Below are 57,671 nucleotides of genomic sequence, written 5' to 3'. Positions count from 1 at the left end.
AAGCGCCTTGTCGCCGTGCAGCGACATCTGGAGCAGATGGCGGAAAACGATCTGGCGGAAACGGCCGGGCAGCGCCGCAGGCTTGCCGAGACCATCGATGTGGTCGCCGACGCGATGGGGTCTGCAAGCCCGCTGCATGCGATGTTTTCCGGGCACTATGCCTCGCAGCTCGGGCGCCTGGCCCAGAAGGACCAGATGCTGCTCGAGATTCAGCAGGGGCATGAAACCCGTGTTCTCAAGGAGCGGGCTAAGGCCGACCGGCTTGAGGAAAACATGAAGGAAGCGCGCGTGCTGGAGGATCGTACCGAGGCCGACGACGCCATCTACGATCTCGTGGATCAGCATGTGATGAGCGGCTCACCAGCTTCCGGTAAGGTTGGCCGGTCATAGTGCGGCTCAAGACCGGCCGCATATACGTCCGGCCTGCTTGCTTAAACTGCTGAATGTATGGAGTTATCGCCGGCGTCGATAGGCACGCCGCCAAGGCTCCGTGACAGAGAGGATATCGCATGGCCATTTCTCCTCCAAGCGACCTGGTGATGGACGTCGTGCGCGCCGCAGATCCGGCCGAAGTGCAGGAAGCGCAGGCGCGGCTGAAAGCCAATCGCGCCGCCTTCCAGGCAACGAGCCTTGCCGAAAACGGAACCGGCTTTGCCAATACGGTTGCCGTCCTGAACCGGGACAGCCCGACCAACAGCCTCGGCGATATTACCAATCGGGCCGAAGCGAAGAAGATTCCGGAAAGTTATCGCAAGTTTGAAGCCATGGTGCTGCAGAACTTCGTAAAATCGATGCTGCCCACCGAAAGCGAAGAAATTTACGGCAAGGGCACGGCCGGCGACATGTGGAAGAGCATGATGGCCGAGCAGATCGGCAACGTCATGGCCCAGGGCAAGGGCGTCGGCATTGCCGAGAGCATGGTGACGGACCGTATCGTCGGATCGGAAGGTCCTGACCGGGTAAACGCATCGCTCGACGGCAATGACAGCAATGTCGCTCAGAGCATGGTGCAGGAATATCAACGCAAGGCCGTCTCCAAGTTCCTGGGAACGGAAGACAAGAACGGACAAGCCTGAGGCTGGCCCGGCAACAGCCCGGACTGACCTGACCCAGAAGTTTCGCGCACACGTCACGCCGAGGGCCAAGACCCGCGTGCCGCCAGCGCCAACAGGAGCCAAATGATGGAAGTTTCAGCATCGAATGACGTGCGTATCCAGAACGTGCTGGGGCGTCTCGAGATGATCCTCGACAATGAGAACATGCGGATCGGCGTTGATCCGAGCTTCGATCTGAAGACGTCGAATGCCCGCAAGAGCCGTTGCTTGTACGAACTGACGATGTTGCATCGCGATGCGTCGCCGAACGAGATCTCGCCGTCCTTCGTCTCCCAGACGCGTCACATCAAATCCAAGCTGATGGCGAATTCGCAGAAGGTGAATGCGCATATGGAGGCCTGCCGCTCGGTGGTCGATCTTCTGAAGACCGCCGTACAGGACGCGGAAGCCGACGGCATCTATTCCGAACAGCAGTTCCGTTACGGCGATTTCTGATGCTGAAGCTTGTTTTCACCGGTGTCTGGATTTGCGCGGTATCGCTGGGATCGGTCTATTTCTCGATCCAGCATGCATCGGCGCCGGTGGAAACGGATGCGGAGCAGCAGCGCCGCGCATCGCAGGAATATGTGTCTGGCGAATTGATCACCGTACCGGTGATCACCGACGGCGCGGTGCAGGGCTATTTCCTGACCAAACTGTCGTTCTCGGTCGACAAGGCCAAGGCTAGGGCCTTGGACGTGCCGCTCAAGCAGTCGGTGACCAATGCGCTGTACGATATTCTCGTCGGCCAGAAACTCATCAACGTTGCCGATACCAGCAATTTCGACCTCGCCAATTTCAAGACTGCGGTGAAGGACGGGCTTAACAAGCAGTTGCGTGGCGAGGTAATCTTCGAGGTGCTGGTCGAGCAACTCGAATATCTGTCGAAGGCGGACGTGGCCCGCATCGCCAATGCGGCGAACGAAAAGCAGCGCCGGCCCGTGCCGATCGTCGACAAGAACGGGCAAACCGCCCACGACCAGTTGCCCGAGAGCGAAAAGCGCGCCGCAGCCGCCGGCCAGTGAGCCGATAGCAGAGGCCGTTCAGTTTTTTTCCGGGTTGCGATACTGCTCGTTGACGAGGCCGAACTCCATCATCAGGCGGCCGCAGGCCACATGGAAGTGGTAAAATCCCGCCGACGGCAGCTTGCTTGATCTCCACAAAGCGACGCCACGAAAAGGCGAGGCCGCCAGCAGAGCCAGAGATTTGGCGATCGTTTTGGCACGACCGGCAAGTTGAGGAGCGGCGCGATGTTCGAGCAGGGCCGAGATCGCCCCGTTTCGACGGCTGCGCGCCCTGATCCAGGACATTTCGGTTCGCCGCGAAGGAATAGTTTCGGCAACCCAGGCCTCCACAGCCCAGGCGAAGGTGAAATCCTTTTCCCGGCACCGGCGATAGAAATCGCTGTCTCCCCCACCGATGAAATTGAACAGCGGATCGAGGAATGGCCTCGGCATCGCGTCGAGCACCGGCCGTGTGATCAGGACGTTGCCGGAGGAGTATAGGATCGGAACGGGGCCTGTCGTGTCGTAATGAGGCATGAAGACCGGATGCCGTTTCCGGTCATTGCGGGCCTTGTCTTCGAAATCGGGACGTTGCGGCCCGCCCACCAGATCGGCTTTGGTCTGTCTGTGTACCGAAACAAGACTATCGAGCCAGTCGGGGGCTGCGATCTCGTCGTCGTCGATCACGGCGATGGCCTGCAGGTTGGTGTAGGTCGCAAGCGCCATCGACCAGCCGGCATTGTAAGCGTGGCAATTTCCGCGCTGGTGCGCGATGACGACGAGGGCATTGATCCGGTGGTCGGCGAGGAATGTTTTTGCCGCTTTCGCGCCTTCAAGGCCATCCGCGTCATTCTCCATCACCACGATCGCGAATGGGCAGCCAGGCGCTTGAGAAATCACGGTTTTCAGGGTTTTCAGCAGATGTTCGGGGCGGCGGAACGTCGGCAGCGTGACGACGAGCTCGATGCTGTCATCCGTATCGACCGCCGTCTGGTAAAACAAGGTCACATCCTGGGCGGGCGGGGTCATGGCGGGAGAACCTGTTGAAGCCGAGATCTGAGCAGCACTAAAGCAAATCTTCCTAAACAGATGCTGAATTTCCAAATTCGCTTTTGAATGAATGGTTTAAAGCTCATTTTACGGCGTGTTGCTACAGTTCGAGCGATTGTTCTCGAGTCTCGTGTGGCAGCATGCATCTGGTTTTCGTTTCCTCGTTGGTGCCGGTGGAGAACCCTTCTTCGGGGTTTGATATCGCCAACCGCGCCGTCCTCGACGGTCTTCGTGCCCTCGGCCACCGGGTGAGCGTGATCGGTTACCTGCAGCCGGGGCAGGCCGTGGCGCCGGGTGGCGGTATGCATCTGCTCGGCGAACTGGAAGTCACCAATGCCAAGGTCGGTATGGGGACCAAGCTGCGCTGGCTGGCGACGGCAATTCTCAACCGCACGACCCTGTCTTCGGCCAAGATGCTGCAGGCTGGCCGCACGCATGTCGAAACGCTGCTGCGGGACCTGCAGCCGTTTGACGGGATTATCCTCAATTCCGTGCAATTGCCAGGCGCCTTTACCGCAGCCTTCCAGAAACACCCGACGATCTATGTCGCCCACAATGTCGAGGCGGACTCCGCACTCGAAAATGCCGCCACGGCGTCCGGACGGCTGGAGCGGCTGCTGTTCAAACGCGAGGCGCGTCATCTCGAGCCGGTCGAGCGGCAGCTGACCCAGGGAGCCGCGGCAATCTGGACCTTTGCAGAGGCCGATCGCTTTGGATTCGGCTACGCGGTTTCCGATCGTGCTGCCGTGCTGCCGCTGGTGACGCGCTGGAACCTGCCGGAAAGCCATGTCGAGAAAGTTCCGGAATACGATCTGGCCCTGATCGGCACCTGGAGCTGGCAGGCAAACCGGATCGGCCTCGACTGGTTTCTCTCCGAGGTCGTGCCGCTCTTGCCCGCCGGCATGTCGATCGGCATAGCCGGCCAGTTGCCCGCTGTGCCGGCGGTTTCTCATCCGGGTATCCGTTTCCTCGGCCGGGTGCCGGATGCGCGCGCCTTCGTCGAAGCCGGCGCCGTCGTTCCACTGATCAGCCGCGGCGGCACGGGGGTCCAGCTGAAGACCATCGAGACCTTCGAGCTCGGCATGCCGAGCGTTGCCACCCGCGCATCGCTGCGCGGTATCGGCACGCTCCCCGGCAATTGTGCGGTTGCCGACGATCCCGCCGATTTCGCAAGATTGCTGGTGGAGAAAGTCGCGCAGATCAGGGCAGGCACTTGTCAGCGTTCGTCGGGGGCCGATTTCCATCGGGCGCAGAAAGCCAGGCTGCTCGCGGTGCTGGAACAGGGGCTTTCCCGTTTCGCAAAGCCCGCCACCGGTCTGGCCTTTTCCCGAGAGCAGGGCGATCGATCATCGATCACAATGAAACCGGCCAGCGTGCCCTATGGCTTTGCCGTGCATGAGGGAGGACAATCCCGATGAACATCTTTGCGGGTACATCGATCGTCGCATCGCAACGGATGATCCTCGACATGCCGGTCTGCGACTTCGGCTGGGCGGATGCCTTTGCTTTTGCTGACGAGGTCGCCGCGATGCCGATCGGCCAGACGGTGATATCGTTCCTCAACGCCAACAATGCCAACCTGATGATGCGCGATCCGGAATACCGGGCTGTGCTCAACCGGCATATCGTCCTGCCCGATGGGCATGGTGTCGATCTCGCATCCTGGCTGTTTCACGGAAAGATCTTTCCGGCCAATCTGAATGGCACCGATTTCGTGCCGGCACTGATGACCTATATCACGACGCCGAGGCGGATCGCGATGATCGGTGCCCGTCCGGAGGTCTTGGCACGTGCTGCGGAAAACTTCCGCAAGCACGCACCGTGGCATGAGTTCGTAGCGGTTGCCGACGGCTATATCGATGCCGATCAATCCGACGACGTCATGGCCGAGGTCCGGGCGCTCAAGCCGGATATCCTCTTGATTGCCATGGGCAGCCCGAAGCAGGAGAAGTGGATCGACCGCCATGTCGGCCCCGGCCATGCCCGGCTGGTGATCAGCGTCGGCGCACTGTTCGATTTCATGGCCGAGGAAGTGCCGCGTGCGTCGCCGACCGTGCGTCGCCTGCGTCTGGAATGGTTGCACCGGCTGGTCCAAGAGCCGAGCCGCCTGTGGCGCCGTTATCTCCTCGGAAACCCGTTGTTCATATACTATATTCTTCGCCACAAGCTCTCTGGCGGTAAGAAGGTATCGCCGGTGGGCGGGCGCCGTGCCGGATCTCGATCGTATTGACGGAAACCATGATGCGCACAGCTGTTGTGACCGCCTCCTATGCCAATGATTTCGAGCGCTGCCGTCTGCTGTGCGAGAGCATGGATTTGCGGCTGAAGGGCGATTGGGTCCATTATCTGCTGGTTGCACCCTTCGATGTGGCTCTCTTCCGGCAGCTGGAGGGCTCGCGCCGGCAGGTCGTCAGCGAGAGCGATCTTCTGCCCTGGTGGCTGCGTGCCGTTCCGGACCCGCTCTCGGGCGGTCGCCGCAAGCTCTGGCTCAGCCCCTATGGCCTGCCTCTGCGCGGCTGGCATGTGCAGCAGCTGCGCCGGCTGGCACTGTCCCGGCACATCGAGGAAGCGACCATGTTCGCGGTTGATTCCGACGTGGTGTTCCTGCGTGATTTCGATCCCGCCGATCTTTGGCAGGGGGACCGGCTGACGCTTTACCGCAAGGATGGCGCCATCGGCGCGCGCATGCGTTCCAACCATCTCGAATGGCTTGCCCATTCCGACCGGCTTCTCGGCATCGGTCCCTTCAGCCTGCCCGCCCATGACTATATCAATACGCTGATCGCCTGGCGCACCGACACCTGCCGGGCGCTGCTGGATCATGTCGAGACGCTGCACGGCCGCAACTGGATCCGCGCCGTCACCCGCTCGCGCCAGTTTTCGGAATGCATGATCTACGGCCGCTATGTCGATGAAGTCTTGATGGGCGAGGGGCATGCCGCGTCGCCCGATGGGCTCTGCCATGTCCTCTGGTTCGATGACAGTTACGCACGCGACATCGGCGGGCTCCGGCATTTCATGGATGAGATGGCGCCGCACCAGATCGGTGTCGGCGTTCAGTCCTTCGTCGGGCACGATCTCGCCGACATTCGCAACGTCGTCCTCGAACGCGCTGCCTGATCCCTGTTAGATGACCCGGCCCGTTTCGCGGCGCAGCGCGCTGTAGGTGAGGGCGAAGGAGGCGCCATAGAGCGCCAGGTAGACGCCGTTGAGCAGCGGCGCCCAGTAGGCGACATCGGTGCTGGTGTTGAACACCACGGCGAGCAGGGCGACCTTGACGATCCCCGCGATCACCAGATTGACCATCCGGCGCACCGTACGGCCGGTCGCATAGAGCAATTCCGAGTGATATTCGACCAGATTGCGGAACGACGGCACCAGCAGCACCGCCATCAGGTAGGGCGCCGCCTGTGCGACGTTGTTTCCGAGCCCGCGGGGGACGATCCAGAGGTAGACCGCCATGGCGGTGATCGCCAGGAAAGAGATCCCTGCCACCAGGGATTCGATCGTCAGCCGGGTGCGCCAGGATGAAATCGTGCCCGGCGTGCGCATGATCTTCTGAACCAGCAACGTGTTGAATGATCGCACCGGCAGCGCCGTCAGATCGGCAAGCCGCATGATGATTGCATAGATACCCGAAACCTCCGGTCCGCCGATCGCCAGAACTGCGATCTTGTCGAATTCCGACTGGATGTAGAACAGCACTTCGGCACCGGCGACGGTCACCGAATCCGCCCAGCGGCGGATATACAGCTCCGGCCGCCAGCGCAGCCGCACCTTCGGAAAGAACCAGACGACCGCGATCAGCAGCGCAAGCACATTGGCACCCAGATAAAACAGCGCCCACGTGCCGAGCGATGGCTCGTGCGACAGGGAAAACGCGAGCGCGGCGGCCGTACGGATGCCGGTCCCGATCACCACCAGCAGCGCTGCGCGGCCGAAGCGGCCGAGCCCATTGAGGACGATGACGACGACTTCCAGCCCGCGCCAGCAGATGATCTCAGCCGCCATAAAGGCGAGGAAAACGGAAAGCGTCATATCGCGGTCGAAGACGGCGTAGTAGATCGCAAGGCACAGGACGGCCAGCAGCGGCAGCGACGCCACGGCGCCGGCGACGAAGCCGGCGCTATAGGTGCCGACCAGCAGCGGCTTGACGGTTGCGACGCGGTAGAGCGGCGACATGAAGCCGAAGGCAAGAACCCGCGAAATCATGATACCGGCGGCGGACGCCGTGGCGAACAGGCCGAATTCGGCGATCGAAAGCCCGTTGGCGATGCAGATGAAATAGACCAGCGACAGAACAAGCCTGCCCGCCGATCCGCTCGTCATCGAGATATAGGCATGAATGACGCCGCTGTGGCGCGCATAGAGGGTCTTTGCGAAGTCGATCAAGGGCGGAGTCCAGATGTGCTGCCCCGTTTCTAGCCCCTAAAGCTTAATGAGCGGTTTGAAACCGACGGCTTGCAGCATTTGCCGGCATGCGAACGGCCGTTTGTTAACGGTTTGTTTTCCACAAAAACTTAAGCTTCGTTCACAATTCGTCACTTTGCCCAATTACGGGCGTTTGCAGGCATTGATGTTCGATCCGGAAGACAACAAACGGACTGCGGTTCGCCGCGCCTCCATCGACCTGGGGTCGAAGGAGACGGGAGCGCCGCTGCGTTCGCGGAGATCGGCGGGGGCAGGAGGAAGTGCTCGCGTTGCCCGCAACGCCAGCGAGTTGCTGGACCGCCTGTCCCATTCAGCCGCCAAGCCACAAGCCGCTCGATCCGGCGAGGGCAAGCAGCCCGAGCCGCAGCCTGCCAAGGATGCGGCAAAGAAGAAGACCAGCCGCTTTGCCGGCTGGTTCGGGCGCGGCAAAATCCAGCCGGCACAGGAAGCCCGGAAACAGAACGATCCCACCGCCTATTCTCCGGCAGAGAAGTCACAAGCCTATGGAGAGCAGCAGGACAGGCCGCTGATCGATCTCGCCACGATCCTGACCTCCGTCTGGCAGGTTCGCAGGCTCATCCTGGCACTGACGGTTGTCGGCGCCATCGGTGGTGTGGTTCTCGCCGCGTCGACGCCCAGCGTCTATGTTGCCCAGAGCAAGCTCTATGTCGATCCGCGCGAGGTGCGGTTGACGGATTCGGATCTGTCCAAGGAAAGTCTGGCGACGGAAGCGATCCTGGCGCTGGTCGACAGCCAGCTCGAAGTCTTGCGATCGCGCACGGTTCTGGAAAAGGTCGCCATCGACATGGGGCTCGATCGCGATCCGGAATTCGGCGCTGCCGTCACCGGCAAGGGCGGGCTGGCAGCCGGTATCGAGGTGATCCGCGATCTCGTTTCGCCCGGCAAGGCGCAGCCGGTGCCTGCTTCCGGGGTCAATCCGCGAACGCTGGAAAAATTGAGCGATGCGGTCGCCGTCTCGCGCGATCCGAAAACCTTCATCGTCACCATCGAGGTGAAAAGCCGGGATCCGGCAAAATCGGCGCTGATCGCCAATCGCCTCGTCGCCACCTTTCTCAACGAGGAGCAGGCGGCGCAATCCGGTTTCTTCCAGCGGACGACGGCGGCGCTCGACAGCCGGCTGACCGATCTGCGCAAGGAGCTGGATACGGCTGAAAACGCGGTCGAGAAATACAAGGCCGACCACGATATCGTCGGGGCTGCCGGCGAACTGATTTCCGACAAGCAGCTCCTGGCCCTCAACGATCAGGTCGGCGCGGTCCGCAGCCGTATCGCCGATGCCAGATCGAAAGCCGATGTGGTCACGAAAACCCAGCTGAACGACGTTCTTAGCGGCGCGTTCCCCGAAGAAGTCAGTTCGGTCACGCTGCAGGAGCTGCGCAAGCAATATTCCCAGGCGCGCGCGCAGTTGGGCTCGCTGGATGCAAGCCTTGGCCCGCGCCATCCGCAACGGCTCGCGGCCGTCCAGTCGCTGGAGGTGGCGCGTTCGGAAATCGGCAACGAGCTTCGCCGCATCGAGGCGACGGCGCAGACCGAGCTGGACCGGGCGATCCGGACGGAAAAGGACCTCGTCCAGCAGCTTGCCGTCCAGAAGGCGCAGCAAGTCAATTCGTCGACCGGCTTCATCGAACTGCGCGAACTGGAGCGCAAGGCCAATGCGACGCGGATGATCTACGAATCCTTCCTGAAGCGGGCAAGTGAAACCGGCCAGGAGGAAAAGCTGACCTCGAAGAACATCCGGGTGATCTCCTCGGCGCAGCCGCCGCTTCAGGCAAAGGGCCCTTCGCGCAAGCTGATCGCGATCGGCGGGCTCATTGCAGGGTTCATGGCGGGTGTCGGCCTGGGTATTGCGCTTGGCGCCTACCGGAGTGTGAAGGATCTGCTTCAGCGGTCGAGCCGGCCGGTGGCGACCGTTCCGCAGCGCGATCCGCCCGGGCAGGACGATCATCATCCGGACGGTCCGGGACCGTCGCAGGATCGCGACGACCCGTTGCCGGCACCGGTGGAATACCGGCCCCGCATGCCGTCGGTTCATCATGCGGCCGCATCGGCTGCGGCGCTCTCTGCTTTCCCTCAGCATCAAGCTACGGCATCGGCCGGCCTGCGGGACAGTCTTCGCGAGATGCAGGATAATGATGCAGACGATATCGCGCAGGTTCAGGAAAACTTGCGCGCCCTGCGCTCCCGCGTCGAACATTATGCGAAGCTGCGGGCCGGCGGCCAGCGTTAAGTGTATCCTCTCCACAGGCCCCGACTTGCTCTTGCCGGGCAAACCCGCCCGGACGTTTCCTCAACAATGATAGAAAATGAGACAACCGCAGCGGTCGGGCGCAGGTGCGGCCAGATCGGGCTTGAATTTATTCCATCTGGACAGCATAGGACGCATTGAGGCCACCGATATTTTTTGCTGAAACTAGAGTGAAACAGAACAAACGAGAATCTGGGAGAACACCGTGACGACCGTGATTGATGGCAAGCAAGTTGCAGCGTCGGTGATCGATGCCGTGAAAACCGCGTCGCAGGCATTGACCGAAGAGACAGGCGTCAAGACCGGTCTTGCCGTCGTCATCGTCGGCAACGATCCGGCGAGCCATGCCTACGTGTCCTCCAAGAGCAAGATGGCCAAGGAATGTGGTTTCACCTCGGTGCAGCATACGCTGCCGGAGGAAACCACGCAGGAAGAGCTGGCCGCTCTGGTCCAGACCCTCAACAACGACGCAAGCCTTCACGGCATTCTCGTGCAGCTGCCGCTGCCCAAGCATCTCAATTCCGAGCCGATCATCCAGTCCATCCTGCCGGAAAAGGATGTCGACGGTCTGCATGTCGTCAATGCCGGCAAGCTGGCGACCGGTGATCTCGATGGCGGCCTCGTGTCCTGTACGCCGGCCGGCGCCATGGTGTTCGTCAAGCGCACGCATGGCGAGGACCTCTCCGGCCTCAACGCCGTCGTTATCGGCCGCTCCAACCTGTTCGGCAAGCCGATGGCGCAGTTGCTGCTCGCTGCCAATGCGACCGTGACGATCGCCCATTCGCGCACCAAGGATCTGGCTGCGGTCTGCCGCAACGCCGATATTCTGGTGGCTGCTGTCGGCCGCCCGGAAATGGTCAAGGCGGATTGGGTCAAGCCCGGTGCAACCGTTATCGACGTCGGCATCAATCGCATCGCCGCGCCTGAAAGAGGCGACGGCAAGACCCGTCTGGTGGGCGATGTCGCGTTTGCCGAATGCGCGGAGGTTGCCGCCGTTATCACGCCGGTTCCCGGCGGCGTCGGCCCCATGACCATCGCCATGCTGATGGCCAACACGGTGATCGCCGCCTACCGCAAGGCCGGAAAGACCGCACCGAAGTTCTGACCCTCAAGGTTTGATGGCGGCCGGTTTACGGTTTCGGGGCAGGGCCGGTGGAGGCCCTGATGATCAGTTCCGTTCGCCAGAGTTCCTGATCCGGATAGTCGCCCGTCTTCAGAATGCGGGAGATCAGCCGGGTCGCGATCCGTGCGCCCGCCGCCCGCAGGGACGAGCGCGTCGTCGTCAGCGGAATGCTGAAATTTTCGGGCTTCAGCATCGGCAGCACGTCGTCATGGGCAATCAGCGAGATATCGGAGCCGATCTGTAATCCCGCCTTGTTGATGGCCCTGACCGCACCGAGCGCGATCACGGTGCTGGAACACAAGACTGCGGTCGGAGGCTGTTCCTGCTCCAGAAACCGCTGCATGGCACGGTAGCCGTATTCATCCGTCATCAGCGAGTTCTGGACCAGGCTTTCGTCGAGGCTGAGGCCGTTCTCCTCCAGCGCGCGCCGCATTCCCTTCAGGCGGCGAATGGAAAAGGTGAGGTTTCCCGGTCCGTTGATCAGCGCGATCCGCCGGTGTCCCAGCTGGATCAGCAGGCGCGTCGCGTCATGGAAGGCGCCGGTATTGTCCACATCCAGAAAGGGGTAATCGGCCGGTTGCCCGATCGCCCGCCCATGCACGACAAACGGGATCGACAGCGATTTCAGCATGGCGATGCGCGGATCGTTGGCGCGCACATAGGCAAGGAACAACGCGTCCACATTGCCGCTGGCGGCAAGCCGCTTGAACGTTGCCTCCTCGTCGTCGGGTGCACTCGGATTGATGACGAAATGAAAGTCGTGCCGGACGGATTCCTCGCCGAGCCCCGCCAGAAACTCACCGAAATGCACGTCGGAATCGATCCCCTGGGCGATCGGCATGACGAGCCCGATCGATCCCGCCCGGCCTGTTGCAAGCCTTTGGGCTGCGCGGTTCGGCCGGTAACCGGTCTCGCGTACTGCGCTCAAGACGCGCTGGCGTGTTTCGGCGTTCACTTCCGGGTAGCCGTTGAGCGCCCGGCTGACCGTCGTTTGCGACAGGCCCAGCATCTCCGCCAGCTGCTTCAGATTCACGTTCATGGCGGGCGCATCCTCCCAAAGCGCTTTGATTTTTGTTTGGATTTTGCTTTTTATCCCCAAAGCGCGACGAATTTTGTATCATCGACGTTGTTCGGCAACCAGAAAAATTCACTTCATTGCGCTGCAAACCTTTGCTGCGGTGCATGAATTAGCCATTTCTGTGCCGTTTACGGGAAAGCTCTTGACTCTCTGCCTGCCAAAATGATTTGGTTGAAAACTCAAAGCGCTTTGAATTTTGCGGCGCGGCGATGTTCGCCCGGCATCAATGGGTCGGGTCTTTCTTGGGAGGAAATGACGTGAAGAAAGCATTCTTGATGGGGGTGGCGGCGCTCGCGCTCGTGGCCGGTGCTGCGAATGCAGCCGAACTGAAATTCAAGCCGGGCGAAGATTCCAAATTCAACTGGGCAAGCTTCGAAGAATTCAAGAAGGGCCATGACCTCAAAGGTCAGACCCTGACGATCTTCGGCCCCTGGCGCGGTGAAGACCAGGTGCTGGTCGAGTCCGTGCTCGATTACTTTCGCGATGCCACCGGCGCGGACGTGAAATACTCGTCCTCGGAAAATTACGAGCAGCAGATCGTCATCGACACCCAGGCCGGCAGCCCGCCGGATGTCGCCGTCCTGCCGCAGCCGGGCCTGATCGCCGACCTCGCTTCGAAAGGCTATCTGACGCCGCTCGGCGAAGAGACCAAGAAGTGGCTTCTCGACAATTATGCCGCCGGCCAGTCCTGGGTCGATCTGTCGACCTATGCAGGCAAGGATGGCAAGAAGGAACTCTACGCATTCCCCTACAAGATCGACGTGAAGTCGCTCGTCTGGTACGTGCCGGAAAATTTCGAGGATTCGGGTTATGAAGTTCCCAAGACCATGGAAGAGCTCAAGGCTCTGACCGAGAAGATCGTCGCCGATGGCGGCACGCCATGGTGCATTGGTCTGGGTTCCGGCGGTGCGACCGGCTGGCCGGCGACCGACTGGGTCGAAGACATGATGCTGCGCACGCAGCCGGCCGACGTCTATGACAAGTGGGTCACCAATGCGATCCCGTTCAACGATCCGGCCGTCGTCGGTGCGATCGATGAATTCGGCTGGTTTGCCAAGAACGACAAGAATGTCGATGGCGGTGCTGCGGCCGTTGCGTCTGCCGACTTCCGCGATAGCCCCAAGGGCCTCTTTGCGTCGCCGCCGAAATGCTACCTGCACCATCAGGCATCGTTCATTCCGTCCTTCTTCCCGGAAGGTACGGTCGTTGGCCAGGATGCAGACTTCTTCTACATGCCGCCTTACGCAAGCAAGCCGGAGCTCGGCAATCCGGTTCTCGGTGCCGGCACGCTGGCCATGATCACCAAGGATACGCCGGCTTCGCGCGCCTTCATCGAGTTCCTTGAAACTCCGATTGCGCATGAAGTCTGGATGGCCCAGACAAGCTTCCTGACGCCATTCAAGGGGGTCAACAAGGACACCTATGCCAACGGTCCGATGAAGAAGCAGGGCGAAATCCTGCTGAATGCGACGACTTTCCGCTTCGATGGTTCCGACCTGATGCCGGGCAAGATCGGCGCAGGCGCCTTCTGGACCGGCATGGTCGATTATGTCGGCGGCAAGTCGGCGACCGATGTCGCGGATGGTATCCAGAAGGCATGGGACTCGATCAAGTAAACAGTCGTCCAAAGGGGGCAAACAGCCCCCTTCAACGGCGATGCCCACATCTCCCCCACGCAATGGGGGAGATGACCCGGAAGCACCGTTCGTTCCTGACCGAAAGTTCGTCGCGGAAAACAATGATCTCCCCCGCGGGGGAGATGTCACGAAGTGACAGGGGGTGAACGTGCCCCAGCCAATTTTCCTGGGGAGGAAGTTGCCATGCAGCAGTTGTTATTCGCCATCATCACGATGGCCGCGGGGGTTCTGGCCTGCGCCGCCTATTTCTTCAGTACGAACTGGATTCTCGACAGGCTCTTTCCGTCGAAGGGGCTGACCGGTCCGCTCGCCTCGCGCAACCTGCGCATCACCAACGCCATCAGGCCCTGGCTTTTCCTCGGACCGGCGCTGTTCTCGCTGACCATCTACCTGATCTATCCCGTCATCGCCTCCGTCTGGCTCAGCCTGCATGACAGGGCGGGCGAGAATTTTGTCGGGCTGAACAATTTCATCTGGATGTTCAACGACGGCGAATTCCGCCAGTCGATCTACAACAACTTCCTCTGGCTGCTGGTCGTTCCCGCTGCCGCCACCTTTTTCGGTCTTATCATCGCGGCTCTCACAGACCGGATCTGGTGGGGCAATATCGCCAAGACGCTGATCTTCATGCCGATGGCGATCTCGTTTGTCGGCGCCTCGGTCATCTGGAAGTTCATCTACGATTACCGCGCCGCAGGGACCGAGCAGATCGGTATTCTGAATGCGATCGTCGTCTATTTCGGTGGTACGCCGGAAGCCTGGGTGACACTGCCGTTCTGGAACAATTTCTTCCTGATGGTGATCCTGATCTGGATTCAGACCGGCTTCGCCATGGTCATCCTTTCGGCGGCATTGCGCGGCATTCCGGAAGAAACCATCGAGGCCGCCGTCATCGACGGCGCCAACGGCTTCCAGATCTTCTTCAAGATCATGATTCCGCAGATGTGGGGCACGATCGCCGTCGTCTGGACCACCATCACCATTCTGGTGCTCAAGGTCTTCGACATCGTTCTCGCCATGACCAACGGGCAGTGGCAAAGCCAGGTCCTTGCCAATCTCATGTTCGACTGGATGTTCCGCGGTGGCGGTGACTTCGGCCGCGGTGCGGCGATCGCCGTCATCATCATGGTGCTGGTGATCCCGATCATGATCTGGAACATCCGCAACGCGACCAAGGAAATGGAGGGCCACTGAGATGATTGCTTCTTCCCGCTCGCCGCTCGTCTGGCTCGTCCATATCTCCGTCATCCTGCTTGTCGTCCTGTGGACCCTGCCGACCGCCGGCCTGCTGATCTCGTCGCTGCGTGACAAGGATCAGCTGGCGGTTTCCGGCTGGTGGACCGCGCTGTCGACATCGACCCAGAATCTCGTGTTCCGCGCCCCGGGCGCCGACACCCAGGTCGAGAAGGACGGAAAATTCGTCATTGCCGGCAATATGCTGGAAGGCCAGTCCGGCCAGGTTTCGGCCTTCGGTTTCAACAGCAAGGACCCGGCTGCGTTCCAACCGGGCCAGTCCGCCGATCTTCCGAGTGGCGAAAAGCTGACGGTCCAGGCCGACGGCGCTTTCGAGATCGCCTCCGACAAGGCGATGGACGGTGCGCGTGGCCAGCGCATCTTCTATACCGCCGCCATCCCGCCGCGCTTCACCTTCGACAATTATCGTGAAGTCATGCGCGCCGAAGGCATCGGCGCCTCTTTCATCAACTCGCTGACGGTCGCCATTCCGGCAACGATCATCCCGATCCTCGTGGCTGCCTTTGCGGCTTATGCGCTGGCGTGGATGAAATTCCCCGGCCGGGCCATCCTGATTGCCGTCGTCGTCGGTCTGCTCGTCGTGCCGCTGCAGATGTCGCTGATCCCGCTTCTGAAGCTCTACAATGGCGTCGGCGCGTTTCTCGGCGTGCCGGCCAAGACCTATGTCGGCATCTGGCTGGCGCATATGGGTTTCGGCCTGCCGCTGGCGATCTATCTGCTTCGTAACTACATGGCCGGCCTGCCGCGCGAAATCATGGAATCGGCCCGGGTCGATGGCGCCAGCGATTTCGATATCTTCATCAAGATCATCCTGCCCCTGTCCTTCCCGGCGCTCGCGTCCTTCTCGATCTTCCAGTTCCTGTGGACCTGGAACGACCTTCTGGTCGCCATGGTCTTCCTCGGCACCGGCAATAACGAACTGGTCCTGACCGGACGCCTCGTTAACCTGCTCGGATCGCGCGGCGGCAACTGGGAAATCCTCACGGCATCGGCTTTCGTCACCATCATCGTTCCCCTGATCGTCTTCTTCACCCTGCAGCGCTACCTCGTGCGCGGCCTGCTGGCGGGATCGGTCAAGGGCGGCTGAGACTTCTTCACAAGGACTTCGACAGGAATGAATAAGAGCATGACCCAGGCCAGTGGTTCCATTTTGCAGGCAGACCGTGACTGGTGGCGTGGCGCGGTGATCTACCAGATCTATCCGCGCTCCTACCAGGATAGCAACGGCGACGGCATCGGCGACCTGAAGGGCATCACCGCCCGCCTGCCGCATATTGCCTCGCTCGGTGTCGATGCGATCTGGATTTCGCCGTTCTTCACCTCGCCGATGAAGGACTTCGGCTACGACGTTTCCAACTATATCGATGTCGATCCGATCTTCGGCCTGCTCGCCGATTTCGACGCTCTGATCGCAGAGGCCCATCGCCTTGGCATCCGTGTGATGATCGATCTGGTGCTGTCGCATACCTCGGACCAGCATCCCTGGTTCGTCGAAAGCCGCTCCAGCCGCTCCAATCCCAAGGCGGACTGGTATGTCTGGTCGGATTCCAAGCCGGATGGCACGCCGCCCAACAACTGGATGTCGATCTTCGGCGGCTCGGCCTGGCAGTGGGATCCGACGCGGCTGCAATATTACATGCACAACTTCCTGACTTCGCAGCCGGATCTCAACCTGCACAATCCGCAGGTTCAGGACGCACTTCTCGCCGTCGAACGCTTCTGGTTGGAACGCGGCGTCGACGGTTTCCGTCTGGATACGATCAACTTCTATTTCCACGATCTCGAACTGCGCGACAATCCGGCGCTGGCGCCCGAGCGCCGCAATGCCAACACGGCACCGGCCGTGAACCCGTACAACTATCAGGAACATCTTTACGACAAGAACCGGCCGGAAAACCTCGAATTCCTCAAGCGCTTCCGCGCGGTGATGGACGAGTTTCCGGCGATCGCCGCCGTCGGTGAAGTCGGCGACAGCCAGATCGGCCTCGAGATTGCCGGGCAGTACACCTCGGGCAACGACAAGATGCATATGTGCTATGCCTTCGAATTCCTGGCGCCCGATCCGCTGACGCCGGCAGGTGTCGCGCAGGTGCTGCACGATTTTGCCCGGGCCGCGCCGGAAGGCTGGGCCTGCTGGGCTTTTTCCAACCATGACGTCGTGCGCCATGTTACCCGCTGGGGCCAGGATATCGTCGATCATCAGGCGCATGCGAAGTTCCTCGCCAGCCTGCTGATGACCCTTCGCGGTTCCGTCTGCATCTATCAGGGCGAGGAGCTTGGACTGACGGAAGCCGATCTTGCTTTTGAAGACCTTCAGGATCCCTACGGCATCCAGTTCTGGCCGGACTTCAAGGGCCGCGACGGCTGCCGCACGCCGATGGTCTGGGAAAAGGATGCGGTCAATGGTGGGTTCGGCACCGGCAAGCCATGGCTTCCCGTGCCGCCGGAACATGTGCGCAGCGCCGTCTCGGTGCAGCAGACGGACCCGAATTCGGTGCTCAACCACTACCGGCGGTTCCTGGCCTTCCGCAAACAGTATCCGGCTTTCGCCAAGGGCGAGATCGAGTTTCGCACCAGCGAAGCGCCATTGCTTAGTTTTGAGCGAACGTTCGGCAATGAGACGATCCTGTGCCTGTTCAACATGAGCGGCGAAACGGTCACCACCGAACGGCCGGCCGAACGGCTTGAGGTGCTGGAAGGCCATGGCTTCGGCGCGCAACTGAGCGAAGACAAGATCACCCTACCGGCCTGGAGCGGCTTTTTCGCCCGTGTCGACTAATCGGATCAAGCCGGCATCCATGGGTGCCGATAAAAATGAGAGAATGAAGGGGAGGATGACATGGCAGGATTGCAACTGAAGAATATCCGCAAGTCCTATGGCGCGGTGGATGTCATCCATGGCATCGATCTTGATATCAGGCAGGGGGAATTCGTTGTCTTCGTCGGCCCGTCCGGCTGCGGAAAATCGACCTTGCTGCGCATGATCGCAGGCCTTGAAGAAATCTCCGGCGGCGAGATGTATATTGCCGAGCGGCTGGTCAATGAGGTGCCGCCCTCGCAGCGCGGGATCGCCATGGTGTTCCAGTCCTATGCGCTCTACCCGCATATGACCGTCTACGACAACATGGCCTTCGGCATGCGCATCGCCAAGGAATCGAAGGAAGAGATCGACCGTCGCGTCCGCGCTGCCGCCGATATCCTGCAACTGACCCAGTATCTCGACCGCCTGCCGAAAGCGCTCTCCGGCGGCCAGCGTCAGCGCGTTGCCATCGGGCGGGCGATCTGCCGCGATCCGAAGGTCTTCCTGTTCGACGAGCCGCTGTCCAACCTCGACGCGGCCCTGCGCGTCGCCACGCGCATCGAGATCGCCAAGCTGAACGAGTCGATGCCGGACACGACGATGATCTACGTCACCCACGACCAGGTGGAGGCGATGACGCTCGCCGACCGTATCGTCGTGCTTTCGGCCGGTCATATCGAGCAGGTCGGTCCGCCGCTGGAACTGTACGAGCGTCCGGCCAACCTTTTCGTGGCCCGCTTCATCGGCTCGCCGGCGATGAACATCATCCCGGCGAAGATCGTCGGCACCGGTGCCGAGACCACGGTCGAATTGCCGGGCGGCAAGACGGATGTTCTCGATATCCCGACCGCGGCGACCGAAAACGGCAAGGCGGCAAGCTTCGGCGTCCGGCCCGAGGACCTGCGGGTTTCGACCGGCGACACCTTCCTGTTCGAAGGCACGGTCGCCATCATCGAGGCGCTGGGCGAGGTCACGCTTCTTTACATCGAGGGACTGGTTGCCAACGAGCCGATCATCGCCAAGGTGCCCGGTATCCTCGATATCAAACGCGGCGAGAAAGTCCGCTTCACGGCAGACAAGGCAAAGCTGCATCTGTTCGACGCCAACGGCAAAAGCTACCGCGCCTGACGCGGAGTTTTTATTGTCAAAGCCCGCCTGGATTGCAATTCCGGGCGGGTTTTTGCGCGAACTGTGCCGAAATCGCGCGCCGGCTTACGCTCTGTTAAATCTCTGTTGCTACTGTTTTTGCGACCGAAGGCGAGGGAGCGGAAGATGCGGGGACAGGCATCCGATAGACCGACATATTTCAGCAAGGAAGAATCCTTCATGTACGATCGGGAAGCCAACTTCCCGATGGAGGATACGCGCAATGAGGCCCGGATCGAATACACCGAAAAGGGTATGCTGAACCTCTCCTCGCGCCGCTGCGAAGTGTTGAAGATATCGAAAAGCAGCGCCGTCATCGGTATCATCACGCAGTTCAAGCTGCCTCAGAACTTTTATCTCGATATTCCAAGCGCCCGCATCGGCATGATCGGCTGCCTCGTCAAGCGCGTGCACGCCAACAACATCATCGAAGCACGTTTTCTGCGCCTGATGTCGGATCGCGATCTCAACCGGATTTTCGTCTACTCGACGCATCCCAATCACCGCAATCGGGTTCTTGATATCTACAGCTAAGCGAACGGAGGTGGGGGGCAGCGACATCAAGCGTGATCGTCAATCTCAATGAAACGCCCCCTCCCAGTCATAAGCCAAGTCCGTTTGGCTGAAGTCGTCGCCCTTGTAGACCAGCGGGATCATCATACTCTTTGCGATCGCATAGGCAGCGCAATCGCCGAAGTTCAGACGCGCCTTTGGGTGAATGCCTTTTCCGTAGATGCTGTAGGCTTCCAACGCCATATTGGCGTATTTTCGATCAAAGCCGATTTCCGAGATACCGTGTGCGTCGATAAAGTCTTTGAGCACGTCTACCGCACGCATGCCACGCCTCGTCAGCAACACGATCGAAGCTTCATAGATGGTCACCGAAGAAATGTATAAATTCGGAATCTGTGCCAGCCAAGTCGCATAGACACTTGCATCCGGTTCTTGCTCGAAGATTGCGATAAGGACGGATGTGTCGATAGCTGCGGCGTCAATCGCCAATGCCATCCAGTATCTCCTGCGGCGTGCGGCTGCTTATGAGTGGCATATCGGCCACCTTTTTACCGAGTGCCATGATCGCGGATGCATCAAGACCCTTTGAGGTAAGGTGTTGACGATCCGGACGACGCTCCGTCATCTCGGTCTCTTCCGTTGTGGCATCAGACTTTCGGCGATGTAATCTCAAAGCATTGCTCCGCGCTGAGCTCATACGATACCACCGCCATGGCAAACGTCAAACAGGCACGGCCACGGCCGTGAAGCCTTCGGTCAGAGAATAAGGGCCCCTGCTTTCAGTGAAAAAACACACTGGCGCCGTGGTCGGCAGAGCCGGTGGCGGCGCGGAAGGGGGCGAAGAGCTCGCGGCCCATGCCGAATTCGTTCTCCGACAGATCGGCCTCGGCAGGCGGGCGGGCGGCCAGTTCGGCGGCATCGACAAGCACCTGGATCGTGCCGTGGATGGCATCGAGCCGGATGATGTCGCCTTCGCGGATCTTCGAGATCGGCCCGCCATCTTTGGCTTCGGGCGTCATGTGGATCGCCGAAGGCACCTTGCCCGAGGCGCCGGACATGCGCCCGTCTGTCACCAGCGCCACCGTCTGGCCGCGATCCTGCAGGATGCCGAGCACGGTGGTCAGCTTGTGCAACTCGGGCATGCCGTTGGCCTTGGGTCCCTGGAAACGGACGACGGCGACGAAGTCACCCTCGAGCTTGCCTTCCTTGAAGGCCGTCTGCAATTCCGATTGATCGTGGAAGATTTTCGCGGGAGCCTCGATGACATGGCGCTCCGGCTTGACGGCCGAAATCTTGATGACGGCCTTGCCGAGATTGCCGGTCAGCATCTTCAGGCCGCCGGAATGCTGGAAGGGGTGTTCGACGGTCGAAAGCACCTTGGGATCGTGGCTGACTTCCGGCGCGGGTTCGCGGGCGACGGTGCCGTTCTCGCCGAGCTTGACGTCGATCGCATAGGCATCGAGCCCCTGGCCGAAGACAGTGCGCACGTCGTCGTGCAGCAAGCCATGCTTGAGAAGCTGGCTGATCAGGTAACCCATGCCGCCGGCGGCATGGAAATGGTTCACGTCGGCAAGCCCGTTCGGATAGACGCGGGCCAGCAGCGGGATGATGTCGGAAAGTTCCGAAATGTCCTGCCATGTCAGCGCGATGCCGGCCGAACGGGCCATGGCGACGAGGTGCATGGTGTGGTTGGTCGAGCCGCCGGTCGCGTGCAGGCCGACGACGCCGTTGACGATCGAGCGCTCGTCGATCATCTCGCCCGCCGGCGTGAATTCATTGCCGAGCGCGGTGATGGCCAGTGCCCGTTTGGTGGCTTCGCGGGTCAGCGCGTCGCGTAGCGGCGTGCCCGGGTTGATGAAGGAGGCGCCGGGCAGATGGAAGCCCATGATCTCCATCAGCATCTGGTTGGAATTGGCGGTGCCGTAGAAGGTACAGGTGCCGGGACCGTGGTAGGATTTCGATTCCGCTTCAAGCAGTTCGTCGCGGCCGACCTTGCCTTCGGCAAACAGCTGGCGCACCCGCGACTTCTCGTCGTTCGGCAGACCGGTCGTCATCGGGCCGGCCGGAATGAACACGGCGGGCAGGTGGCCGAAGGTCATGGCGGCGATCATCAGTCCGGGCACGATCTTGTCGCAGACGCCGAGATAGACGGTCGAGTCGAACATGTTGTGCGACAGGCCGACGCCGGCTGCCATGGCGATCAGGTCGCGCGAAAACAGCGACAGTTCCATGCCGGGCTGCCCCTGCGTGACGCCATCACACATCGCGGGAACGCCGCCGGCCACCTGTGCCACGCCGCCGGCTTCATGGGCCGCCTGGCGGATCAGCGCCGGATAAGTCTCGAACGGCTGATGGGCCGAAAGCATGTCATTGTAAGAGGTGATGATACCGAGATTCGGCACCTCGTCGCCCGAAAGGGCGACCTTTTCGGAGGGGGAACAGACGGCGAAGCCATGGGCAAGGTTGCCGCAGCCGAGAACCGATCGGCTGACGCGCTTGGAGGCGGCCGATCGAACGCGTGCGAGATAGGGCTCGCGGTAGGGTTTGGAGCGTTCGACGATGCGTGCGGTGATCGCGGCAATGCGGCTGTCGGCGGACATGGCAATCCTGTTCCGGAGTGTTCGGCACTCCTGTGGTCGGCATGGTTTCGGTTATCCGGGTCTTGGGTCCCCGGATGTCGGGCTTGAAGCATGTCGCGCAAAAATGTGCAGCGGTTTTGCGATAACGACATGCGTAAAATCAAAGACCTAAAGTGCAGGAAGCGATCCTGAAGGATCGCGACCCGCTTTAGGGGGCCCAGTAGATATGAAGCGGGGAGGCGGCCCGGTGCAATATTGCCCGGATCGGCATCTCCGCCTCGTCACCGGGCGCTTCAGCCTTGGCAAGAACGTCCTTCTTGGCCGCTCCTTCGATATGGAGCACCAGAAGTCGGGCATCCTGAAGGCTGGAGAATGTGAATGTCAGGCGCGGCTCGCCAGCGCCTTCTGCTTCCATGGTCATCACGCCGCGTGGCGTGGCAGGGTCGAGCGCCTCGGCAAGACGCGAGCCGCCCGGGAAAAACGAAGCCGTATGGCCATCGCCGCCCATACCGAGGATGACGACGTCGAAGGGATGGCCGGTGCCGGCCGTCTGCTTCGTCGCAGCGGCGGCGGCGTCTTCAGCGGTGGCCGCCGGATAATAAAGCGGTTCAAACTGTGCCGCTGCAGCCGCATCGATCAGCAGATTGTCCCTGACCAGTTTCTCGTTCGACCGGTCACCGTCGGGAGCGACGAAACGTTCGTCGACCAGCGTCACCGTGACTTTCGGCCAGTCGATCGCCTTGCCGGACAGGGCCTTGAAAAACGCCTTCGGCGTCGAGCCGCCCGAAACGGCGATGCTGGCTTTGCCGCGTGCGGCAACCGCTGCGGAGAGGGTCGAGGCAACGGCTTCGGCAAGGCCCTCTGCGAGGGCCGCGCCATTGTCGAAAACATGCATCGCAGCTGTCATTCCGCTTGCCCTCAGATTACTTCGTGCCACGTGCGGCCGTCGCGCTCGATCAGCGCAATCGCCTGGCTTGGTCCCCAGGTTCCGGCGGTGTAGGCCTGAACCTGCTGGTTGACCGCTTCCCAAGACTTCAGGATCGGATCGACCCAGCGCCATGCGGCTTCGACCTCGTCACGGCGCATGAACAGCGTCTGGTTGTTGCGCACGACGTCGAGCAGCAGGCGCTCATAGGCGTCGGCGCTGCGGGCGTTGAAGGCCTCGGCGAAGGTCATGTCGAGCGAGACGTTGCGCAGGCGCATACCGCCCGGACCCGGATCCTTGATCATCAGCGACTGCTTGACGCCTTCGTCCGGCTGCAGCCGGATGATCAGCTGGTTGGCAGCGATACGGCCGGCCGCCTCGTCGAAGATCGAATGCGGGATCGGCTTGAAGGTGATGACGATTTCCGACATGCGGCCGGCCATACGTTTGCCGGTGCGGATGTAGAAGGGAACGCCGGCCCAGCGCCAGTTGTTGATTTCCGCCTTGATGGCGACGAAGGTTTCCGTGTTGGACACGCCGCCTTCGAGTTCCTCGAGATAGCCCTTGACCGCGCCCCCGGCGGATGCACCCGCCTTGTACTGGCCACGCACCGTCATCTTCTCGACATTGCCCGGATTGATCGGCTTCAGCGCCCGCAGCACCTTCAGCTTTTCGTCGCGCACCGCTTCGGCGTTCATCGACGGCGGCACTTCCATGGCAACCAGGCAGAGAAGCTGGAGAATATGGTTCTGCACCATGTCGCGTAGCGCGCCGGCCTTGTCGTAATAGCCGGCCCGGCTTTCCAGCCCGACCGATTCGGCCACGGTGATCTGGATATGGTCGATGTAGGACGAATTCCACAGCGGCTCGTACAGCGTGTTGGCAAAGCGCAGCGCCATCAGGTTCTGCACGGTTTCCTTGCCGAGATAGTGGTCGATGCGGAAGATCTGTTCTTCCTTGAACACCTTGCCGATCGTGTCGTTGAGCTCAAGCGCGGAGGCGAGGTCGCGGCCGATCGGCTTTTCGACGACGATGCGTGTCGTCTTGGTGATCAGCTTGTGATCGCGGATCTTTTCGGAGATATCGCCGAAAATGCCGGGAGCAACGGCGAGATAAAAGGCGCGCACGCGCTCCTTGCCCTCGTCGAGCAATGCCTTCAATTGGTCCCAGCCATTGTCCGACTTGGCATCGACGGGAACGTAGAACAGGCGATCGGTGAAAATCTTGACCTGCGCCTCGTCATATTCGCCCTTCTTGAGATGTTCCTTGAGGGCATCCGTGGCGAACTTGCGGTACTCTTCATGGCTGAGCACGCTGCGCGATGCGCCGATGATGCGCGTCGGATCGGTAAGCTGACCGTCCAGTTGGCGATGATAAAGGGCAGGAAGCAATTTGCGTTCGGCAAGGTCGCCGGTGCCTCCGAAAACCACATAGTCAAAGGGTTCCACAGGGATGATCTGGCTGCTCATGAGAAATCTCGATCTCGTTCTGGTCTCAAGGGTGTATAATCTAATCGATTTAAAAGCGCTAGGGTGCGACGCAACAAAATGCGTTTCGTCCGCCTTCGGAAGCGCGCTTTCAAAATTTGTCGCGCAACGCATACCAGCTGAGCGCGAGGAACAAAAGCACGGAGCGAAAGCGCGTGCCGCCCGGAAAAGCCGGAACGTTCAGATCCCTGAAAAGGTCAAGGTCGGTGCGGTTGCCGGTCACCAGATCGGCGTAGAGCTTGCCACAGTAGTTTGACAGCATGACGCCATGGCCGGAATAGCCGCCGATCGAGGTGACGCCCGGCATGACCTCGCGCACGAAGGGCTGACGCGGCATGGTGATCCCGACCGAACCGCCCCAGGCATGGGTCATCTCGATGTTTTCCAGCGATGGGTAGATCTCGCTGATCTGCCGGCGGATATGGTCGGAAATGTCGCGCGGATTGTCCGCCGTATAGGCTTCGCGGCCGCCGAACAGCAGGCGGCCATCCTTCGATTTGCGAAAATAGCGCACCACAAAGCGCGAATCGGCAACGGCCTCGCCACCCGGCAGGACATCGGGAAATTCGGTCAGGATTTTGGTCGCGCCGATGAAGGAGCGGATCGGCATGACATGCCGCGCCGTGACCGGTTCGAGGTTGCCGATATAGCCGTTGCAGGCGATCAGCGCCCGCTCGGCCCGGATCGTGCCCTTGTCCGTTTCGATCGTCACCCGGCCATTGGCCTGGTTGATTGTCAGCGCCTTGGTTTGCTCGTGCAGCGAAGCGCCGGCCTGCGCCGCCTGTTTCGCCAGGCCGACGAGCAGCTTCATCGGTTGGATATGGCCGGTGCCGGTGTCGCGGATGCCGAACAGATAACGCTGCGAACCGAGCCGGGCGACGGTTTCGTCCCGCCCCATGAAGCTCTGGTGGGGATAGCCATAACGTGACGCGGCGATCTCGGCGCTATCGCGATAGTCCTTTTCGAGGCGCTGCTTGTGACAGACGTTGAGCTGGCCCGGGACATAGTCGATATCGATGCCGTGCGACGCCGAAAAATCGAGAAGATAGGCCTTGGCGTCCTCGGCCAGATCGAACAGCGCCTTGGACCGTTCGAAACCGAGGGAGCCCTCCATCTCTTCCGGAGACCAGCGTTGACCGGTGCCGAGCTGTCCACCATTGCGGCCGGATGCGCCGTCACCGAAACGGCAGGCGTCGATCAGCGTCACGCGAACACCTTTCAGGGCAAGGTTGTAGGCGGCCTGCAGGCCGGTGAAGCCGCCGCCGACGATCGCGACGTCGGTCTCGACCGAGCCGGAGAGGGCCGGATAGTCCGGCCGCTCCGGCACTTGCGCCTCATACCAGGAGATGCCGGGCGAAATCGGGCTTTGCCAGGGCATGGCCACGCCTTTCCTGTCAGACATTGAGAAGCAGGTATTCGCGTTCCCAGGGGCTGATCACCTGCATGAAGGTTTCGAACTCGCCCCGCTTCACGCCGCCATAGATGGCGATGAATTCCGGGCTGAAGATTTCGGCGAGCGCGGGGTCCGATTCGAGAAGCGAGATGGCCTCGAGCAGACCGCGCGGCAGATCGACCGTACCGCTATCGGCCGAAGCCTCCGCCGGTGCCGAGGGTTCCAGCCCCTGTACGATGCCAAGATAGCCGCAGCCAAGCGAGGCGGCGAGCGCCAGATAGGGATTGGCATCCGAGCTTGGCAGCCGATTTTCGACGCGCCGGGCGGCTGGCTCCGATACGGGAACACGGAAAGCCGTCGTCCGGTTGTCGTAGCCCCAGGCATTGTTGACCGGTGCCGACATGTCCGGCGTCAGGCGGCGGTAGGAATTGACGTAGGGCGCCATCATCGACAGCGTCTTCGGCACGTATTTCTGCATGCCGCCGATGAAGGAGAAGAACTCCTTGGAGGCTGATCCATCCGCATTTGAAAACAGGTTGCGGCCCGTATTGATCTCGACGATCGACTGATGGATGTGCATGGCGGAGCCGGCCTGCCCCTGCATCGGCTTGGCCATGAAGGTGGCGTAGATACCGTGCTTCAGTGCCGCCTCGCGGATCGTCCGCTTGAACATGAACACCTGATCGGCAAGCTCGATCGGATCGCCATGGCGAAGGTTGATTTCCAGCTGTGCCGGGCCTTCTTCATGGATCAGCGTATCGATCTCCAGGCCCTGCTTTTCGGAAAAATGATAGATGTCGTCGATCAGTTCGTCGAATTCGTTGACGCCGGCGATCGAATAGGCCTGCCCGCCCTGAATGGAGCGGCCCGAACGGCCTTTCGGCGGATGCAGCGGATAATCCGGGTCGTCGTTCTTGGCAACGAGATAGAATTCGATCTCGGGCGCGACGACCGGCTTCCAGCCCTTCTGCCGGTAAAGCTCCAGCACGTTCTTGAGAACGTTGCGCGGCGTATAGGGAACGTCCTCGCCCTTCGAGCCGGCGATGTCGCAGATCACTTGCGCCGTCGGGTCGCTTTCCCAGGGAACGACCGAAAGGGTCGAAAGGTCGGGCACCAGCTTGATGTCGCTGTCGCGGCTGTCATACCGGAAATCGCCGGTTTCTTCCGGATACTCGCCCGAAATCGTATGGCGATAGATCGCCGACGGCAGGGCCAGCGAGGTGTTGGAGGTGAATTTGGAGGATGGCATCATCTTGCCGCGCGGTACGCCGGCAATGTCGGGCGTAATGCACTCGATATCCTCGATGCCGCGGATCTTCAGCCAGTCGGCGGCTTCCTTCCAGGTTTTGACGCCTCTTGGAGCTTGCAGTGCGGCGGGTATTTTTGCGGTCTTGACGGTCCTTGCAGTTGGTTGGGCAGCGTTTCTTCTGACAGGCATAAATCACCGGTTTTGGGTTCGGATAAGCCATCATAGCCACAGTTTGCCAATTGGCTAGGGTGAAAACCGGGACTTTCCCTCCCGCAGGGACTGTATTCGCGGTCATACAGAGAGACTGGCGATTGACTTTGATGCGGCCGCCTTCGAAAGGAAACAGAAACAGGAACGGATGCCTTGGCAGAACAATTCGACGTGGTGATAATCGGGGCAGGGGCCGCCGGCATGATGGCGGCGATCGAGGCGGGCAAACGCGGCCGCCGTGTCGTCGTGCTCGATCATGCCAAGGCGCCCGGCGAGAAAATCCGCATTTCAGGCGGCGGACGCTGCAACTTCACCAATATCCATGCCGGCCCGAAGAATTTCCTGTCGGCCAACCCGCATTTCTGCAAATCGGCTTTGGCACGCTACACACCGTGGGATTTCATCGGGATGGTGGACCGCCATGGCATCGCCTGGCATGAAAAAACGCTTGGCCAGCTGTTTTGCGACGACAGCGCCAAGGACATCATCCGCATGCTTCTGACGGAGATGAAAGATGTCCGCGCTGTGCTGCGTCTCGGCGCACAGATCCAGTCGGTCGAAAAAACGCTGTCCGGTTTCCGGGTCGTGGCGGCGGACGGTTCGATCGACTGTTCATCCCTGGTCATCGCCAGCGGCGGCAAGTCGATCCCGAAGATGGGCGCGACGGGTTTCGCTTATAAGATTGCCGAACAGTTCGGCCTGCCGCTGATCGAGACCCGTCCGGCGCTCGTGCCGCTGACGCTCGACCCGGCGCAACTCGAAAGCCTCAGTGCCCTTGCCGGCGTGGCCGTCGATGCGGAAGCACGCTCGGGCAAGACGGCGTTCGAGGAAGCGCTGCTGATCACCCATCGCGGCCTGAGCGGCCCGGCCATCCTGCAGATATCGTCCTATTGGCGCGAGGGAGGGGATATCCGGCTTGGCCTGCTGCCGCGTGTCGATATCGCAGCTCTGCTGAAGGCTGCGCGCCGGGAAAACGGCCGTCAGGCCTTGCAGACGGCGCTGGCCGAGCATTTGCCGAAGAGACTGGCGCAGTTCTTTACCGAGACGGCGGGGCTCAACAACCGGCCGCTTGCCGACCTCTCCGACAAGGCCATCGATGCCTTCTGCCTCGGTATCAAGGACTGGGTCATCACCCCGGCCGGATCGGAAGGCTACCGGACCGCCGAAGTGACGCTTGGCGGGGTCGACACCCGGGCGCTTGATTCCCGCAGCATGCAGGCGCGTGACGTGCCCGGCCTTTATTTCATCGGCGAATGCGTCGATGTCACCGGCTGGCTCGGCGGCTACAATTTCCAGTGGGCCTGGGCATCGGGTTTTTCGACGGGACAGGCCGCATAATTGACCCGATAAGACCGGTTCGGCCTTCAGCTATTGTTAAGACATCTGGTGGAACCTGTTTCATAAGCTGGCACAACGGCCTCGCGACGCGGAAAACAGCGGCTTTTCGGAAAATATTTCAGAAAAGTGACGTTTTTTCTCCTCCATGTGCGGTTGCATCATGAAGTGGGCTGGCGGTCGGGATCATCCGGGTCTATTGTTGCTTGTGGTCGAAAGGACATGATGCCATGAACCAGTCACGCAGTCGTTCCAAAGCCCGTGCTATCGCCATCGCGAAAGCAGACGAAAGCAACGCGAGAAAGTCTCTGCTGATCCGCGCGTCCGTGATCGCAGTTTGCGCTCTTGCTGCGCTCGCAGCCCTTCCCACCTTCTGGTCCTTCTGAAGCCAAGAGATTGATTGAGCCGGGCTGTCGCTGACGGCACCTGTGCCGTGCCCTTGAGCGGGTAGCATTTGCCCGTCCCATCGTATGATGGCAGCGCGATGCCGTGCTCTTTGGTTCGCCGGTTTCGAGGCGATTTAGGGCGTGCTTATTCAAATATTAATTGTTCCCGTTGAAAAATGGTCCCTATCGGAGTCTGCCGTGATTTTGCCTCGGGGGAAGTGGCGGGTCATGCAATGAATGCCTGGCAGGCTGGCGGCGATGCGCCGCATGATTTTCAAGTGAAATCACCAGCTTGTTGGCGCACCGTGGAAGCCTGTCAGGGCTTGAGGAGGGCGGATACAGGCTGCGAGCCAAGGTGCGTCCATGTTCATCGACAAGATTCTTGCCCGTTTCAAAATCCAGACCAAGGTGCTGTTGTTCATTCTGCCCTTCGTCGTCAGCATCTGTGCCGTTGGTATCACCGGGCTCTATGCGTCCGGATTGCTGCAGGGGCGGATGGAGATATCCAACAGCGTCCTTCAGTCGCTGAGCGGTTTCAAGGACGTCTATGCCGGCATGAACGGCTTCCTTCAGAACACGTCCGAGGAAACCCGGCGCGCGGTTGTCGAAAAGCTTGAGGCGCAACAGGCGGTGCTGTCGGATACGTTGGCGCAGGTCAATGACGAGGAAGGCCGCCGGCAATTGCAGGAAGCCGTCGATGGCAGCACCAAGATCGGTGATCGCGTCGGCCAGCTCTGGACGCTCTACGAGCAAGAGGTCGCACTTCGCAAATCCATTTCCGCCAGCCTTGGAAGCCTGCTTGGTGAGCAGATGAAGGTGCTTGAGGAAGCAACGAAGATGGAGCGCGTCGTCCGCAAGGACGAGGAGGCGGCCAAATCGATCCTGCGCGAAGCCGATCGCCTGACCTCGTCGAGCGATACGCTCGTTGCCTTCATGTCGGCCTTTGCCAAGGCGGCGACGCCGGAGGAAAAGATCAAGCTCGTCAGCGCCTCCTATGGAGAGCTGACCAAGGTTCAGCGCAAGATCGCCTCCGGCCTGCCGGCAAACCAGAAGGCCGTCGCCGAAACCTTCAAGACGACCGTCGCCGAGATCAAGACGCTGCTCGATACCGGCGATCTCAGCGAGGACAATGCCACCGCCATCGGCCGTCTGGTCGCGCGGTTCCGGCAGAACAGCATCCAGCTCCAGACTGCCGCCACCGTGAAGATGCGCGACGCCACCGCGACCTTCGGGAAGCTGGACGGGCCGCTGGTCAAGGCCGGCGCCGTGCTGACTGACACCCGCAAGCTGGTCAATTCCGTTTATTCCATCCGGATCGCCGCCGCGAGCTTCCTTGAGAAATCCGACGAGGATGGCCGCAAGCGGCTGGCCCGCGAATTCTCGATCATGGGGCAGGACGTTCAGAGCCTGGCGGGAACCGCCGGCGATCTGAAGTTCTTTTCCGACCTCGTGGGGTCGCTGACACCGGTCATCGAAAAGATGAACGTCGACAGCACGGCCCTGGTCGATATCAGCCAGAAGCGCAGCGCCGAATTTTCCGCCGCTGCCGCCGAAATCGACCACATCTGGGGCCAGCTGACGGCCTTTGCCGAAGGCCAGAAAACCACGGCATCCGTGGAGCGCGAAAAAGCCAACCAGGTGTCGGTGTTTGCAACGGTGACCGGTATCCTGATCGCACTTCTGGCCGGCGGTGCGCTGGTGCTGACGCTGAAGGGGCCGATCGGCCAGATCACCGCTGCCATGCGGCGCCTTGCCGATGGTGCGCTCGATACGTCGATCGACGGCGGCGCGCGCCGCGACGAGATCGGCGACATGGCCCGGGCGCTCGGCGTCTTCAAGGAAAACGCGCTTTCCAAGGTTCGCATCGAAGCCGAAAGCGAAGAACAGCGAGCGCAGGCCGATGCCGAGCGCACGCGCAACGACGCCGAAAAGCATGCGCTCGACAGCCAGATCGATTTCGCCGTCAGCCAGCTCGCCGCCGGTCTTGGCCGTCTGGCGCAGGGAGACCTCTCGCAGCAGATCGAGACGCCGTTCAGCGGCCGCCTCGAACAGCTGCGCATGGATTTCAACGGTTCGCTGATCCGCCTGCAGGACACGCTCCTGCAGATCCGCAACAACGCGCTGTCGATCCAGCGCAGCGGCAACGACATGCATGCATCGGCAGATTCGCTGTCGAAGCGCACCGAGGCGCAGGCCGCGTCGCTGGAAGAAACGGCCGCGGCCGTCGACCAGATCACGGCGACGGTCCGCTCGTCGGCCGAGCGTGCCCATGAGGCCAATGTCGCGGTCACCCACACCAAGAAAAGCGCCGACAGCTCGGCGGTCGTCGTCAGCAGTGCCATTGCCGCCATGGGCCGCATTGAGGATGCCTCGCGCCAGATCGAGCAGATCATCGACGTCATCGACGAGATCGCCTTCCAGACCAATCTTCTGGCACTCAATGCCGGTATCGAGGCGGCACGGGCCGGCGAGGCCGGCAAGGGCTTTGCCGTTGTCGCGCAGGAAGTCCGCGAACTGGCCCAGCGCTCGGCGGAGGCAGCGCGCGAAATCAAGGGCCTGATCAACAAATCCGCCAAGGAGGTGAATTCCGGTTCGCAACTGGTTCAGGAAACCGGTGCCGTGCTCGCCTCGATCAGCCAGCAGATCGTCTCGGTCAGCGGCCATGTCGAAATGATCGCCACCGCCAGCCGCGATCAGGCCGCGGCCCTGAACGAGGTCAATGGTTCGGTCAACCAGATGGACCAGATGACCCAGCAGAACGCCTCTATGGTCGATCAGGCAACCAGCGCCAGCCGCGAACTTGCCAATCAGGCCGATACGCTGATGATGCTGGTTGAGCAGTTCCGCCTGGAGCCGGTCAGTGCCGTCAGGCAGGTCGGCCGCGCCGCCTGATCAGCCGTCAAACGGGATTGCGATGCCCGGCCTCTGCGCCGGGCATTTCCCTGCCGATATCACAGCGGACCCCCGGGAATTGCGGGGTTTTCTCACTGTTTTTTAAATCTTCTAAACTAGAGGATCGTGAAGTTTTTCTCTACGAAGGCCATGCGATGTTCCGGTTTTTCAAGTCCTCCGTCGTTTCCCAACTGGTTGCCATCACGCTGGGGCTGATCTTCCTCAGCACCGCGACGATCGTCGGCGTGATGCATTCCAATTTGCGCGGCTATGTGATGGCGGATGCGACCATGGACGCCCGCGATGCGAGCCGCGCGATGGCGGTCCTTTATGGCATGAAGGTGCCGGAGGCGACGGTCGAGATAAAGGACGGAACGCTCTCGAGCGTCACCGAAGACAAGATGGCGGCACTGCCCGACCATGATCTCGTCGACCGTACCGCCCAGACGATCGGCGGCGTAGCGACGGTCTTTGAAAAGCAGGGTAGCGACTATGTTCGCATTTCGACGAACGTGAAGAAGGAAAATGGCGACCGCGCCGTTGGTACCAAGCTGGCGGCCGATCATCCGGCGCAGGCATTGCTGGCCAGGGGCGAAGCCTATTACGGGCCGGCGGTGCTGTTCGGCCGTGACTATATCACCGGCTATTTCCCGGTGAAGAATGCTTCCGGTGCCAATGTCGGCATGCTGTTCATCGGCATTCCGACGGAAGTTTACTTCAGCAAGATCAATTATTTGCAGTATCTCATCCTGGCGATTGGCATCGGCGTCATGATCGTCGTCGGCGTGCTTGCCTATGCGGCGATCCGTGCATCGATAAGGCCGCTTGGCATTCTCACCGGTTCGGTCGAAACGATCTCCACGGGCAATCTGGATGTGTCCGTGCCCTATCTCGACAGCAAGAACGAGTTCGGCGGCATTGCCCGCGCGCTGGCCGTCTTCCGCGAAAATGCGCTGTCGAAACGCCAGATGGAAATCGAAAGCGAAAGCCGCCGTCTTGAAACGGACGAGGAACGCACGCGCCGCGACCTTGAAAAACGGGAGATGGACCGCGAGATCGATTTCGCCGTGAACGCCCTTGCGGCCGGCCTCGGCCGTCTGTCGCAGGGAGACCTGACGCAGCAGATCGACACGCCGTTCACCGGCCGCCTCGAACAGCTGCGCACCGACTTCAACGGCTCGGTCACCCGCCTGCAGGAAACGCTTTCCCATATCCGCGACAATGCCCAGGCGATCCAGCACAACGGCGGCCGCATGCTGTCGTCGGCCGATGCCCTTTCGAAGCGCACCGAGGCGCAGGCCGCCTCGCTGGAGGAAACGGCCGCCGCCGTCGAGCAAATCACCGCGACCGTCAAATCCTCGTCCGGACGGGCGCAGGAAACCAATCGCGCCGTCGCCGAAACCAAGAAAAGCGCCGACAGTTCGGCAAGTGTCGTGTCGAACGCCATCGCCGCCATGGGCCGCATCGAGGATGCCTCGCGCCAGATCGAACAGATCATCGACGTCATCGACGAGATCGCTTTCCAGACCAATCTTCTGGCGCTGAATGCCGGTATCGAGGCGGCGCGCGCGGGCGATGCGGGCAAGGGCTTTGCAGTCGTTGCCCAGGAAGTGCGCGAACTGGCGCAGCGTTCCGCCGGTGCCGCCAAGGAGATCAAGACGTTGATCGACAAGTCGACCAGCGAAGTCAACACCGGCTCGGCGCTGGTGCAGGAAACGGGCGCCGTACTCGCGTCGATCAGCCAGCAGATCGTCGCCATCAGCCAGCATGTCGAAATGATCGCGACAGCCAGCCGCGACCAGTCGGCGGCGCTGCAGGAGGTCAACGGGTCGGTCAACCAGATGGATCAGATGACCCAGCAGAATGCTTCCATGGTCGCCGAAACGACGAATGCCAGCCGTGAACTGGCCGGCGGCGCAGATATGCTGATGGTTCTGGTCGAGCAGTTCCGGCTGGAGCAGGGGAATACCCTTCGCCCGGTCAGCCGCGCTGCCTGATCGGCAGACGGCTGGACACCGGACAAGGGCCCGGGCGGGGCACCCGCCAGTCCCCAACTGAAATGTAAATAATGATGTTGGACTGCCTGCAACGCGGGACGTTGTGGACGGGTTTCCTGTCGGAAATATCTTCGCGACGTCATGAAGTTCAATAGCAAAACCATCAATTTAATCGCGCGAGACTACGGTATTTTCCGTTGCGAACCTACCTGTCACGCATGAGCGACCAGTGTGAAGGAGCCTGGAATAGTCGAGTCCGTCCAGTCTGGATGTTCTTCCAGTCTCGTTATCGTAAACCCAGCCTTGATGATGGCCGTTAGAACGTCGCCCATCGTCCAGAAGCGATACAGGCATCTTCCCAGGCTTGCACCGGCTATGTCAGGGTTCGGCACGTCGGCCTCTATGAGGTCAGTCTGAAAGTAATCATGCGGACCGTCAGCCCAGAACAGCTTCCGCTGGACCGGATGGAATTCGTTCAGTAGGAGCATGCCACGGTCCGTCGCGAGCTTGCGCATTGTAGCGAAAAAGCGATCGAGATCCTGATGGTAGTGGAGAATCCCAAGCTCAAGTACGAGCACGTCGAAGGTATGAGCCCGGCCCAGGTTATCAGCCTCCATGATATCGCACAGTGCGTAGTCGATTGTCACGCCCGCGGCCTTCGCCAGGGCGAGTGCGAAGCGCCGGTTTTCTTCCGAGAAATCGATGACCAACAACTCGGCGCCCAGTCGAGCAAGGGCGACCGCAACACGCCCATGAGAGCCTTGCACATTGCAAATGCGTTTGCCCGCAACGTCTCCAAGATATGGAGATAGGCGACGCAGGACGCGTTCCGGTTCGGCAACGATTTTTGCCGCCTCAGCTTCTGGGCTCCCAAAAGCGGCCACCCAGGCATCAAATCGTTGCGCGTTCCAAGCGTTCCGGTTCGTTTCAGTGATATGGTCCGATGCGTCTATTGCCATCGAAACATGCTATCGTAGGCATTGGGCTGCGCAAAGAGGTCGATAGCTTAAACGTTGTTGCCGCAGACATTGGTCGTACAGTTGCAAATTTTTCGACTGATTTTTGCGACAACAAGTATTCTACATTCTTGTCGGGAGCGGTGGTCCCCGGGACCTTTTTGGACTACGGTATCCAGCGCAGGCAAAGCAGACGCAGGGCCTGAGAAAGCCGGCCGGACAGACGGCTCCGGTTGCGCAGCTCTTCGAACTCGTGCGGTCTGCGCGCATCCTTGGACAGCATTTCCACCAGCAAAACCATTCCTGTCATTTCCGTCATCGCAGGTCTCCTTGGCAACGGAAAGCCGATGCCGGACCCGACGCCCCGCATACCAGCTTCCTTCAATTTGGGATGAGGCGGCGGCTTGGCCGCGCTATGTTCACGGCGCCAATCTATGCTGCAAAAATTGGTTTATAAACGAAAGAAACCGGTATATATTTTTCATTGATGAAAGATATATCCTGGGATGCCTATCAGATATTTCTGACCGTTGCCCGTCATGGCGGGCTGACCGGTGCCGCGCAGGCAAGCGGCCTCAGCCCGGCCACGGTCGGCCGCCGGGTTCTCGATCTCGAGCAGGGGATCGGCCGGCAGCTCTTTTCGCGCAGCCAGACCGGCTACCGGTTGACAGTGGACGGGCAAGCCCTGTTCGAGCAGCTGCAGGGCATGGACGCCGTGGTTCGCAAGGTGGAAACCTGGCGGCAGGAGGCGCACGGTTCCTCGGTGGTGCGGCTGATGGCCGGCACCTGGGGCACATGGCTGATCTGTGAGAATATCCAGGCGATCCGCAGCGACCGTGACGGCTTCCGGCTCGACATGTCCGTTTCCGAGCGCCGGGCAACGCTGGCACACCGCGAACATGATATCGGCATCCGCGCCGTAGTGCCCGACGAGCCCTATTTGGCCCGCCGTCACGGCGGCGAGGTCGCCTATGCCGCCTATCGCCAGCGCAATGCGCCGGACGGGTTGGCGACCTCCTGGCTTGCCGTGTCTGATGAGGACGCGATCTCACCCTATTTGCGTTGGCCGCATGAAAATGCCGGCGCCTCGATTGCCGTCATCGTCAGCCGGCCGCGTTCGCTGCTTGATCTGGCGCGCGCCGGCGCGGGGCAGGCGGTGCTGCCCTGTTTCGTCGGCGATCTCGATCCGGGGCTGGAGCGGGCCGGCGACGAACTGAAGACCCTTCGCCACGCGCAATGGGTCGTGACCAACAATGAGGATCGCCACCGCCGCGATATCCGCACCGTTTCCGAGCGATTGTTCCGCCTGCTGAAAAGCCATGCCGATCTCATTGCCGGAAAGCGGCCGAGCCGGAGTGTTTGATCCGGCCGCTTTTTATTCTTCAGCACACTGCGGAAACGCAAAATCCCGGCGGGTAGAGGCCCGCCGGGATTTTCTTGGAACAGATCGTCCTACCTCAGCCGCGGCCCTGCGTGACGATGACGGGGATCAGAAGGTCGCCCCAGTTGCCTTCGCCGCCGTGATGCCGGGCCGAGCGGACAAGCTCGACGGAAACGCCGGCGTCCACCGCCTTCATGACGGCCTGGTTGAGCCGGTGCAGGTCGTTGGCGACCATGCGGATCATCGCCTGCTGTTCCGGCGTCATGGCCGAGGACTGTTCTTCGGCCCGTTCCTTGACGCGTGTCTGGACTGTCATGTTCGTTTCCTCCTTGGTTGATGGCTGGGTTTTAAGACCCCTCCCCAACCCCTCCCCACAAGGGGGAGGGGCTAACCCGTGGCGCACCTCTTCACTCAACAGTGACCTCTGCATTTCTGGAGGTCGTTAGAGGCAGTGCGCGGTGCGGCAAGCTAGCCCCTCCCCCTTGTGGGGAGGGGTTGGGGAGGGGAGTGCCTTTACTCCGCCGCGGGACGGAATTGCTCGTGTTCGGTCGATTCATGCATGGCAGTCGTCGAGGACTTGCCGCCGGATATCGCCATCGATACGGCATCGAAATAGCCGGTGCCGACTTCGCGCTGGTGCTTGGTCGCGGTATAGCCGTTGACCTCGGCGGCGAATTCGGCCTCCTGCAGCTGCGAATAGGCGGCCATCTGCCGGTCCTTGTAGCCGCGCGCCAGTTCGAACATGCCGAAATTCAGCTGGTGGAAGCCGGCGAGTGTGATGAACTGGAACTTGTAGCCCATGGCGCCCAGCTCCCGCTGGAACTTGGCGATCGTTGCATCATCGAGGTTCTTCTTCCAGTTGAACGACGGTGAGCAATTGTAGGCGAGCAGCTTGCCCGGATGGGCCTTGTGCACGGCCTCGGCGAACCTGCGGGCCTGCTCGAGATCCGGCTTGCCGGTCTCCATCCAGATCAGGTCGCAAGAGGGCGCATAGGCAATGGCACGGGCGATGCAGGGCTCGATGCCGTTCTTCACCTGGTAGAAGCCTTCCGTGGTGCGGCCGGCATCGTAGTCGACGAAGGGCTGGTCGCGCTCGTCGATATCGGAGGTCAGGAGCTTGGCGGCCTCCGCATCGGTGCGGGCGATGATCAGCGTTGGCGTGCCCATGACGTCGGCGGCAAGCCGTGCGGCGTTGAGGTTGCGGATATGCGCGGCCGTCGGGATCAGAACCTTGCCGCCGAGGTGGCCGCACTTCTTTTCCGATGCCAGCTGGTCCTCGAAGTGAACGCCGGCGGCGCCCGCTTCGATGAAGGCCTTCATGATTTCGAAGGCGTTGAGCGGGCCACCGAAGCCGGCCTCGGCATCGGCGACGATCGGCGCGAACCAGGTATCGACCGAAAGGCCATTGCCTTCCGCGGTCTCGATCTGATCGGCGCGCTGGAGTGTCCGGTTGATGCGCTTGGCCAGTTCGGGCGCCGCATTGGCCGGATAGAGCGACTGGTCCGGATACATCGATGATGCGGTATTGCTGTCGGCGGCGACCTGCCAGCCGGAGAGGTAGATCGCCTTCAATCCCGCGCGGACCTGCTGCATGGCCTGATTGCCTGTCATCGCACCCAGCGCATTGACGAAGTCCTCTTCGTGGATGAGCTGCCACAGGCGGTTCGCACCCATTTCAGCCAGCGTGTGTTTGATTTGAACCGAGCCGCGCAGACGCTTGACGTCTTCGGCCGTGTAGGGGCGCTCGATGCCGTCGAAGCGGCCCTGCGGTGCACCGGAAACGAGATTGTAAAAATCAGTCATAAACATCCTCCTGCTATTTTCAGAGCATCATTCGACGTTGGTGCTCTACCGTTCAGTTGTCGAATTCGATGTGACTTGTTTTACAGTGCGATGCACAATACCGCCAGAATAAAGGCGTTGCGGCTTCCATGAAAAGGGTTATCATGTCTTGGCTTTTACAGAGGGCTTCTGTAATTTTGTAAAATATGTAAATATTGTTTCGGGCGAGAAATTGTAAAAGGCGTGACAAATGGCTGAAAACAAGATTTTTGCCGGCGCCCGCGTGCGGCGCATCCGCAACGGCTTGTCGCTGACGCAGACGGCCATGGCCGAAGCGTTGGGCATCTCGCCGTCCTATCTCAATCTGATCGAGCGCAACCAGCGGCCGTTGACGGTGCAGCTGCTTTTGAAACTGGCCTCGGTCTACAAGGTCGATCTCGACGAACTGCAGGGCGAGGCCTCCGGCAGCGTCGCGCAACTGCGCGAGATGTTCGCCGATCCGCTGCTTTCGGGCGAACTGCCGGGCGATCAGGAGCTGATCGAGGTGGCGGAAGCGGCCCCCAATGCCGCGATGGGCATTCTGAAGCTCTATCGCGCCTATCGCGAGCAATCCTCACGATTGAAGGACCTGAGCGCGCTTTTGTCGGGTCAGGGACATATGGCCGCATTGTCGGATGCGCGGCTGCCAATGGACGAGGTGCGTGAGATCTTCGAAAATCGCCCGCATTACTTTGCAAGGATCGATGAGGCCGCGGAAGCATTCCACACGCAGCTTTCGCCCGGTGACGATCTTGCCGGGGTGCTGAGGAGCTGGCTGCGTAAGGAGCATGGGCTTACGATCCGGGCGCTGCCCGTGCATGTCATGCCCGATCTGCGCCGCCGCTTCGACAGGCATTCCATGCGGCTGTTTCTGTCCGAACGGCTTTCCGCGCAGGACCAGTTGCGTGAAATCGCCATGGAGGCGGCTCAGATTGCGTGTCCCGAGGCGATTGCCGCCGAGCTCGATCAGCTGGCGTTTTCGACAGGCGAGGCCCGGCGCATCGGCCGCTTCGAACTCGCCCGCTACGCCGCGCATGCGATCATGATGCCTTATGGTGCTTTTCTAGCTGCAGCGCAGCGGGCGAAGTACGATATCGATGTCCTGAGCGCCCGCTTTCAGGTGTCCTTCGAACAGGCGGCCAACAGGCTGGTGACGCTGCAGCGTCCGGGCGCTGCGGGGGTGCCTTTCTTCCTGATGGAGATCGATCAGGCGGGGCACCGTCTGCGCAAATCCGGCGCGCAGGGTTTCCCGCGGGCGCGCTTCGGCGGCAACTGTCCGAAGCTCAATATCCATGCGGCCTTCCTGCAGGCCGGCCAGATCCTGGCGGATCGGGTCGAGGTTTTCGGCGGCGGGGAGTTTTTCGTTGTTGCCAGAACCGTCGAAGGCCCGCGTGCCGGATTTCAGGAGCGGATTCGCCGCACCGCGTTGCTAATTGGTTGCGACGCGGTCCATGCGGGGGAAACCGTCTATGGCGAAGCGCCGCTGATGACCGTTGCCGGTGGCACCGCCTGCCGGCTCTGTGAGCGGCGCGGCTGTCTTGCCCGCGCCGAACCGCCGGTCACCCGGCCGCTCGGGCTTGACGAGATGGTGACGGGCCTGAGCGCGTTTGATTTTCAGTAGCGACCAATATCAATAGCTGACGGGATGATGGGCCGGCAGCAGCGGGGCGTTGGGGGCGAAGCACTCGGCGGCAAGGCCGCTCGTGTAGCCGCGCGTGACATGCGCCTTGCCGGCATAGTTCGGGTTTCGCATCAGCACGGCATGCAGTTCCGGCAGATTGTAATAGGGTACGCCCGGATAGAGGTGATGCTCGAGGTGATAGTTGATGTTGTGCGGCGCGAAGAACAGCTTCTCCCAGGTATGGGGATAGACCGTGCGCGAGCTGCCGAGTTCGTCTGAATAGTCCATGCTGCCGAAATGCTCGGCGACGCTGCGGACATAGAGGAACAGGCAGAAGAAGGTGAAGAACGGCACCAGCCAATAGAGCGTGAAATCCGTCCACAGGCCGAACACCGAAAAAAGGATCGCCGCTGCAGCATAGAAGCTGATCCGCAGGAGCTTGTAGGTGCGCGTCGAGCGGTCATGCTTGGCGATGCGCTTGGCCATGTGCAGGATATCGCGGACCGAATTGACCGCCACCAGATAGCCGAGCAGCTGCACCACGCCGCGCCAGACCTTTTGCGGAAAGGTGAACTGCGTCATGCCGAGCTTGGCAGCCCAGTCCGGATCGTCCTCGGTATTGGTGTGCTGGTGATGGGCGAGATGGTTCATCCGGTAGCCGTCAACAGTCGCCATGATCGGCCAGGCCAGCAACAGATCGCTCAGCCAGTCGCTCACCTTGCGGTTCTTGATGATGCGGTAGTGGGCGGCCTCGTGCATCAGGCAGCCGAAGGCATGCATGCGGCCGGCAATAACAAGCACCGCGGCGAGATAGGCGAGCGGATGCTGCATATATTTGCTGACAGCGATGGCGCCGGCGATCAGCGCCCAGTCGAAGCCGATGGCAAGAAGCGTTCTGTGCGGTTGCAGCACGGACAGCCGTTTCAATTCCCGTGGGTCGATCCGCGACGACTTCACATTCATGATGGTCAACTCCGAAACGCATAACCGTTGTGGCGCAAAATCGCATCCTGGGCATGGTTAAGCAATCGTAAATGCCTTCGTTAAGGTTCGATTTAAGCTTATGGTTAATTCCTGAGCGGATGTGGCCGGGCTTGCCACCGCCTGGTCATGCCGTGCTGAAAAGATTCGGATTTTTCCAGCGGCCGCTAAAATTTGGGATGCTGGCCAAATGGGTAGGCAGGCCCTTTAAAAGCGCTTGTGGTTGTCGGAAAACATGCCTAACTTCCAGATGCGCATACGCAGGGACAGAGAGGCAGGCGATGGCGGCGTGCCTAGACTGACCCAATAAAATCAAGGGGAATTCCATGTCGCGAAAGATTGCCACCGCCTTTGCCGCGTTGATCCTCAGCGGATCCGCAACCATTGCCACCGCGCAGGAGCGTGTCGTCAACGTTTACAACTGGTCCGATTATATCGATGCCAGCATTCTCGAAGATTTCACCAAGGAAACCGGCATCAAGGTCGTCTACGACGTCTTCGACAGCAACGAGATTCTTGAAACCAAGCTGCTTGCGGGCGGCACCGGCTATGATGTCGTGGTGCCGACGGCCAGCTTCCTGCAGCGCCAGATCGCCGCGGGCGTCTTCCAGAAGCTCGACAAGTCGAAGCTGCCGAACCTCTCCAACATGTGGGACGTGATTTCCGATCGCATCCAGAAATACGATCCGGGCAATGAATATGCCGTCGATTACATGTGGGGCACCACCGGCATCGGCTACAATGTCGACAAGGTAAAGCAGATCCTCGGCACCGACGAGCCGCCGACCTGGGATGTGATCTTCAAACCGGAGGTCGCTGCGAAGTTCAAGGATTGCGGCATTCACATCCTCGATTCCGCTTCCGACGTGCTTCCGTCGGCCCTGTCCTATCTTGGTCTCGATCCCGATAGCCGCACCCCGGACGATCTGACGAAGGCGGAAGAACTGCTGACGTCCATCCGCCCCTTTGTCCGCAAATTCCACTCGTCGGAATATATCAACGCGCTCGCCAACGGCGATATCTGCCTTGCCGTCGGCTATTCGGGCGACGTTTTCCAGGCGCGTGACCGTGCCGCCGAAGCAAAGGCGGGCGTGACGGTGAACTATGTCATCCCGCCGACCGGCGCGCAGATGTGGTTCGACGTCATGGCCATTCCGGCCGATGCGCCGCATGTCGCCGAAGCGCATGAATTCCTGAACTACATGATGAAGCCGGAAGTCGTCGCCAAGGCATCCAACGTCGTCTTCTATGCCAATGGCAACAAGGCGTCGCAGCAGTTCATCGACAAGGATGTGCTTGAAGATACCGCGATCTATCCGACACCCGAGGTTCTGGCGAAACTCTTCACGGTGACGCCCTACGACGCCAAATCGCAGCGTCTGGTGACGCGGCTGTGGACCAAAGTGGTCACCGGCCAGTAAGTCGAAAAGAATTGCCCGGATCCTTGAAAATCCGGGCAATTTTCTTTTGCGCCGCCGGGGAATGAAAAGGTGGTCGCGTGTGCATGTCATTCGGGGATAGATGATGAAGTCACTTGGCAGTATCCGGCGTTCCTTTGCCCCTTGGGCAGACCCTAAATCCATACCGTTCATCGCGGTGAAGAACGTCACCAAGAAATTCGGTGATTTCGTCGCCGTCGATGATCTGTCGCTGAATATCTATCCCCGTGAATTCTTCGCGCTGCTCGGCGCGTCGGGCTGCGGCAAGTCAACGCTGCTGCGCATGCTGGCCGGCTTCGAACAGCCGACCTCGGGTGAAATCATCCTCGACGGACAGAGCCTTGCCGGCATTCCGCCCTACCGGCGGCCGGTCAACATGATGTTCCAGTCCTACGCGTTGTTTCCGCATATGACGGTCGAGAACAACATCGCCTTCGGTCTGAAGCAGGACGGCATGCCGAAGGCCGATATCGCCGCGCGAGTCGACCAGATGCTGAAGCTGGTCAAGCTCGACAAATTCGCCAAGCGCAAGCCGCATCAGCTGTCCGGCGGTCAACGCCAGCGCGTGGCGCTGGCCCGCTCGCTGGCCAAGCGGCCGAAGGTGCTTCTGCTGGATGAGCCGCTGGGCGCACTGGACAAGAAGCTGCGCGAGGAAACCCAGTTCGAACTGATGGACCTGCAGCAGGAACTCGGCCTGACCTTCGTCGTCGTCACCCACGACCAGGAAGAGGCGATGACCATGGCCGACCGTATCGCCGTCATGGCGCATGGCAAGGTCGTTCAGGTCGCCACCCCGCCGGAAATCTACGAAGCGCCGAACTCGCGCTTCGTTGCCGATTTCATCGGCGATGTGAATATTTTCGACGGCACGGTTTCGTCCGCAGGCAACGGCACGGTCGAGATCGCGACGGAAAGCGGCTTCACGGTTCGCGTCGCCTCGAACGAGCCGCCGGCTGTCGGCGCCAAGGCCGGCTTTGCCGTTCGCCCGGAAAAGATCCGCGTCGGCCGCGACCAGCCAGCCTGTGCGCCGCTGAATGCGGCGCAGGGCGAAATCTGGGATATCGGCTATCTCGGCGACATGACGGTTTTTCACGTCAAGCTCAAGGACGGCAAGGTGGTCAAAGCCTCGTCGCTCAATGCCGTGCGCGCCGTCGAGGATCCGCTGGGCTATGACCAGGAAGTCTGGATTTCCTTCGATGAAAATGCCGGCGTCGTGCTGAAGGATTGAGGCCATGGCAAAATTCGGATCGGCACTGTTCAACCGGCTGGTGATCATCATCCCCTATGCCTGGTTGCTGTTCTTCTTCCTCATTCCCTTTTTCATCGTCATCCGGATTTCACTGTCGGAAACGGCCGTCGCCATGCCGCCCTACCTGCCGGTGTTCGACCTGGCGTCCGGGATCGGCGGCTTCATCGACAATATCAAGCAGTTCTCGATCGACAACTACATCTGGCTGACCGAGGACGCGCTCTATACCAAGGCCTATATCTCCAGCCTCTGGATCGCCGGCGTCTCGACATTCCTGACGCTGCTGATCGCCTATCCGGTGGCTTACGGCATGGCGCAGGCGCCCAACACCATCCGTCCGACGCTGTTGATGCTGGTCATCCTGCCGTTCTGGACCAGCTTCCTGATCCGCGTCTATGCCTGGATCGCCATTTTGAAGCCGGAAGGACTGCTCAACCAGTTGCTCTTGACGCTTGGTGTGATCGATCAGCCGCTGATCATCCTCAACACCAACTGGGCGATCTATATCGGCATCGTCTATTCCTATCTGCCCTTCATGGTTCTGCCGATCTATTCGTCGCTGGAAAAAATGGATCACAGCCTGACGGAAGCGGCACAGGATCTCGGCTGCACGCCGATCCGAGCCTTCTGGCGCGTGACATTTCCGCTGTCGATGCCCGGCGTGATCGCCGGCTGCATGCTGGTCTTCATTCCGGCGGTCGGGGAGTTCGTCATTCCGGATCTGCTCGGAGGCTCAGAGACGCTGATGATCGGCAAGACCTTGTGGAACGAGTTCAACGCCAATCGCGACTGGCCGGTGTCTGCGGCCGTGGCGACCATTCTTCTGCTCATTCTCGTCGTGCCGATCATGTTCTTCCAGCATGCGCAGGCCAAAGCCGACGGCGCGGGGAAATAGTCATGGTCAAGTGGTCCCGTTTCAACATCGCCTCGATCGTGTTCGGCTTTGCCTTTCTGTACCTGCCGATCGTGCTTCTGGTGATCTTCTCGTTCAACGAATCCAAGCTGGTCACTGTCTGGGCCGGCTTCTCGACCAAATGGTATGTTCAGCTGTTTCACAATCAGGCGCTTCTCGATGCCGCCTGGGTGACGGTGCGGGTCGGCCTGATTTCCGCGACGGTGGCAACCGTTCTCGGCACGCTGGCAGCCCTTGCCATGACACGCTACACGCGGTTTCGCGGCCGCATGCTGTTTTCCGGCATGATCTATGCGCCGCTCGTTATGCCTGAAGTGATCACCGGCCTGTCTTTGCTGCTTTTGTTTGTCGCCATCGGCTTCGATCGCGGCTTCTGGACACTGACGCTCGCCCACATCACCTTCACCATGTGCTTCGTCGCCGTCGTCGTGCAGTCCCGGCTTTTGAGCTTCGACCGGTCGATCGAGGAGGCCGCGATGGACCTTGGCGCCACGCCGGTCGCCACCTTCCTGCAGGTAACGCTTCCGGTCATCGCACCGGCTGTGTTTTCTGGCTGGGTTCTCGCCTTCACGCTGTCTCTCGACGATCTGGTGATTTCGAGTTTCACCTCCGGTCCCGGCGCCACCACGCTGCCGATGCGGATCTACAGCCAGGTGCGGTTGGGCGTGACGCCGGAGATCAACGCCGTTTGCACCATTCTGATCGGCATCGTCGCCATGGGCGTTCTAATTGCGTCCGTCGTGTCGCGCCGCCGGGAAATCCAGCGGGTCAAGGACGAGCAGGCGGCGTTCGCTCATTGAGAAACTGATGCGGAGGGCCTCTAGAAGGCCCTGTGGCAAAGCCGATGTGACCCGTTCATGGCTGTGCCGGGATTGCCGGCAGGGGTGATATGACCGGATCGGGCCAGGATCCGCTGGCGGAAAAGCGGACGGCGGGTATCGCGGTATCGTCCGGCTGGATCGCGCCCGCCAGCGCCACGCTGCCGTTGCGGACCGGAACGGTTCCGGTAAGCGACAGGGTTCTTCCTTCGCCCTTGATCTCCGCCTTGTCGAGTTCCGCGACGCCGTTGCGCAGCGTTGCGATGATTTCCGCGGTGTTAAAGGCGAAGGAACCGTCGCCGGCCTGGCTGATGTTGAACAGACGGCCTTGTGCAGCAAGCCGCTCGAATTCCGGCCCCTTGAAATGGTCCATAATTCCGTTGTTCACCACATAACGGATTTCGCCGGAGGCACTGTCCGGAGACATTGTCGATACCGGCTCGGTGGTGGAGAGATCGACGCTCAGCACACCCCGGCCGAGCGGCAGGGGGCCTGTCAGGCCGAGACTGGCGGCAACGGGCGCCAGATCGGCGTTTTTGAGCGAAAATTGCACTTGGCCGCCGTCCGCGCCGTTGTTTGCAAGGGCGATACGGCCGCTGAGCGTGCCGCCGGCATAGGTGCCGTCGCCGATATCGATGGAAGCGCGCCCTTTCTCAGCCATGATGCCCGCGGCAACGGCGCTCAACATAATCTGACCATAGCTTGCTTGCTGTGCCGACAGGCGCAGATCCAGGCTGACCTGCTTCAGGAGTGCCATCTGGTGGAAGGCATCGATCTCTGATTGTGGCTGAGGCGGCCAAAAGGATGACAGCAGGGACGTCAGGTCGAGCTGGTCAAAAGCGAGTGTTCCATCGATACGCGGACCATTCTCCTGCTTCCAGGCGATATCGAGAACGCCGGTGGCATTGGCGCCATCCAGCGACAGGGAGAGATTGTCCATCTTCAAGGTCTCTCCGGATACCGTCATGCCGGTATCGATGGCGACGGCTCCGGTGGAGCGCGCAGGCCGTGCATGTCCATCGGACCAGGCCAACAGCGCCTGAATTGATTTCGCGCCGAGCTGAAGCTGTCCGGAAGCGAAGGGACGTGCCGAACCGTTGCCGATCCCGTCGAAACTGAAGGTCAATGGCGTGGAGTTGAACGATGTCCGGATCGCGCTGTTTTGGCCTGAAAGCAGCATCAGCGGTTCGTCGCAGGTGATGGTCCACTCCACCTTTTCGTCGTTCATGGCGGCGGAAAGGCGCGCGCTCATCCGCGCTGTCGGCGTTGGCCATTGCACGGAGCCGGATATGCTGTTGATGCGATGCGTGCTGGCCGTGATACGGTCGATGAGCTCGATGGTGCCGTTGTCGATCTCGACATCGCCGATCGGCGTGTCGCGAACGGTGGATGGTGTCGCCGCCGATGCGTTGGCAATGGCATCGGCCATCCAGCCGGCGCGGCGCCAGTTGAAACTTCCGTCGGCCCTGCGCTCCACCTTGAAAACCGGATTGACGAGGCGGAAATCGTAAAAGACCGGAGCGCCGCGCAGCGCGGCGAGAATATCGAAACCGGCGGCAATGGCATCGGCCTTCGCCAGCAGTTCCGGCGCTGTCGCATCGCCGCCCTCGAAGGTGACGGAACGCAGTGTCAGGACCGGATGGGGCCAGAAGCTGATATAGGGATCACCGGCGATGTTTGCCCGCGCACCCGTCCAGGAGGACAGCACTTGCTCCATGTTGCTCTTGACGCTGGCCGTCGAGATGAACAATGGCAGTGCCACCTTGAAAAGAACGGTCAGGATGAGAGCGCCAACCACCAGCCATGCAACCGTGCGTGACGCGAGAAGGTCGCGCAGTCTGTCTATCCCGCCGGTTATTTTGAAGAGATGCTTCATTGCCGTCTGGCGCGCTTTCAATCGTTTTGAGAAGCCTCTGGATAGGCTTTCACCGGCGAGAAATCAAACGGGTGAACAGGGAAATGTCGCAACTGCCACAGTCATCATCCGCGCGGCCTGTTTATCTTGCGTCGCAGCATGATATAGAGGCTGGCTTGGGAAGCGGAGGAAGGCATGCCGTCAGATAGACCCCTTTGGACACCGTCCGTCGAATTCATCGGGCAGACGCCGATGAAGGCATTCATCGACTGGTGCGAACAGCGTTTTTCGAGAACCTTTGCGGACTATGATGCGTTCCACGAGTGGTCGATTACCGAGCGCGCCGATTTCTGGACGGCGGTCTGGGATCATTGCGGCGTCATCGGCGACCGGGGCGAGCGGGCGCTGATCCACGGCGACGTGATGCTGGACGCCCGCTTCTTTCCTGATGCGACGTTGAATTTTGCGGAAAACCTCCTGCGCCATAGCGGCAGCGGCGACGCGCTGGTTTTCCGGGGCGAGGACAAGGCGCAGTCGCGCATGTCCTGGGACGAGTTGCGCGCCCTGGTTTCCAGGCTGCAGCAGGCCTTGAAGGCCGCGGGCATCGGCAAGGGTGACCGCGTTGCCGCGATGATGCCGAACATGCCGGAAACCATCGCCCTGATGCTGGCCACCGCCTCCATTGGTGCGATCTGGTCGTCCTGTTCCCCGGATTTCGGCGAACAGGGTGTGCTGGACCGCTTCGGCCAGATCGGGCCCAGGCTGTTCATTGCCTGCGACGGATACTGGTATGCCGGCAAGCTTCAGGACGTTTCCGCAAAGGTGCAGGCCGTCACGAAAAAACTCGGCGTGCCGGCCCTGATCATTCCCTATGCCGGCGATGCGGAAACGCTCGCGGCGTCGGTCGACAACGGCAAGACCCTGGCGGGCTTCATCGCGCCCTTCACGGCGAAACCTCTCGAATTCGCAGCGCTGCCGTTTTCGCATCCGCTCTACATTCTCTTTTCGTCCGGCACGACCGGCGTTCCTAAATGCATTGTCCATTCGGCTGGCGGCACGCTGTTGCAGCACCTGAAGGAGCATCGGTTCCATTGCGGGCTGAAAGAGGGCGAGAAGCTCTTTTACTTCACCACCTGCGGCTGGATGATGTGGAACTGGCTGGTGTCCGGCCTTGCCTTCGGCGCGACGCTTTGTCTTTTCGACGGCTCTCCGTTCCATCCCGACGGCAATGTCCTGTTCGATTATGCGCGCGATGAGCAGTTCGCTATCTTCGGCACCTCGGCGAAATATATCGACGCCGTGCGCAAGGGCGGCTTCACGCCGGTCTCTACGCACGATCTCTCGGCGCTCCGCCTGATGACATCCACCGGCTCGCCGCTGTCGCCGGAAGGGTTTTCCTTCGTCTATGAGGGCATCAAGCCGGATGTACAGCTGGCGTCCATTTCCGGCGGGACCGATATCGTCTCCTGCTTCGTGTTGGGCAATCCGCTGAAGCCGGTCTGGCGCGGTGAAATCCAGGGGCCGGGGCTGGGGCTTGCCATGGACGTCTGGAATGACGAGGGTCAACCGGTACGTCAGGAAAAGGGCGAACTGGTCTGCACCAGAGCGTTTCCCTCCATGCCGGTGATGTTCTGGAACGATCCGCAGGGGGCAAAGTACAAGGCCGCCTATTTCGAGCGTTTCGACAATATCTGGTGCCACGGTGATTTTGCCGAATGGACCGCACATGGCGGCATCGTCATTCACGGCCGTTCGGACGCGACACTCAATCCGGGCGGCGTGCGCATCGGCACGGCCGAGATCTACAATCAGGTCGAGCAGATGGACGAGATTGCCGAGGCGATCTGCATCGGTCAGGACTGGGATGACGATGTCCGTGTCGTCCTGTTCGTGCGGCTGGCAAAGGGCATGGAACTGACCGACGATCTCGTCAAAATGATCAAGGCCCGCATCCGCAGCGGTGCCTCTCCCCGTCACGTGCCGGCAAAAATCATCGCCGTCGCCGATATCCCGCGCACCAAATCGGGCAAGATCGTCGAGCTTGCGGTGCGTGAGGTGGTGCATGGACGGCCCGTCAAGAACAAGGAGGCGCTTGCCAATCCGGAAGCGCTCGATCTCTATGCGGACCTTGCCGAACTGAAAAGCTGATACGGTGCCGTTAAGGATTTCAGGCCTGCCGAATTAACCAAAGCTTAGGTCTTTGGCCCCGATGGGTAAAATTTGCGGGTCCGGCGGAAAGGTTTTGTTTACGAATGGCAGCGCATGTTGATCTCAACTTGAGGCCGCCCGATGTCAGGGTTGGCTTTCGGCAGAGATGCCGGAACAGACATGACGTCCCTCCTACTCGAGCACCTGTTTTAGCATTCAACTATCGAGGCAGCTGATCAGCTGCCTCTTTTTTTGTCCGCTTTGCGCGGGCTGCCGCTTGGCGTCAATTCGCCAGAACCCGCTGCGACGGAAATGAAATTTCCACCAGGGTGCCTTCGTTCGGTGCCGAGTTGATCGAGAATTGTGCCCGGTTCGCCTCCGCCATCGCCTTGGTCAGCGGCAGGCCGAGGCCGGTTCCGTCGCCGCGCTTGCGGGCGCCGGTGGTTACCTGGCGGAACGGCTTCATCGCCTGCTCCAGCTCGGTGCGGGTCATGCCGACGCCGGTATCGCGAATGCGCAGGATGACGCTGCCATTGGCCTCATAGGCTGTCGAAACGACGATCTGGCCACCCGACGGGGTGAAGCGGATGGCGTTCGACAGGATGTTCAGCGCGATCTGCTTGATCGACCGGTTGTCGGCAACGACGTTCGGCACGGAGCCGGAAAGCGAGGTGCGGATGATCACCCGCTGGCTGTTGGCCTGCGGCTGCACCAGCGAAACGGCCTCCGACACCGCATCGTTGATCTCCACCGCCGTGAATTCCAGATCCATCTCGCCGGCTTCGATCTTCGAGATGTCGAGCAGGTCGTTGACGATATCGAGCACATGGCGGCCGGAGCGGCCGATATCGCCGGCATATTCGACATAGCGCGGATTGCCGATCGGGCCGAAATGCTCGCTCGCCATCATGTCGGAAAAGCCGATGATTGCGTTGAGCGGCGTGCGGATTTCGTGGCTGACGCGGGCGAGGAAGTCGCTCTTGTGGGCATTTGCCGTTTCGGCAGCCCGTTTGGCGTTGCGCAGTTCCTCTTCCGTCCGTTTCCACTGGGTGATGTCGCGAATGACGGCGCAGAACCCGTTGGAGGAGGAGAGGCGGCCCATGGTCATGAACAGCGGGATGAAGCCGCCGGAGGCCTCGCGACCGATCACTTCGCGGCCGTCGTTGAGCACGCTGGCAACGCCGTGGCCGGAAAGGCCGGCGAGATAGTCGAGCACCGCCTTCTGGCTCTCATGGGCAAACAGCATGGCAAAGGGTTTGCCGCGGACTTCACCGTCGTCATAGTTGAACAGCGCACTGGCCGAGCGGTTGACCGAGCGGATCTCACCATCCGCGCCGACGACAACGACGCCGTCCGTTGCCGTTTCAAGGATCGAGTGAAGCTCTTCCGTCTCCATGCGCAGTGCCTGGATTTCCGGCGCGTCCGTGTCTTCTTCGGCGATATCCGCAGGCTGATTTTCGACGGCCGCGGGGGCAGATACCGTCTGCGCCGCCGAAAGCGCCATCATCAGCGCGTTCTTGTCTTCCCAGCGGATGGACTGGAGCCGCGCTGCGACCGGCACGAGCTGGCCGTCGTTGCGGATCACCATCAGCGCGCCATTGGGCAAATCGAGCAGGCCGTCCTCATCGCCGGCGAAAAGCGCGTCGATGCCGCCTTCCTCCCGCAATTCGTCCAGTGTGGCATAGCCGGTGAGCTTCAGGAATTCGGAATTGGCGTGATACAGATCGTCGCCGCTATGAACCAGCAGAGCCAGTGGGAGATTGTCGAGAATCTCCGGCGTCAGGCTGCTGCTGCCGCTGGTGCGGGGAGGTACGATGGCTGCGGGCGCCTCCGGCAGCGCGTCTCCGGCGGCTGGAACCACGGCATCGTCGATACCGGCGAAGTCATCCTTGTCGGCCTCCTGAGCTTTCACCACTGTCTTGTCGTCGAGCGGATCGGCCTTCGCCGGCTCACTGGCGACCGGTACGCCCTCATTCGGACGCTTGCCAAAGTTCTCGCCGAGCTGGCGGGCGATTTCGCGGAAGGCGGCCTGTTCGCTGCGGCTCAGGGGCTCGGTGCCCGGCGGACGGTGGTTGTCGAGCTGGATGACCTTGTCGGACGCGCGGCGTCCCGGTGTCTCGACCAGCTTCAGCGCCGGGCGTTCGCCACGGAAAGGGTCTTCCGGCGGTTCATCCGCTGCGGGCAGAGTGTCTTCGAGGCCAGCAAACAGGTCGTCGTCGTCCGGCTCCTGCGACGGCAGCTCGGACGCGAGGTCAGAGGTGGGGTCCACGTGTTCGGCAGCTGCGTCTGCTCCGTCACCAATAGTCTCGCCGTCTGCGGCGGCAGCATCACCGGCCGTTGTCTCCTCATCACCGGGGGGCGCATCCGCCTCGACCACCGCGCCGTCAGTTTCGTCTGAAACCGGTTTTTCGGCCGCTGTCTGTGCGCCGAATGTCAGGCCCATGGCCTGTTCGTCATCGACCGTATCGGCAACGCGGACAATGCCGAAGCCGCGAAAGCCGTCGAATTCGCGGTTGCGCGAATAGGTCGGAAGGGCCGCCAGATCGACCGGGACCTGCAGGCCGGTGCCTTCGACGGGCCAGAAGATGGTCTTGCCCGACCAGGTATCGCGCCGTTTCAGCAGGTCCCCGATCGTGTTGCCGGGATCGAGATGGTAGCGCTCCGCCAGCTCGGTGAAGCTTCGCCCGGTGATATCGGCGGAGATCGGTCCGACGGCGGTCGCGAATTCCTCGGAAATCTCGCTGAAACGTCCGTCCGCATCGATCTTCCAGACGAAACGCACAGCCCGGCTGTTGGGATTGAAGGCAAACCCCTGCGCGGCGGCGCCTGCGACCGCTGCTTCGCCAGACGTTTGCTCCAAGGCTGTATCGGCCGTACCTGTAGGGGGCGCAGCGTCGTCCTCGACAACCACCTCCACCGCATTATCGGCAATATCCGTGGCAACGTCTGGTTCGGTCAAAAGGGTTTCCGCGGGTACGGCATTGTCCTCGACGGAGGTCTCCGGCGTTTCGGAAGGTTCGTCCGAAAGCGTTTCGTTTGCCGCGGCCTCAGCCGGAACATCGGTGGCCGCCTCATCTGTCGCGGGCTGACCGGCTTCCGCGTCCTGATACAGGCCCTCGGCGTCGTCGTTTGTCTCGGTCACATCTGATGTGACCTGTTCCAAAGGGGCGTCGGATAGCAAACCCGGCTCCGCTGCTTCGGGAGAGGCTTCGTCCGGCACAACGGTATCGGCATCGGAAGGCAGTTCCGCTTCCGTCGCGGAGACGGGGATATTCTCGTCATTGCCCGGTGCGTCTGTTTCCGGCGCCGGCAGATCACCCTCGGGCGCTTCGGTCAGGGCTGCAGCCGATCCCTGATCGGCATCTTCGGCGTCAGCGTCATCCAGCGAATCGGTGAAGCTTTCGCTGTCCGTTCCGATTTCTTCGATCTGTTCTATGTCGTCGATGATATCGTCCGGCACGGTCACTGGTGCAAGAAGCGGCGCGGTCTGCACGGACAAGGCGGGTTCATCTGCGATATCCGCAGGGCTTTCGTCTTCGATCTCGCGGAAATCCGCTCCCGGATCGAGATTGCCAAGAATGGTTTCGACCGCAAACAGCAGATGCAGGGCAGGGCTATCGGACAGCTTGCCGATCGCGGCGGGCAGGTGGCCCTTGCCGGTCGGGATCGGCCGCTTGAGCAGCCAGTCGCTGTCACGGTCAACGGCTGCGACAAGCGAGCGGCATGTCTGCGGCGTCATGGACAGCGCGCTGAAACCGGGCGAGGCGGCCAGAATCACCCCATCGCCGTCAAGCACGGCCATATGCGTGTCCGGATCGTCGAAGCCGGAGATCATCCGCGCGGCGCGGTCTTCAAGGCCAAGCGGCTTGCCAGTGCGCGGGGCTGCAAAGAGGATGGCCGTTTCGCCGGGCCGCACGGTGATCATCTCGACCGAGGCATGGACGGAAGCGCGCTGGAAGCCCGAGGCGATGCGCATCAGGAAGGTCCGCTTGTCGCCGCTGCGGCTTAGCTGGCCGGCGGCTGCGTCCATCTGCCGGTAGGCGGCGTCGTTGCGGTTGGCACCGCTGTCGATGAAGTCATAGATCGATGGCAGGCCGAACAGAGAGGCGCCCTCGCCATTCGACCAGAGCACCTGGCTCATATCCGGCGAAAACAGGACGGCGGCGTCCCCCCTGGCAAAATGCTCCCGCACTCGCTCGTGAACGGCGATGTCGATAAAGGGATACGATTTTGCGGGCATCGGCAGACCTGGTTTGCGCAAACCGTCACACGGACGGGATTGTTAACAGTCTATTAATAGACGCCGGGACGCCAGGGGTCCAGCAAACAGAGTACGGCCCCCATGCCTTTCGCCGCGAAAGGTTAATACCGGTGATTTTAGTGAATTGTGCAGTGCACAAATATATTGCAACGCACAATAAAATCGCCTATATAGACATCATCATACAGCGGGTGCCTTATGAGAGGGCCCACAACCAAGGAGCGCTGATCATGGCTACCAAGAAAACCGATGATGTCTTTTCGCTTGCCTCGTTTGATCCGGCAAAGGTCACCGAAACCTTCCGCGATTTCGCGGAAAAGGGTGCCGCCCAGTCCAAGGAAGCCTATTCCAAGATGAAGACCGCCGCTGAAGACGCGACGAAGACCGTTGAAGCGACGCTGGAAAGCGCGCAGTCCGGCAGCGTCGAGCTCGGCCTCAAGGCGATCGATGCGCTGCGCACCAATGCTGAAAACTCGCTCTCGCACCTGGAAGCGCTGCTCGGCGTCAAGTCCGTTTCGGAACTCTTCGAACTGCAGACCGCCTTCATCCGCAAGCAGGCGGAGCTTGCCGTGGAGCAGGCAAAGTCGATGCAGGAAGCAACCCGCAAGGTTGCCGAAACCGTGACCAAGCCCGGCAAGGACGCCGCTGAAAAGGCGCTCTCCGGCTTCAAGAAGAGCTGATTTCCGCAGGCGCGGGTTTTGCCCGCGCCGCATGACAAAAGGAACCGGGTGATTGTTTACCCGGTTTTTTCACATCTACGGGCAAGTTATGGCTTGCAAAAAATCCGGACTGCCCGTATTTGACCCGGAAAGCGCGGCGCGACTTTGTTTCGTCAGCTTTGTTTTGTGCGGTTGTAGCTCAGTTGGTTAGAGCGCAGGTTTGTGGCACCTGAGGTCGGAGGTTCGAGACCCCCCAACCGTACCATTCCTTCCACGCATCTTAATTGCATTATTTTCCTTTGACGGAAGGGCCTGCCTTAGGCGACTTGTGCCCGAAATCCATCGACGAGTGGCGACTGTACCGTGTCGCTAAAATAAATAACTTCATTTCCGGTCGCCTTTTTTCCAGCGCTGTAGGCGAGGGAGTAGGTAGTGGGCACAAAGGCGGAATAGATTTGCCTGATTTGCGGAACGTCATCATAGGACACGACCCACCGTGCCGACCGATTTTGCTTTAGGAGATCGAGAATTTGGCAATGATCGTCATGCCGGTAAAAGTTGCGGTAGAGCATGCTCCCTTTTACGTAATATGGCGGATCCAAGTAACATAGGGTGTCCGGTACGGAGAATTGCCGAGCTGTAAAATCAAGGGCATCTTCATTCGAGACCGTGATTCGATCGGCCAGGGCCGCTATCTGGGTGATGTTTGAAATCAACTGGCTCCGGTTGAATCTGACATCCAGCTTCCAAGCTCCGTCTTGCTTGTAGCCTCCGATCGGGCCTGCTCCTTCGATAATGCCTGAACGATTCGTCCTGTTCAAAAAAAATGCGGCGAAACCCTTAACCAATGTGTCGTCGATTTCCTTTGAAGCCCATATTTCTCGTTGCTTGTGCCACTCGTCGATCGTGATGTCGATGCTTGAAACGCGCTCGCAAAAATCGACTGGTTGGGTTAAAACAGATTTCCAGAATGCGAAGATTGAGGGATCGATATCGTTAATCGCAATCTTGTTTACAAATCCTGCCGCAAGCAGCTTCAGCGCCAAACCAGCACCACCAGCGTAAGGTTCGCAATATGTTGAGTTGAACAGGTCGTTCGTTTTTATAAGCTCAGTGAAATAATAGAAGAGCTTGGCTTTCCCACCCGGGTAGCGAAGAGGCGAAGAAAGCATCAGATATTCCTCATAACAAATTGATCAACGCAATCTCTGGCGGCCGCGAGCCGAAGAGTATTTGGGACCAGCGCTGCATGGCTTCCCATGTTGACGTGGTCTAGATGGCTTCTCTTAAATTCCTTTAAAATCCGCTTATCATCACCTGCTAGTTTTACGTTGTTGCTCAAGCAGATATCCAAAGCGGTTTCCAAACTCAGGAGTTTGTCCTGTGTATTGGCCTTTTGGTCATGAATAATGGTTTTCAATATGGCTTCTAAAATTGCTCTTAACAGGGCCGTTCCCGCCCCTGGAAAGTTTTGGGTGTTTAGTTTTTTCGCCTCTTTCATCAACTGTATCAGCGTCGCGTTATTTCCGCTTACCGGATAGTTGAAAAGCGCGTGACGGCCGCGTTTTGTTGTCGGCGTCGAACCGTCACTGCCATCGGAGCCACCGGTTGATCCGTCTGTTTGAGGAGTGGAGCTTTTTGAACTGTCAGGGCCGATGCTTTCTTTTTGTGAAGATGCCGTCGCGTCAGTACCGGCTTTGGATGTTTCCGTTTTGGGTGGATTATAGTCAGCGAATACTTCACCATAAGTAGAGGTCGCCCCTAAGCCGCGCTCGTTTGCGATGACTAGCTTTTTGATGAGGTGGCGAAATTTCTCTTTCGCCTCATCGTCGTTGAAAATGATCGTAAGGTTGACCTTATCAAACTCGAGGCCGACGAGGTTTTTATGGCTGGTGGTTTGGAGAAATCGTACAGGAGGGTTGAACTCGACTTCGGGTCTCAACAGTTCGTTCTTCTCAGCCTCAGTCCATGACAGCTTGAGAGCCTCTAAATAAAGCTGATATTCAATCAGAAAATCTCTTATCTGAGCGGGTTTCCTGTCGAATGCTGAGGCAAGCTGCGCGATGCTTTTGCCGGCGTTATGTTCCTCGAATACTGCTCGCCGGCTGCCGAGGTATCCCCATCGAGATTTGTCACCCATGCCAAAGTGCGAGTTTGCCATTATTGGCAGCACGGCGTCACGTGATGGGGCGATGGAGCAATCGATGCTGGAGAGATCTTCTTTCATTGCCGGCGTAATGTGAGGCACTCGACCTTCGTAACCCTCGGGGGCTTTGAGTAGTCCGGTCAGGAGTTTGTACGCTGCGATTCGGGTGTTGCCTTCCAACACCACAAACTCCTTTGCAGCCTTTACAACGTACGGACGCTCGGCACCTGGGTTACGACCGTCTGAAACAATCTTTTTAAGAAACCCATCTAGGTTCTCATGCTCGAAGAGATATTTCACGATATCGCTTTCTGACTTGAGCTGGGATTGGGTGACGATACGAGGATTTCTTACATCGAGCTTAATCAACGACAGCGGTATGCGGTCGTATCTAAATTTGGAAAACATATGCCCCTCCTAGATGCTTCGACAACAATAGGCAGATGGCAGCAATTAACGCAATGGTTGCGATACAGGGGCACGTTGACGCCATTGTTGCTTCTCACATTGGAGATAGGCACATCGGATGCGCAGCGGTTAACGATGTTGGCGTAGGCAGCACCGCCGAGGCGGCGTAGGATTCATTGTCACAGTTTGTCCCCAACCAAAACTTGCGATTTGCGCTACAGTACGCCCCTCCCCATATCTTGGACCGCCGCGTAAACCTTGTGTTTACCTAATCCTGTGTCCTTTCCGGCCAATCCACGCATATTAGGATTCTGTTGACCCTTCGCCGCATAGGTTCCGGCTGTTCGATGTAGGACCGGCACGCATGATGCGCCGCTGAACATGACGATGGGGTTGGTGGCACATGACGTGCGGAAAATATCTGGCGATTCCGGCCGGGGCTCTCGGCTTGACTCTGATTCTGCTGCCGATGAGCCTTCAGGCGCAGCTCATGCTCTCTTTCGCGGTTCTCGGCATCATGTTCATTGGCATGACCCGGCCCGACAACAGCGCCTTCCGCGTCCTCACCCTCGTTTTTGCCGCCATCATCGCGCTGCGCTACGGCTTCTGGCGCACGACGGAAACGCTGCCGGATATCACCGAGCCGCTGAACTTCATTCCCGGTTTCCTGCTCTATCTGGCGGAAATGTACTGCCTGGCGATGCTGGCGATCAGCTTCTTCATGGTGATCGATCCGATCAGGCGGAAGACGCCGGAGATGGGCGCTGCCGCCGATCTGCCGACGGTCGATGTCTTCATTCCGAGCTACAACGAAGATGCCGAGTTGCTGGCCGTGACGCTCGCCGCCGCCAAGTCGATGGCCTATCCGAAGGACAAGCTCAACATCTACCTGCTCGATGACGGCGGCACGGATGCCAAGCGCAACCACAAGAACCCGCATATCTCGGTCGCCGCCATCCGGCGCCACGAGCAGCTGAAGGCGCTCTGCGCCGCCATGGACGTGCATTACCATGCCCGCAGGCAAAACGATCACGCCAAGGCCGGCAATCTCAACGAAGGCCTGAAGATTTCCAAAGGCGAGCTGGTCGTCGTCTTCGATGCCGACCATGCGCCGGTGCGCGATTTCCTGCGTGAGACGATCGGTTTCTTTCGAGAGGATGAAAAGC

47 protein-coding genes, 1 tRNA gene and 1 pseudogene (2 of these 49 only partly in view) are annotated in these 57,671 nt (G+C 60.4%); 30 read left to right on the top strand and 19 right to left on the bottom strand.

The window, feature by feature from the left end:
• The 4 genes from ADU59_RS25685 to ADU59_RS25670 all read left to right on the top strand — a co-directional run.
• A protein-coding gene (locus ADU59_RS25685) for a hypothetical protein (protein ID WP_068957978.1) crosses the window boundary here: on the top strand, positions 1–390 show its 3' portion. The gene continues 24 nt to the left of window position 1, outside the view; 390 of the gene's 414 nt are visible here — the last part of the coding sequence; the start codon falls outside the window, past its left edge; it ends in the stop codon at positions 388–390.
• A 119-nt stretch (positions 391–509) separates the two neighbouring features.
• Positions 510–1,076 (top strand): rod-binding protein, encoded by a 567-nt coding sequence (locus tag ADU59_RS25680; RefSeq protein ID WP_068957976.1) that lies wholly within the window; start codon positions 510–512, stop codon positions 1,074–1,076.
• Positions 1,077–1,181: 105 nt separating this feature from the next.
• Positions 1,182–1,550 (top strand): hypothetical protein, encoded by a 369-nt coding sequence (locus ADU59_RS25675; protein ID WP_068957974.1) that lies wholly within the window; start codon positions 1,182–1,184, stop codon positions 1,548–1,550.
• On the top strand, positions 1,550–2,119 hold the full coding sequence (locus ADU59_RS25670) for a hypothetical protein (RefSeq protein ID WP_068957972.1): 570 nt from the start codon (positions 1,550–1,552) through the stop codon (positions 2,117–2,119). The genes ADU59_RS25675 and ADU59_RS25670 overlap by 1 nt, the downstream gene beginning before the upstream one ends.
• An 18-nt stretch (positions 2,120–2,137) precedes the next feature.
• On the opposite strand, the gene ADU59_RS25665 is transcribed toward ADU59_RS25670, so the two are convergent.
• Entirely contained in the window at positions 2,138–3,127 is a 990-nt protein-coding gene (locus tag ADU59_RS25665; RefSeq protein WP_068957970.1) for a glycosyltransferase family 2 protein, read from the bottom strand.
• 161 nt (positions 3,128–3,288) lie between these two features.
• Between ADU59_RS25665 and ADU59_RS25660 the strand changes: the two genes are divergently transcribed.
• The 3 genes from ADU59_RS25660 to ADU59_RS25650 are packed head-to-tail and all read left to right on the top strand — an operon-like array spanning position 3,289 to position 6,268.
• Positions 3,289–4,566, top strand: coding sequence for a glycosyltransferase (locus tag ADU59_RS25660; protein WP_068957968.1), 1,278 nt, complete (start codon positions 3,289–3,291; stop codon positions 4,564–4,566).
• Positions 4,563–5,378 (top strand): WecB/TagA/CpsF family glycosyltransferase, encoded by an 816-nt coding sequence (locus ADU59_RS25655; protein WP_068957966.1) that lies wholly within the window; start codon positions 4,563–4,565, stop codon positions 5,376–5,378. Before ADU59_RS25660 ends, ADU59_RS25655 begins: the two co-directional genes overlap by 4 nt.
• Positions 5,379–5,389: 11 nt before the next feature.
• A complete protein-coding gene (locus ADU59_RS25650; protein ID WP_068957964.1) occupies positions 5,390–6,268 on the top strand; it encodes a DUF6492 family protein in 879 nt (292 codons plus the stop codon).
• 6 nt (positions 6,269–6,274) lie between these two features.
• On the opposite strand, the gene ADU59_RS25645 is transcribed toward ADU59_RS25650, so the two are convergent.
• Positions 6,275–7,540 carry a lipopolysaccharide biosynthesis protein gene (locus tag ADU59_RS25645; RefSeq protein ID WP_083198424.1) on the bottom strand — a complete coding sequence of 422 codons (1,266 nt, stop codon included), beginning with the start codon at positions 7,538–7,540 and terminating at the stop codon, positions 6,275–6,277.
• Between the two features lie 184 nt (positions 7,541–7,724).
• On the opposite strand from ADU59_RS25645, the gene ADU59_RS25640 reads away from it, so the two are divergent.
• Together ADU59_RS25640 and folD are read left to right on the top strand one after the other, a co-directional pair.
• Positions 7,725–9,827, top strand: a complete 2,103-nt coding sequence (locus ADU59_RS25640; RefSeq protein ID WP_068957961.1) for a GumC family protein — start codon at positions 7,725–7,727, stop codon at positions 9,825–9,827.
• 223 nt (positions 9,828–10,050) lie between these two features.
• Positions 10,051–10,950, top strand: a complete 900-nt coding sequence (gene folD, locus ADU59_RS25635) for a bifunctional methylenetetrahydrofolate dehydrogenase/methenyltetrahydrofolate cyclohydrolase FolD (RefSeq protein WP_068957959.1) — start codon at positions 10,051–10,053, stop codon at positions 10,948–10,950.
• Positions 10,951–10,975: 25 nt separating this feature from the next.
• Here the strand turns inward: folD and ADU59_RS25630 are convergent, their stop codons facing one another.
• Complete coding sequence (locus ADU59_RS25630; RefSeq protein WP_068957957.1) at positions 10,976–12,007, bottom strand: LacI family DNA-binding transcriptional regulator; 1,032 nt, start codon at positions 12,005–12,007, stop codon at positions 10,976–10,978.
• Here ADU59_RS25630 and ADU59_RS30435 point away from each other — a divergent pair.
• The 7 genes from ADU59_RS30435 (at position 12,006) to ADU59_RS25600 (ending at position 19,417) form a co-directional block, all read left to right on the top strand.
• The gene (locus ADU59_RS30435; protein ID WP_139093225.1) at positions 12,006–12,212 is read left to right on the top strand and encodes a hypothetical protein; all 207 of its coding nucleotides are present in this window, start codon (positions 12,006–12,008) and stop codon (positions 12,210–12,212) included. The two genes, ADU59_RS25630 and ADU59_RS30435, sit on opposite strands and share 2 nt — an antisense overlap.
• Before the next feature lie 109 nt (positions 12,213–12,321).
• Positions 12,322–13,662, top strand: coding sequence for an ABC transporter substrate-binding protein (locus tag ADU59_RS25625; protein ID WP_425332056.1), 1,341 nt, complete (start codon positions 12,322–12,324; stop codon positions 13,660–13,662).
• A gap of 204 nt (positions 13,663–13,866) precedes the next feature.
• Positions 13,867–14,877 carry a carbohydrate ABC transporter permease gene (locus ADU59_RS25620; protein WP_068957955.1) on the top strand — a complete coding sequence of 337 codons (1,011 nt, stop codon included), beginning with the start codon at positions 13,867–13,869 and terminating at the stop codon, positions 14,875–14,877.
• A gap of 1 nt (position 14,878) precedes the next feature.
• Positions 14,879–16,024, top strand: a complete 1,146-nt coding sequence (locus tag ADU59_RS25615) for a carbohydrate ABC transporter permease (protein WP_068957953.1) — start codon at positions 14,879–14,881, stop codon at positions 16,022–16,024.
• A gap of 39 nt (positions 16,025–16,063) precedes the next feature.
• A complete protein-coding gene (gene bglA, locus ADU59_RS25610) occupies positions 16,064–17,716 on the top strand; it encodes a beta-galactosidase BglA (protein ID WP_068957951.1) in 1,653 nt (550 codons plus the stop codon).
• A gap of 60 nt (positions 17,717–17,776) precedes the next feature.
• A complete protein-coding gene (locus tag ADU59_RS25605) occupies positions 17,777–18,865 on the top strand; it encodes an ABC transporter ATP-binding protein (RefSeq protein WP_068957950.1) in 1,089 nt (362 codons plus the stop codon).
• 144 nt (positions 18,866–19,009) lie between these two features.
• Positions 19,010–19,417 carry a hypothetical protein gene (locus tag ADU59_RS25600; RefSeq protein ID WP_083198422.1) on the top strand — a complete coding sequence of 136 codons (408 nt, stop codon included), beginning with the start codon at positions 19,010–19,012 and terminating at the stop codon, positions 19,415–19,417.
• 45 nt (positions 19,418–19,462) lie between these two features.
• Here the strand turns inward: ADU59_RS25600 and ADU59_RS25595 are convergent, their stop codons facing one another.
• The 7 genes from ADU59_RS25595 to ADU59_RS25570 all read right to left on the bottom strand — a co-directional run bounded on the left by ADU59_RS25595 (position 19,463) and on the right by ADU59_RS25570 (position 27,218).
• Positions 19,463–19,891 carry a type II toxin-antitoxin system VapC family toxin gene (locus ADU59_RS25595; protein ID WP_068957947.1) on the bottom strand — a complete coding sequence of 143 codons (429 nt, stop codon included), beginning with the start codon at positions 19,889–19,891 and terminating at the stop codon, positions 19,463–19,465.
• Positions 19,875–20,021: a hypothetical protein gene (locus ADU59_RS30760; protein ID WP_158515770.1), complete on the bottom strand. Its 147-nt coding sequence runs from the start codon at positions 20,019–20,021 to the stop codon at positions 19,875–19,877. The genes ADU59_RS25595 and ADU59_RS30760 overlap by 17 nt, the downstream gene beginning before the upstream one ends.
• A gap of 154 nt (positions 20,022–20,175) precedes the next feature.
• On the bottom strand, positions 20,176–21,996 hold the full coding sequence (gene edd, locus ADU59_RS25590) for a phosphogluconate dehydratase (RefSeq protein ID WP_068957944.1): 1,821 nt from the start codon (positions 21,994–21,996) through the stop codon (positions 20,176–20,178).
• A gap of 187 nt (positions 21,997–22,183) precedes the next feature.
• Positions 22,184–22,882 (bottom strand): 6-phosphogluconolactonase, encoded by a 699-nt coding sequence (gene pgl / locus ADU59_RS25585; protein ID WP_068957942.1) that lies wholly within the window; start codon positions 22,880–22,882, stop codon positions 22,184–22,186.
• 11 nt (positions 22,883–22,893) lie between these two features.
• A complete protein-coding gene (gene zwf, locus ADU59_RS25580) occupies positions 22,894–24,369 on the bottom strand; it encodes a glucose-6-phosphate dehydrogenase (protein WP_068957940.1) in 1,476 nt (491 codons plus the stop codon).
• Between the two features lie 109 nt (positions 24,370–24,478).
• Positions 24,479–25,765, bottom strand: a complete 1,287-nt coding sequence (locus ADU59_RS25575; RefSeq protein ID WP_099050936.1) for an NAD(P)/FAD-dependent oxidoreductase — start codon at positions 25,763–25,765, stop codon at positions 24,479–24,481.
• Positions 25,766–25,781: 16 nt separating this feature from the next.
• Positions 25,782–27,218, bottom strand: coding sequence for a glutamine synthetase family protein (locus ADU59_RS25570; protein ID WP_068957936.1), 1,437 nt, complete (start codon positions 27,216–27,218; stop codon positions 25,782–25,784).
• 174 nt (positions 27,219–27,392) lie between these two features.
• Here ADU59_RS25570 and ADU59_RS25565 point away from each other — a divergent pair, with 174 nt between their 5' ends.
• From ADU59_RS25565 to ADU59_RS25550, 4 genes are all read left to right on the top strand, one after another.
• Entirely contained in the window at positions 27,393–28,577 is a 1,185-nt protein-coding gene (locus tag ADU59_RS25565; RefSeq protein WP_068957935.1) for a BaiN/RdsA family NAD(P)/FAD-dependent oxidoreductase, read from the top strand.
• 227 nt (positions 28,578–28,804) lie between these two features.
• Positions 28,805–28,960, top strand: a complete 156-nt coding sequence (locus ADU59_RS30755; RefSeq protein ID WP_158515769.1) for a hypothetical protein — start codon at positions 28,805–28,807, stop codon at positions 28,958–28,960.
• Between the two features lie 363 nt (positions 28,961–29,323).
• Complete coding sequence (locus ADU59_RS25555) at positions 29,324–31,852, top strand: methyl-accepting chemotaxis protein (protein WP_068957931.1); 2,529 nt, start codon at positions 29,324–29,326, stop codon at positions 31,850–31,852.
• Positions 31,853–32,007: 155 nt separating this feature from the next.
• On the top strand, positions 32,008–33,849 hold the full coding sequence (locus tag ADU59_RS25550; RefSeq protein WP_068957929.1) for a methyl-accepting chemotaxis protein: 1,842 nt from the start codon (positions 32,008–32,010) through the stop codon (positions 33,847–33,849).
• Positions 33,850–34,061: 212 nt separating this feature from the next.
• Here the strand turns inward: ADU59_RS25550 and ADU59_RS25545 are convergent, their stop codons facing one another.
• Both ADU59_RS25545 and ADU59_RS30750 read right to left on the bottom strand, forming a co-directional pair.
• The gene (locus ADU59_RS25545; RefSeq protein WP_068957927.1) at positions 34,062–34,808 is read right to left on the bottom strand and encodes a class I SAM-dependent methyltransferase; all 747 of its coding nucleotides are present in this window, start codon (positions 34,806–34,808) and stop codon (positions 34,062–34,064) included.
• A gap of 163 nt (positions 34,809–34,971) precedes the next feature.
• On the bottom strand, positions 34,972–35,124 hold the full coding sequence (locus ADU59_RS30750; RefSeq protein WP_158515768.1) for a hypothetical protein: 153 nt from the start codon (positions 35,122–35,124) through the stop codon (positions 34,972–34,974).
• 168 nt (positions 35,125–35,292) lie between these two features.
• Here ADU59_RS30750 and ADU59_RS25540 point away from each other — a divergent pair, with 168 nt between their 5' ends.
• Positions 35,293–36,168: a LysR family transcriptional regulator gene (locus ADU59_RS25540; RefSeq protein ID WP_068957925.1), complete on the top strand. Its 876-nt coding sequence runs from the start codon at positions 35,293–35,295 to the stop codon at positions 36,166–36,168.
• A 94-nt stretch (positions 36,169–36,262) separates the two neighbouring features.
• Here ADU59_RS25540 and ADU59_RS25535 read toward each other — a convergent pair whose 3' ends face one another.
• Together ADU59_RS25535 and aceA are read right to left on the bottom strand one after the other, a co-directional pair.
• Positions 36,263–36,502 (bottom strand): SMc00767 family acetate metabolism repressor, encoded by a 240-nt coding sequence (locus ADU59_RS25535; protein WP_037119629.1) that lies wholly within the window; start codon positions 36,500–36,502, stop codon positions 36,263–36,265.
• A gap of 197 nt (positions 36,503–36,699) precedes the next feature.
• Complete coding sequence (aceA, locus tag ADU59_RS25530) at positions 36,700–37,989, bottom strand: isocitrate lyase (protein WP_068958031.1); 1,290 nt, start codon at positions 37,987–37,989, stop codon at positions 36,700–36,702.
• A 229-nt stretch (positions 37,990–38,218) separates the two neighbouring features.
• On the opposite strand from aceA, the gene ADU59_RS25525 reads away from it, so the two are divergent.
• Entirely contained in the window at positions 38,219–39,628 is a 1,410-nt protein-coding gene (locus ADU59_RS25525; protein WP_068957923.1) for a helix-turn-helix domain-containing protein, read from the top strand.
• Positions 39,629–39,637: 9 nt separating this feature from the next.
• Here the strand turns inward: ADU59_RS25525 and ADU59_RS25520 are convergent, their stop codons facing one another.
• Positions 39,638–40,591 carry a fatty acid desaturase family protein gene (locus ADU59_RS25520; RefSeq protein ID WP_068957922.1) on the bottom strand — a complete coding sequence of 318 codons (954 nt, stop codon included), beginning with the start codon at positions 40,589–40,591 and terminating at the stop codon, positions 39,638–39,640.
• A gap of 344 nt (positions 40,592–40,935) precedes the next feature.
• On the opposite strand from ADU59_RS25520, the gene ADU59_RS25515 reads away from it, so the two are divergent.
• From ADU59_RS25515 to ADU59_RS25500, 4 genes are all read left to right on the top strand, one after another.
• Positions 40,936–42,030, top strand: coding sequence for a polyamine ABC transporter substrate-binding protein (locus ADU59_RS25515; RefSeq protein WP_068957920.1), 1,095 nt, complete (start codon positions 40,936–40,938; stop codon positions 42,028–42,030).
• 103 nt (positions 42,031–42,133) lie between these two features.
• Positions 42,134–43,276 (top strand): ABC transporter ATP-binding protein, encoded by a 1,143-nt coding sequence (locus ADU59_RS25510; RefSeq protein WP_068958029.1) that lies wholly within the window; start codon positions 42,134–42,136, stop codon positions 43,274–43,276.
• 4 nt (positions 43,277–43,280) lie between these two features.
• Positions 43,281–44,192: an ABC transporter permease subunit gene (locus tag ADU59_RS25505; RefSeq protein WP_068957919.1), complete on the top strand. Its 912-nt coding sequence runs from the start codon at positions 43,281–43,283 to the stop codon at positions 44,190–44,192.
• A gap of 2 nt (positions 44,193–44,194) precedes the next feature.
• On the top strand, positions 44,195–45,010 hold the full coding sequence (locus ADU59_RS25500; RefSeq protein ID WP_068957917.1) for an ABC transporter permease subunit: 816 nt from the start codon (positions 44,195–44,197) through the stop codon (positions 45,008–45,010).
• A 55-nt stretch (positions 45,011–45,065) separates the two neighbouring features.
• Here ADU59_RS25500 and ADU59_RS25495 read toward each other — a convergent pair whose 3' ends face one another.
• The gene (locus ADU59_RS25495; protein WP_083198421.1) at positions 45,066–46,904 is read right to left on the bottom strand and encodes an AsmA family protein; all 1,839 of its coding nucleotides are present in this window, start codon (positions 46,902–46,904) and stop codon (positions 45,066–45,068) included.
• Between the two features lie 174 nt (positions 46,905–47,078).
• Between ADU59_RS25495 and ADU59_RS25490 the strand changes: the two genes are divergently transcribed.
• Positions 47,079–49,031, top strand: a complete 1,953-nt coding sequence (locus tag ADU59_RS25490; RefSeq protein ID WP_068957915.1) for an acetoacetate--CoA ligase — start codon at positions 47,079–47,081, stop codon at positions 49,029–49,031.
• 283 nt (positions 49,032–49,314) lie between these two features.
• Here the strand turns inward: ADU59_RS25490 and ADU59_RS31490 are convergent.
• Positions 49,315–50,796, bottom strand: a pseudogene (locus ADU59_RS31490) (PAS domain-containing sensor histidine kinase); the annotation flags it as partial.
• Between the two features lie 2,726 nt (positions 50,797–53,522).
• Here ADU59_RS31490 and ADU59_RS25480 point away from each other — a divergent pair.
• Both ADU59_RS25480 and ADU59_RS25475 read left to right on the top strand, forming a co-directional pair.
• Positions 53,523–53,972: a phasin gene (locus ADU59_RS25480; protein WP_068957911.1), complete on the top strand. Its 450-nt coding sequence runs from the start codon at positions 53,523–53,525 to the stop codon at positions 53,970–53,972.
• Positions 53,973–54,139: 167 nt separating this feature from the next.
• A tRNA-His gene (locus ADU59_RS25475) sits at positions 54,140–54,216 on the top strand.
• A gap of 52 nt (positions 54,217–54,268) precedes the next feature.
• Here ADU59_RS25475 and ADU59_RS25470 read toward each other — a convergent pair.
• Entirely contained in the window at positions 54,269–55,123 is an 855-nt protein-coding gene (locus tag ADU59_RS25470) for a DNA adenine methylase (RefSeq protein ID WP_068957910.1), read from the bottom strand.
• Complete coding sequence (locus ADU59_RS25465) at positions 55,123–56,505, bottom strand: hypothetical protein (RefSeq protein ID WP_068957908.1); 1,383 nt, start codon at positions 56,503–56,505, stop codon at positions 55,123–55,125. The genes ADU59_RS25470 and ADU59_RS25465 overlap by 1 nt, the downstream gene beginning before the upstream one ends.
• A gap of 448 nt (positions 56,506–56,953) precedes the next feature.
• Here ADU59_RS25465 and bcsA point away from each other — a divergent pair, with 448 nt between their 5' ends.
• Positions 56,954–57,671: the start of a UDP-forming cellulose synthase catalytic subunit gene (gene bcsA, locus ADU59_RS25460; protein ID WP_244506510.1), read on the top strand. 1,502 nt of this gene lie beyond the right edge of the window; the window shows 718 of its 2,220 coding nt (coding positions 1–718); the start codon lies at positions 56,954–56,956; the stop codon falls past the right edge of the window.

Origin of the sequence: Pararhizobium polonicum, from assembly GCF_001687365.1 — a bacterium.
Taxonomy (GTDB): Bacteria; Pseudomonadota; Alphaproteobacteria; order Rhizobiales; family Rhizobiaceae; genus Pararhizobium; species Pararhizobium polonicum.
The sequence above is the reverse complement of the archived record's forward strand: the minus strand, read 5'-3'. Positions and strand labels throughout refer to the sequence as shown.

Excerpts from the sequence above, each read along its gene's own strand:
- ADU59_RS25605 (WP_068957950.1), top strand. The coding sequence starts at position 17,777 with ATGGCAGGATTGCAACTGAAGAATATCCGCAAGTCCTATGGCGCGGTG.
- ADU59_RS25670 (WP_068957972.1), top strand. The coding sequence starts at position 1,550 with ATGCTGAAGCTTGTTTTCACCGGTGTCTGGATTTGCGCGGTATCGCTG.
- ADU59_RS30755 (WP_158515769.1), top strand. The coding sequence starts at position 28,805 with ATGAACCAGTCACGCAGTCGTTCCAAAGCCCGTGCTATCGCCATCGCG.
- ADU59_RS25570 (WP_068957936.1), bottom strand. The coding sequence starts at position 27,218 with ATGCCTGTCAGAAGAAACGCTGCCCAACCAACTGCAAGGACCGTCAAG.
- ADU59_RS25600 (WP_083198422.1), top strand. The coding sequence starts at position 19,010 with ATGCGGGGACAGGCATCCGATAGACCGACATATTTCAGCAAGGAAGAA.
- ADU59_RS25470 (WP_068957910.1), bottom strand. The coding sequence starts at position 55,123 with ATGCTTTCTTCGCCTCTTCGCTACCCGGGTGGGAAAGCCAAGCTCTTC.
- ADU59_RS25575 (WP_099050936.1), bottom strand. The coding sequence starts at position 25,765 with ATGCCCTGGCAAAGCCCGATTTCGCCCGGCATCTCCTGGTATGAGGCG.
- ADU59_RS25480 (WP_068957911.1), top strand. The coding sequence starts at position 53,523 with ATGGCTACCAAGAAAACCGATGATGTCTTTTCGCTTGCCTCGTTTGAT.
- ADU59_RS25640 (WP_068957961.1), top strand. The coding sequence starts at position 7,725 with ATGTTCGATCCGGAAGACAACAAACGGACTGCGGTTCGCCGCGCCTCC.
- edd (WP_068957944.1), bottom strand. The coding sequence starts at position 21,996 with ATGTCCGCCGACAGCCGCATTGCCGCGATCACCGCACGCATCGTCGAA.
- ADU59_RS25660 (WP_068957968.1), top strand. The coding sequence starts at position 3,289 with ATGCATCTGGTTTTCGTTTCCTCGTTGGTGCCGGTGGAGAACCCTTCT.
- ADU59_RS30760 (WP_158515770.1), bottom strand. The coding sequence starts at position 20,021 with ATGACGGAGCGTCGTCCGGATCGTCAACACCTTACCTCAAAGGGTCTT.
- zwf (WP_068957940.1), bottom strand. The coding sequence starts at position 24,369 with ATGAGCAGCCAGATCATCCCTGTGGAACCCTTTGACTATGTGGTTTTC.
- ADU59_RS25545 (WP_068957927.1), bottom strand. The coding sequence starts at position 34,808 with ATGGCAATAGACGCATCGGACCATATCACTGAAACGAACCGGAACGCT.
- ADU59_RS25525 (WP_068957923.1), top strand. The coding sequence starts at position 38,219 with ATGGCTGAAAACAAGATTTTTGCCGGCGCCCGCGTGCGGCGCATCCGC.
- ADU59_RS25505 (WP_068957919.1), top strand. The coding sequence starts at position 43,281 with ATGGCAAAATTCGGATCGGCACTGTTCAACCGGCTGGTGATCATCATC.
- aceA (WP_068958031.1), bottom strand. The coding sequence starts at position 37,989 with ATGACTGATTTTTACAATCTCGTTTCCGGTGCACCGCAGGGCCGCTTC.
- ADU59_RS25615 (WP_068957953.1), top strand. The coding sequence starts at position 14,879 with ATGATTGCTTCTTCCCGCTCGCCGCTCGTCTGGCTCGTCCATATCTCC.
- bglA (WP_068957951.1), top strand. The coding sequence starts at position 16,064 with ATGACCCAGGCCAGTGGTTCCATTTTGCAGGCAGACCGTGACTGGTGG.
- ADU59_RS25535 (WP_037119629.1), bottom strand. The coding sequence starts at position 36,502 with ATGACAGTCCAGACACGCGTCAAGGAACGGGCCGAAGAACAGTCCTCG.
- ADU59_RS25510 (WP_068958029.1), top strand. The coding sequence starts at position 42,134 with ATGAAGTCACTTGGCAGTATCCGGCGTTCCTTTGCCCCTTGGGCAGAC.
- ADU59_RS25555 (WP_068957931.1), top strand. The coding sequence starts at position 29,324 with ATGTTCATCGACAAGATTCTTGCCCGTTTCAAAATCCAGACCAAGGTG.
- ADU59_RS25500 (WP_068957917.1), top strand. The coding sequence starts at position 44,195 with ATGGTCAAGTGGTCCCGTTTCAACATCGCCTCGATCGTGTTCGGCTTT.
- pgl (WP_068957942.1), bottom strand. The coding sequence starts at position 22,882 with ATGACAGCTGCGATGCATGTTTTCGACAATGGCGCGGCCCTCGCAGAG.
- ADU59_RS25630 (WP_068957957.1), bottom strand. The coding sequence starts at position 12,007 with ATGAACGTGAATCTGAAGCAGCTGGCGGAGATGCTGGGCCTGTCGCAA.
- ADU59_RS25490 (WP_068957915.1), top strand. The coding sequence starts at position 47,079 with ATGCCGTCAGATAGACCCCTTTGGACACCGTCCGTCGAATTCATCGGG.
- ADU59_RS30435 (WP_139093225.1), top strand. The coding sequence starts at position 12,006 with ATGGCGGGCGCATCCTCCCAAAGCGCTTTGATTTTTGTTTGGATTTTG.
- ADU59_RS25465 (WP_068957908.1), bottom strand. The coding sequence starts at position 56,505 with ATGTTTTCCAAATTTAGATACGACCGCATACCGCTGTCGTTGATTAAG.
- ADU59_RS30750 (WP_158515768.1), bottom strand. The coding sequence starts at position 35,124 with ATGACGGAAATGACAGGAATGGTTTTGCTGGTGGAAATGCTGTCCAAG.
- ADU59_RS25650 (WP_068957964.1), top strand. The coding sequence starts at position 5,390 with ATGCGCACAGCTGTTGTGACCGCCTCCTATGCCAATGATTTCGAGCGC.
- ADU59_RS25520 (WP_068957922.1), bottom strand. The coding sequence starts at position 40,591 with ATGAATGTGAAGTCGTCGCGGATCGACCCACGGGAATTGAAACGGCTG.
- ADU59_RS25550 (WP_068957929.1), top strand. The coding sequence starts at position 32,008 with ATGTTCCGGTTTTTCAAGTCCTCCGTCGTTTCCCAACTGGTTGCCATC.
- ADU59_RS25655 (WP_068957966.1), top strand. The coding sequence starts at position 4,563 with ATGAACATCTTTGCGGGTACATCGATCGTCGCATCGCAACGGATGATC.
- ADU59_RS25665 (WP_068957970.1), bottom strand. The coding sequence starts at position 3,127 with ATGACCCCGCCCGCCCAGGATGTGACCTTGTTTTACCAGACGGCGGTC.
- ADU59_RS25495 (WP_083198421.1), bottom strand. The coding sequence starts at position 46,904 with ATGAAGCATCTCTTCAAAATAACCGGCGGGATAGACAGACTGCGCGAC.
- ADU59_RS25680 (WP_068957976.1), top strand. The coding sequence starts at position 510 with ATGGCCATTTCTCCTCCAAGCGACCTGGTGATGGACGTCGTGCGCGCC.
- ADU59_RS25675 (WP_068957974.1), top strand. The coding sequence starts at position 1,182 with ATGGAAGTTTCAGCATCGAATGACGTGCGTATCCAGAACGTGCTGGGG.
- ADU59_RS25625 (WP_425332056.1), top strand. The coding sequence starts at position 12,322 with ATGGGGGTGGCGGCGCTCGCGCTCGTGGCCGGTGCTGCGAATGCAGCC.
- ADU59_RS25620 (WP_068957955.1), top strand. The coding sequence starts at position 13,867 with ATGCAGCAGTTGTTATTCGCCATCATCACGATGGCCGCGGGGGTTCTG.
- ADU59_RS25515 (WP_068957920.1), top strand. The coding sequence starts at position 40,936 with ATGTCGCGAAAGATTGCCACCGCCTTTGCCGCGTTGATCCTCAGCGGA.
- ADU59_RS25540 (WP_068957925.1), top strand. The coding sequence starts at position 35,293 with ATGAAAGATATATCCTGGGATGCCTATCAGATATTTCTGACCGTTGCC.
- ADU59_RS25595 (WP_068957947.1), bottom strand. The coding sequence starts at position 19,891 with ATGGCATTGGCGATTGACGCCGCAGCTATCGACACATCCGTCCTTATC.